This is a genomic window from Vagococcus fessus (assembly GCF_003987565.1).
In the GTDB taxonomy this organism is placed as follows: Bacteria; Bacillota; Bacilli; order Lactobacillales; family Vagococcaceae; genus Vagococcus_D; species Vagococcus_D fessus.
Window position 1 is genome coordinate 112633 of the sequence record NZ_NGJY01000004.1, and the last position, 57671, is coordinate 170303.

54 protein-coding genes and 2 pseudogenes (1 of these 56 running past the window's edge) are annotated in these 57671 nt (G+C 35.8%); 42 read left to right on the top strand and 14 right to left on the bottom strand.

Translation table 11 applies throughout. The features are described from left to right. From CBF31_RS09710 to CBF31_RS09795, 20 genes and pseudogenes are all read left to right on the top strand, one after another. Positions 1-939 carry the 3' portion of a DNA-binding protein gene (locus tag CBF31_RS09710; RefSeq protein WP_126832517.1) on the top strand. It extends 774 nt beyond the left edge of the window, so 939 of the gene's 1713 nt are visible here — the last part of the coding sequence; the start codon falls outside the window, past its left edge; it ends in the stop codon at positions 937-939. A 138-nt stretch (positions 940-1077) separates the two neighbouring features. Then, a complete protein-coding gene (locus CBF31_RS11095) occupies positions 1078-3471 on the top strand; it encodes a cell division site-positioning protein MapZ family protein (protein WP_170167940.1) in 2394 nt (797 codons plus the stop codon). A gap of 141 nt (positions 3472-3612) precedes the next feature. Continuing rightward, positions 3613-4182 carry a thymidine kinase gene (locus CBF31_RS09715; protein WP_126832519.1) on the top strand — a complete coding sequence of 190 codons (570 nt, stop codon included), beginning with the start codon at positions 3613-3615 and terminating at the stop codon, positions 4180-4182. Between the two features lie 50 nt (positions 4183-4232). Continuing rightward, positions 4233-5315 carry a peptide chain release factor 1 gene (gene prfA / locus CBF31_RS09720; RefSeq protein WP_126832521.1) on the top strand — a complete coding sequence of 361 codons (1083 nt, stop codon included), beginning with the start codon at positions 4233-4235 and terminating at the stop codon, positions 5313-5315. Further along, entirely contained in the window at positions 5299-6147 is an 849-nt protein-coding gene (gene prmC, locus CBF31_RS09725; protein WP_126832523.1) for a peptide chain release factor N(5)-glutamine methyltransferase, read from the top strand. Before prfA ends, prmC begins: the two co-directional genes overlap by 17 nt. A gap of 32 nt (positions 6148-6179) precedes the next feature. Continuing rightward, positions 6180-7202: an L-threonylcarbamoyladenylate synthase gene (locus CBF31_RS09730; RefSeq protein WP_126832525.1), complete on the top strand. Its 1023-nt coding sequence runs from the start codon at positions 6180-6182 to the stop codon at positions 7200-7202. Between the two features lie 60 nt (positions 7203-7262). After that, positions 7263-8507 carry a serine hydroxymethyltransferase gene (gene glyA, locus CBF31_RS09735; protein ID WP_126832527.1) on the top strand — a complete coding sequence of 415 codons (1245 nt, stop codon included), beginning with the start codon at positions 7263-7265 and terminating at the stop codon, positions 8505-8507. Positions 8508-8641: 134 nt separating this feature from the next. After that, the gene (gene upp / locus CBF31_RS09740; protein WP_126832529.1) at positions 8642-9271 is read left to right on the top strand and encodes a uracil phosphoribosyltransferase; all 630 of its coding nucleotides are present in this window, start codon (positions 8642-8644) and stop codon (positions 9269-9271) included. A gap of 159 nt (positions 9272-9430) precedes the next feature. Next, on the top strand, positions 9431-10423 hold the full coding sequence (locus CBF31_RS09745) for an alpha/beta hydrolase (protein ID WP_126832531.1): 993 nt from the start codon (positions 9431-9433) through the stop codon (positions 10421-10423). Between the two features lie 92 nt (positions 10424-10515). Beyond that, positions 10516-11700 carry an FtsW/RodA/SpoVE family cell cycle protein gene (locus tag CBF31_RS09750; protein WP_126832533.1) on the top strand — a complete coding sequence of 395 codons (1185 nt, stop codon included), beginning with the start codon at positions 10516-10518 and terminating at the stop codon, positions 11698-11700. A 110-nt stretch (positions 11701-11810) separates the two neighbouring features. Next, positions 11811-12167, top strand: a complete 357-nt coding sequence (locus tag CBF31_RS09755; RefSeq protein WP_126832535.1) for an arsenate reductase family protein — start codon at positions 11811-11813, stop codon at positions 12165-12167. Positions 12168-12199: 32 nt separating this feature from the next. Next, positions 12200-12532, top strand: a complete 333-nt coding sequence (locus CBF31_RS09760) for a glycine cleavage system H family protein (RefSeq protein ID WP_126832537.1) — start codon at positions 12200-12202, stop codon at positions 12530-12532. A 377-nt stretch (positions 12533-12909) separates the two neighbouring features. After that, entirely contained in the window at positions 12910-13947 is a 1038-nt protein-coding gene (locus tag CBF31_RS09765) for a methionine ABC transporter ATP-binding protein (protein WP_126832539.1), read from the top strand. After that, positions 13940-14620 (top strand): annotated as a pseudogene (locus CBF31_RS11230) (methionine ABC transporter permease); the annotation flags it as partial. The gene CBF31_RS09765 and the pseudogene CBF31_RS11230, both read left to right, overlap by 8 nt. Next, positions 14609-15460, top strand: a complete 852-nt coding sequence (locus CBF31_RS09770) for a MetQ/NlpA family ABC transporter substrate-binding protein (protein ID WP_415674417.1) — start codon at positions 14609-14611, stop codon at positions 15458-15460. The pseudogene CBF31_RS11230 and the gene CBF31_RS09770, both read left to right, overlap by 12 nt. A 257-nt stretch (positions 15461-15717) precedes the next feature. Further along, complete coding sequence (locus CBF31_RS09775; RefSeq protein WP_126832541.1) at positions 15718-16989, top strand: glycosyltransferase family 2 protein; 1272 nt, start codon at positions 15718-15720, stop codon at positions 16987-16989. Position 16990: 1 nt separating this feature from the next. Further along, the gene (wecB, locus tag CBF31_RS09780; RefSeq protein ID WP_126832544.1) at positions 16991-18103 is read left to right on the top strand and encodes a non-hydrolyzing UDP-N-acetylglucosamine 2-epimerase; all 1113 of its coding nucleotides are present in this window, start codon (positions 16991-16993) and stop codon (positions 18101-18103) included. A 163-nt stretch (positions 18104-18266) separates the two neighbouring features. Continuing rightward, the gene (locus CBF31_RS09785; RefSeq protein ID WP_126832546.1) at positions 18267-18653 is read left to right on the top strand and encodes a DUF1033 family protein; all 387 of its coding nucleotides are present in this window, start codon (positions 18267-18269) and stop codon (positions 18651-18653) included. Then, entirely contained in the window at positions 18574-20661 is a 2088-nt protein-coding gene (locus tag CBF31_RS09790) for a DNA topoisomerase 3 (RefSeq protein WP_126832548.1), read from the top strand. The genes CBF31_RS09785 and CBF31_RS09790 overlap by 80 nt, the downstream gene beginning before the upstream one ends. 116 nt (positions 20662-20777) lie before the next feature. Continuing rightward, positions 20778-23171: an FtsK/SpoIIIE family DNA translocase gene (locus CBF31_RS09795; RefSeq protein WP_126832550.1), complete on the top strand. Its 2394-nt coding sequence runs from the start codon at positions 20778-20780 to the stop codon at positions 23169-23171. 63 nt (positions 23172-23234) lie between these two features. On the opposite strand, the gene CBF31_RS09800 is transcribed toward CBF31_RS09795, so the two are convergent. After that, the gene (locus CBF31_RS09800) at positions 23235-25352 is read right to left on the bottom strand and encodes a cation:proton antiporter (RefSeq protein WP_170167941.1); all 2118 of its coding nucleotides are present in this window, start codon (positions 25350-25352) and stop codon (positions 23235-23237) included. 176 nt (positions 25353-25528) lie between these two features. Here CBF31_RS09800 and CBF31_RS09805 point away from each other — a divergent pair, with 176 nt between their 5' ends. Both CBF31_RS09805 and rlmN read left to right on the top strand, forming a co-directional pair. Further along, entirely contained in the window at positions 25529-25945 is a 417-nt protein-coding gene (locus CBF31_RS09805) for a YrvL family regulatory protein (protein ID WP_126832554.1), read from the top strand. A gap of 77 nt (positions 25946-26022) precedes the next feature. Continuing rightward, complete coding sequence (gene rlmN / locus CBF31_RS09810) at positions 26023-27099, top strand: dual-specificity RNA methyltransferase RlmN (RefSeq protein ID WP_126832556.1); 1077 nt, start codon at positions 26023-26025, stop codon at positions 27097-27099. Between the two features lie 43 nt (positions 27100-27142). On the opposite strand, the gene CBF31_RS09815 is transcribed toward rlmN, so the two are convergent. The 4 genes from CBF31_RS09815 to CBF31_RS09830 all read right to left on the bottom strand — a co-directional run bounded on the left by CBF31_RS09815 (position 27143) and on the right by CBF31_RS09830 (position 30763). Next, a complete protein-coding gene (locus CBF31_RS09815; protein ID WP_126832558.1) occupies positions 27143-27964 on the bottom strand; it encodes an NUDIX domain-containing protein in 822 nt (273 codons plus the stop codon). Positions 27965-28093: 129 nt separating this feature from the next. Beyond that, positions 28094-28468 (bottom strand): lactoylglutathione lyase, encoded by a 375-nt coding sequence (gene gloA, locus CBF31_RS09820; protein WP_126832560.1) that lies wholly within the window; start codon positions 28466-28468, stop codon positions 28094-28096. 59 nt (positions 28469-28527) lie between these two features. Further along, the gene (locus CBF31_RS09825; RefSeq protein WP_126832562.1) at positions 28528-29904 is read right to left on the bottom strand and encodes an HD domain-containing protein; all 1377 of its coding nucleotides are present in this window, start codon (positions 29902-29904) and stop codon (positions 28528-28530) included. A 4-nt stretch (positions 29905-29908) separates the two neighbouring features. Continuing rightward, positions 29909-30763: a lipoate--protein ligase family protein gene (locus tag CBF31_RS09830; protein ID WP_126832564.1), complete on the bottom strand. Its 855-nt coding sequence runs from the start codon at positions 30761-30763 to the stop codon at positions 29909-29911. A gap of 181 nt (positions 30764-30944) precedes the next feature. Between CBF31_RS09830 and CBF31_RS09835 the strand changes: the two genes are divergently transcribed. The 6 genes from CBF31_RS09835 to holA all read left to right on the top strand — a co-directional run bounded on the left by CBF31_RS09835 (position 30945) and on the right by holA (position 36869). After that, entirely contained in the window at positions 30945-31385 is a 441-nt protein-coding gene (locus CBF31_RS09835) for a YwiB family protein (protein ID WP_170167942.1), read from the top strand. 100 nt (positions 31386-31485) lie between these two features. Beyond that, a complete protein-coding gene (gene rpoE, locus CBF31_RS09840; RefSeq protein ID WP_126832568.1) occupies positions 31486-32085 on the top strand; it encodes a DNA-directed RNA polymerase subunit delta in 600 nt (199 codons plus the stop codon). 67 nt (positions 32086-32152) lie between these two features. Beyond that, positions 32153-32824, top strand: a complete 672-nt coding sequence (locus CBF31_RS09845) for a helix-hairpin-helix domain-containing protein (protein ID WP_170167943.1) — start codon at positions 32153-32155, stop codon at positions 32822-32824. 100 nt (positions 32825-32924) lie between these two features. Beyond that, positions 32925-33437, top strand: coding sequence for a ComE operon protein 2 (locus CBF31_RS09850; protein WP_126832572.1), 513 nt, complete (start codon positions 32925-32927; stop codon positions 33435-33437). Then, positions 33397-35766, top strand: coding sequence for a DNA internalization-related competence protein ComEC/Rec2 (locus tag CBF31_RS09855; RefSeq protein WP_126832574.1), 2370 nt, complete (start codon positions 33397-33399; stop codon positions 35764-35766). Before CBF31_RS09850 ends, CBF31_RS09855 begins: the two co-directional genes overlap by 41 nt. Positions 35767-35843: 77 nt before the next feature. Next, the gene (gene holA / locus CBF31_RS09860; RefSeq protein ID WP_126832576.1) at positions 35844-36869 is read left to right on the top strand and encodes a DNA polymerase III subunit delta; all 1026 of its coding nucleotides are present in this window, start codon (positions 35844-35846) and stop codon (positions 36867-36869) included. A gap of 40 nt (positions 36870-36909) precedes the next feature. Here the strand turns inward: holA and rpsT are convergent, their stop codons facing one another. Next, complete coding sequence (rpsT, locus tag CBF31_RS09865) at positions 36910-37164, bottom strand: 30S ribosomal protein S20 (RefSeq protein WP_126832579.1); 255 nt, start codon at positions 37162-37164, stop codon at positions 36910-36912. Positions 37165-37370: 206 nt separating this feature from the next. On the opposite strand from rpsT, the gene CBF31_RS09870 reads away from it, so the two are divergent. Beyond that, positions 37371-38387: an inorganic phosphate transporter gene (locus CBF31_RS09870; RefSeq protein WP_126832581.1), complete on the top strand. Its 1017-nt coding sequence runs from the start codon at positions 37371-37373 to the stop codon at positions 38385-38387. A gap of 21 nt (positions 38388-38408) precedes the next feature. Here the strand turns inward: CBF31_RS09870 and CBF31_RS09875 are convergent, their stop codons facing one another. From CBF31_RS09875 to CBF31_RS09885, 3 genes are all read right to left on the bottom strand, one after another. After that, positions 38409-40292, bottom strand: a complete 1884-nt coding sequence (locus CBF31_RS09875) for a heavy metal translocating P-type ATPase (RefSeq protein WP_126832583.1) — start codon at positions 40290-40292, stop codon at positions 38409-38411. 213 nt (positions 40293-40505) lie between these two features. Beyond that, on the bottom strand, positions 40506-41153 hold the full coding sequence (locus CBF31_RS09880; protein WP_126832585.1) for a pentapeptide repeat-containing protein: 648 nt from the start codon (positions 41151-41153) through the stop codon (positions 40506-40508). 121 nt (positions 41154-41274) lie between these two features. Continuing rightward, the gene (locus tag CBF31_RS09885) at positions 41275-42111 is read right to left on the bottom strand and encodes an undecaprenyl-diphosphate phosphatase (protein ID WP_126832587.1); all 837 of its coding nucleotides are present in this window, start codon (positions 42109-42111) and stop codon (positions 41275-41277) included. Positions 42112-42366: 255 nt separating this feature from the next. On the opposite strand from CBF31_RS09885, the gene CBF31_RS09890 reads away from it, so the two are divergent. After that, positions 42367-43722 carry an APC family permease gene (locus CBF31_RS09890; RefSeq protein ID WP_170167944.1) on the top strand — a complete coding sequence of 452 codons (1356 nt, stop codon included), beginning with the start codon at positions 42367-42369 and terminating at the stop codon, positions 43720-43722. A 15-nt stretch (positions 43723-43737) separates the two neighbouring features. Here CBF31_RS09890 and CBF31_RS09895 read toward each other — a convergent pair whose 3' ends face one another. Together CBF31_RS09895 and CBF31_RS09900 are read right to left on the bottom strand one after the other, a co-directional pair. Beyond that, positions 43738-44373: an MBL fold metallo-hydrolase gene (locus CBF31_RS09895; RefSeq protein WP_126832591.1), complete on the bottom strand. Its 636-nt coding sequence runs from the start codon at positions 44371-44373 to the stop codon at positions 43738-43740. Positions 44374-44444: 71 nt separating this feature from the next. Next, entirely contained in the window at positions 44445-45200 is a 756-nt protein-coding gene (locus CBF31_RS09900) for a MerR family transcriptional regulator (RefSeq protein WP_126832593.1), read from the bottom strand. A gap of 134 nt (positions 45201-45334) precedes the next feature. On the opposite strand from CBF31_RS09900, the gene CBF31_RS09905 reads away from it, so the two are divergent. Then, positions 45335-45940, top strand: coding sequence for a DUF5052 family protein (locus tag CBF31_RS09905; protein WP_126832595.1), 606 nt, complete (start codon positions 45335-45337; stop codon positions 45938-45940). 24 nt (positions 45941-45964) lie between these two features. After that, on the top strand, positions 45965-46747 hold the full coding sequence (locus CBF31_RS09910; protein ID WP_126832597.1) for a sulfite exporter TauE/SafE family protein: 783 nt from the start codon (positions 45965-45967) through the stop codon (positions 46745-46747). 31 nt (positions 46748-46778) lie between these two features. Here CBF31_RS09910 and queG read toward each other — a convergent pair whose 3' ends face one another. Next, the gene (gene queG / locus CBF31_RS09915; RefSeq protein WP_126832600.1) at positions 46779-47927 is read right to left on the bottom strand and encodes a tRNA epoxyqueuosine(34) reductase QueG; all 1149 of its coding nucleotides are present in this window, start codon (positions 47925-47927) and stop codon (positions 46779-46781) included. Positions 47928-48385: 458 nt separating this feature from the next. On the opposite strand from queG, the gene CBF31_RS09920 reads away from it, so the two are divergent. The 6 genes from CBF31_RS09920 to CBF31_RS09945 all read left to right on the top strand — a co-directional run bounded on the left by CBF31_RS09920 (position 48386) and on the right by CBF31_RS09945 (position 53485). Next, entirely contained in the window at positions 48386-49081 is a 696-nt protein-coding gene (locus CBF31_RS09920; RefSeq protein WP_126832602.1) for an MgtC/SapB family protein, read from the top strand. A gap of 30 nt (positions 49082-49111) precedes the next feature. Further along, complete coding sequence (locus CBF31_RS09925; RefSeq protein WP_126832604.1) at positions 49112-49858, top strand: tyrosine-protein phosphatase; 747 nt, start codon at positions 49112-49114, stop codon at positions 49856-49858. Between the two features lie 92 nt (positions 49859-49950). Further along, the gene (locus CBF31_RS09930; RefSeq protein WP_126832606.1) at positions 49951-51333 is read left to right on the top strand and encodes a bifunctional metallophosphatase/5'-nucleotidase; all 1383 of its coding nucleotides are present in this window, start codon (positions 49951-49953) and stop codon (positions 51331-51333) included. A gap of 47 nt (positions 51334-51380) precedes the next feature. Beyond that, on the top strand, positions 51381-52064 hold the full coding sequence (locus CBF31_RS09935) for a YutD family protein (protein ID WP_126832608.1): 684 nt from the start codon (positions 51381-51383) through the stop codon (positions 52062-52064). A 15-nt stretch (positions 52065-52079) separates the two neighbouring features. Then, the gene (locus CBF31_RS09940) at positions 52080-52850 is read left to right on the top strand and encodes a TIGR01457 family HAD-type hydrolase (RefSeq protein WP_126832610.1); all 771 of its coding nucleotides are present in this window, start codon (positions 52080-52082) and stop codon (positions 52848-52850) included. Continuing rightward, entirely contained in the window at positions 52850-53485 is a 636-nt protein-coding gene (locus CBF31_RS09945; RefSeq protein WP_126832612.1) for a TIGR01906 family membrane protein, read from the top strand. The genes CBF31_RS09940 and CBF31_RS09945 overlap by 1 nt, the downstream gene beginning before the upstream one ends. Before the next feature lie 38 nt (positions 53486-53523). Here the strand turns inward: CBF31_RS09945 and CBF31_RS09950 are convergent, their stop codons facing one another. Together CBF31_RS09950 and CBF31_RS09955 are read right to left on the bottom strand one after the other, a co-directional pair. After that, on the bottom strand, positions 53524-54018 hold the full coding sequence (locus tag CBF31_RS09950) for a phosphatidylglycerophosphatase A family protein (RefSeq protein WP_126832614.1): 495 nt from the start codon (positions 54016-54018) through the stop codon (positions 53524-53526). Between the two features lie 78 nt (positions 54019-54096). Beyond that, positions 54097-55113: an NAD(P)/FAD-dependent oxidoreductase gene (locus CBF31_RS09955; RefSeq protein ID WP_126832631.1), complete on the bottom strand. Its 1017-nt coding sequence runs from the start codon at positions 55111-55113 to the stop codon at positions 54097-54099. A 160-nt stretch (positions 55114-55273) separates the two neighbouring features. Between CBF31_RS09955 and CBF31_RS09960 the strand changes: the two genes are divergently transcribed. The 4 genes and pseudogenes from CBF31_RS09960 (at position 55274) to CBF31_RS09975 (ending at position 57671) form a co-directional block, all read left to right on the top strand. Further along, the gene (locus CBF31_RS09960; protein ID WP_126832616.1) at positions 55274-55858 is read left to right on the top strand and encodes a peptidylprolyl isomerase; all 585 of its coding nucleotides are present in this window, start codon (positions 55274-55276) and stop codon (positions 55856-55858) included. Positions 55859-55889: 31 nt separating this feature from the next. Next, positions 55890-56752 (top strand): annotated as a pseudogene (locus CBF31_RS09965) (ROK family protein). A gap of 106 nt (positions 56753-56858) precedes the next feature. Beyond that, positions 56859-57227 carry a CvfD/Ygs/GSP13 family RNA-binding post-transcriptional regulator gene (locus CBF31_RS09970; protein ID WP_126832618.1) on the top strand — a complete coding sequence of 123 codons (369 nt, stop codon included), beginning with the start codon at positions 56859-56861 and terminating at the stop codon, positions 57225-57227. 75 nt (positions 57228-57302) lie between these two features. After that, complete coding sequence (locus CBF31_RS09975) at positions 57303-57671, top strand: hypothetical protein (protein ID WP_126832620.1); 369 nt, start codon at positions 57303-57305, stop codon at positions 57669-57671.

Sequence of the window (57671 nt, forward strand, 5' to 3'; positions counted from 1 at the left end):
GCTGATGATGGGCATGCTTACTATGTTCAAACGCTATATAAACCAAGAGGACTATCAGAAAATCCTAATTACCGAAAAATGAAGATTGCGGTATTAGATACAGAGAACGGTAAAGTAGAAGTTTACGATTTAAAAGATGTACCGAAATTTATTGATGCACCAATCTCACCAGAAATGGCAACGGAGATGAATAGTGTCTACGGTAAATATGAAAATGGCTGGTTAAACAGTCGTTTAGCTAAAAAGGGTGTAAAATTAGCAACTGAAAATGGAACGGAAGACCAAGTAACGCCGATTTTTAACGAAAAAGGAGAAATGTTGTACTTTACAGATTTCACTTCACCGTCAAGTTCAGATGATTCAGCCATTGGCTATTCGTTCATCAATGCTCGTACGGGAGAAATTACTTATTATAGTAAGAAAAATATGATGGATAGTGAGGGACTACTTAATTTAGTGAACCTTGTTTATCCTGAAAAGAAACTAGAAGGCAACATGCCGCTTCTTTATAATATTGATGGTGTGCCAACATGGGTAGTTTCAATGTTAGATGAGAATGGGATATTTAAAAAAGTCGCTTATGTGAACGCGACTGATAGTGATATCTTAGCCATGGAGGATACTGTTGCAAAAACATTACAAACATATCGTTCAAAACAGAAACAAAAAAATGGAAATGTATCAGCAATTGATCAAGGAAAACCGACTGAAATAAGCGGAAAAGTAAATCGACTGACGCCTCCGATTGTTTCTAATGACGCAACAGTAATTAAATTTGTGCTAGAGAATGGCAAGCTTTATGCGGTAAATGCTAACGTATACGAGGAAGCTTCTTTTATAGAAAAAGGAGATGTCGTTACATTTAAGGCTACAATTTTAGAGGATGAAGTTCAGGGATTTGTGGATGACTTTAAAATTGAAGGCTTTGAAATAAAATAGGAAATATTACATATTTATCAATCGTGTAAAGGAATTAGCGAAAGACTTAACATCTACACATGAGATGTGCTAAAATGTTACTATTGAGAGCCTAAATCTTAGGCTAGAAAAATGCTAAAAATAGGAAAGTGATGATAAGTGGAAAAGGAATACACCTGTCCGAATTGTAACGTCGTAACTACCGATATTCCAACAATTTGTCCTATTTGCGATCATGAAAATAAAGAAGAAACAATGGTTAATAACTATAAGTGTCAAGAATGTGGTTATTCTTCAACTAGCACATTTAACAGTTGTCCAATTTGTGATCATGATAAAATGACTGAAACTAATGCTACTGATAGCGTGATAGAGAATGATAAAGAGAGTGGGACCTGTCCGATTTGTGAGTATGGTCCAGTAAAACAGGGTGAGATTTGTCCGATATGTGAACAGCAAGTACAAGTACTTGAAAAAAAAGAGGATAAGGCTGTAAAGGTCTGTCCATCATGTGACTGTGAACTTGATGAGGATGTTTCAACCTGTCCAATTTGTGACTTTGATTTTCTGGGAAGAGATTCTAATCAGGATAAGAAGAAACGAGATGTAATAGTGGAAATCCCAACTCAAATTCTAACATGTTCGTCGTGTGGTTTTGAGGTGTCTGATTTTCCTGAAAGTTGCCCGTTCTGCGACGAGCCGTTCTTGCCATTGGAAGTAGAGGTCCCAGATGATACTATGGGTACCGAAATGGAAGGATATTGTCCGAACTGTGAGTATGCATCAGAAGAATCGTTTGAACGTTGTCCGATTTGTGACTGTCAGGTTTTATCTGATTATGGAGAGCTTGATAGACCAAAGGACAAAGAGAAAAGATGCCCAAATTGTGGAGAAGTATCTACTGAAAATTCTAATTATTGTCCGAACTGTGATGGGATAGAGGCTTTAAGGCGACAAGTTCTTGGCCAATTACCTCTGGCAAAAGTAGTACAATCAGATGAATTAGTAACGAGAGATACAATAAAAAAAGAAGAAGTAAAAGATGTTATGGACATAACATCAGAAGAAAATAACTCTGGAGGCTGTGCAATAATGACAGATAAGAAAATGAACGATGATAAAAATTTAGTAGATTCGGTTCTAGGAGCTACTAAACAACACGCTAATGAAAAAACAGCACCAAAAATAGAGTCGAACTCTAATACGTCAAATAGACAACCCAAAGAACCAAAAGAGCCTAAAAAACAAATTAATAAAAAACCACTAATCACAGTTGCAGCAGTGGCTGTATTACTAGGTGGCGGTTATATCGGTGCAACTAAGTATCAAGAAAATATCGAGACACAACGTTTAACAACAATCAAAACACGTAAAGAAAATGTTGAAAAAAACTTAAAAAAACTTTACTTGAATGACGAGAAGATATTCTTAAGCGAAACATTTGAAGAGCAACATTTAAATGAACTAGCTAAAGAAGTGGCGTCAATTGAAGATCCTAAATTTGTGGATAAAGTATCACCTGATGTTGAAGATCTAACTGCTCGTGCGACACTTCAAGGTAAAGTGAATGATTTATTTGAAACACCACTTATTGTAGGCGATAAGTTATCAGATAAAGCTGCTCTTAAAGAAGAGTCGCCAAAACTTCCTGACGCTATCAAAGAACCTAAAGATGGTTTAGAAAAATTATTTAATAAAGGTATTGATAAAACTAAGGAACAAATCAAAACGATTGAAGAGGCTAAAAAAGCTGTGGCAGTAGTTTTCGATAAAAATGTAAAAAAAGAGGCCACTGCAAAACAATTGGATGAGGCTAAAAAGGCTGTAGAGAAACTAAAAGCCGGTAAATTAAAAGACGGTTATCTAGCCAAATTAGATAAAGTTTCCGCTACTCTAGATAAAGATAAGAAAGCTAAAGCAGATAAAGATAGCAAAGAAGAAAAAGCTAAAAAAGAAAAAGCTGCTAAAGAAAAAGAAGCGAAACTAAAAGAAGAAGAAAAAGCTAAAAAAGATGCTGATAAAGCGAAGAAAGATAATGAAGAAGCAGAAGCATTAGCAGATAACGATGAGGACGTATCAGAAGCTGAAACACCAGCAGTACCTGGTGAAGACGCCCCAGCACAAGCTGAAGGTCAAGCAGCACCGGTTACGCCAGAAGCTCAAGAACAAAGGACTAATGAGCAGCCTGCGGTTCAAAAACAAGGGAATGGCGATGTTACTTATGTGGATCCTGAAACAGGTAAGAAAACAGCAGTCAAAGATGGTATCTCAATCAATGAACGTACACCTGGTTCTACTACGGCAGGTGATTGGTCATGGGCTCCTGGTATTTATGATAACTTTATAAATACATGTATTGCTCGTGGTTATATCGTTCCTGGTGGTTATGAAATTCGCCAAAGTGAGATTATTAATGGCGAACCTTACTATGATTTATACGCTACAAACTTAGAGTCACCAGTTTCTAAAGCATTCTCTGAAAATGAATTACCAATCTTTATTGTTAAAGTAAATGCTAAAACAGGTTGGTTCAAAGGAACTGCGCCTTATTAAGCATAAAAACCATACTCTTTATGGGAGTATGGTTTTTATTTTTTACTCTATGTACCTAGTAGTAAGTGATTTACAATAGATTTTTTGGCGAAAGTAAAGTATACTAACATAGGAAGATTATCAGAAAGTTAGGTGTAAAAGATGGCCCAATTATTTTTTAAGTATGGTGCGATGAATAGTGGAAAATCAATTGAGATTTTAAAAGTCACGCATAACTATGAAGAGCAAAATAAACCCGTTGTGTTAATGACGAGTGGTGTAGACACAAGAGATGGAGTAGGCCAAGTGTCGAGCCGTATTGGGTTATCACGTCAAGCAACACCTATATTTAGTGAAACAAATGTTTATGATTTTATAAAAGGGCTAGACTTTAAACCGTATTGTGTTCTTGTTGATGAATCACAGTTTTTAGAAAAACATCATGTTATTGAGTTTGCTCAAGTGGTTGATGAATTGGGTATTCCTGTCATGGCATTTGGTTTGAAAAATGATTTTCGAAATGAGCTATTTGAAGGTTCGAAGTATTTATTACTTTATGCAGACAAGTTAGAAGAGTTAAAAACAATCTGTTGGTTCTGTCATAAAAAAGCAACTATGAATTTACGTATGGTTGATGGTAAACCGACTTATGCAGGTGAACAGATTCAAATAGGTGGCAATGAGTCCTATTATCCAGTTTGCCGTAAGCATTATTTAAATCCGACTACTTAATTGTAGTAGGTAAACAGTAGTTATTATTATGATATTAAAAGGAGATTACTATGTACGATCAATTACAATCAATTGAAGACCGTTATGAAGAATTAGGCGAATTACTAAGCGATCCAGATGTTATTTCAGATACAAAGAAATTTATGGAGCTTTCTAAAGAAGAGGCAAATACGCGTGAAACAGTGGAAGTTTACCGTCGTTATAAAGAAGTAGTAGATGGCATTGCTGAAACAGAGGAAATGCTAGGTGAAAAATTAGATTCAGACATGCAAGAGATGGCTAAAGAAGAGCTATCAGATCTAAAAAAAGAAAAAGAACAAATTGAAGAAAAAATTAAAGTGTTATTAATTCCAAAAGATCCTAACGATGATAAAAATATTATCATGGAAATCCGCGGTGCTGCTGGTGGAGATGAAGCGGCATTATTTGCTGGTGATTTATTTGAGATGTACCAAAGTTATGCTTCTTCTCAAGGCTGGAAATTTGAAGTGATGGAAGCAAACATCACAGGTATTGGTGGGTACAAAGAGGTTATCGTAATGATTACAGGAGAAAATGTTTTCTCTAAATTAAAATATGAAAGTGGTGCACACCGCGTACAACGTGTACCTTCAACAGAATCACAAGGTCGTGTTCATACGTCAACGGCAACAGTTGTTGTGTTACCAGAAGCTGAAGAAGTAGAGTTAGACTTAGATGAAAAAGATATCCGTGTTGATATTTACCATGCCAGTGGAGCCGGTGGTCAGCATGTCAATAAAACAGCATCTGCTGTTCGATTGACTCACTTGCCAACAGGTATTGTAGTAGCGATGCAAGATCAACGTTCGCAATTACAAAATAGAGAAAAAGCGATGAAAATTTTACGTGCCCGTGTCTTTGATCAATTGGAACAAGAAGCACGTAGTGAATATGACTCAAGTCGTAAGTCTGCTGTCGGAACCGGTGACCGTTCTGAACGTATCCGTACTTATAACTTCCCACAAAACCGTGTAACAGATCATCGTATTGGGCTGACAGTTCAAAAATTAGATCGTATTCTTTCTGGTGAGATGGATGAAATCGTAGATGCTTTAATCATTTATGATCAAACTGCTAAACTAGAAGAGATGCAAAATGAAAACAAAATGTAAGTATGTTGAAGCCCTTAAAGGGGCTTCTTCTTTTTTAGAGGAGCAAGGAAAAGAAGGGTATCTTGCTGAATACATGTTACTTGAGCGTCAAGGTTGGAATAAAACAGAGTTGGTCTCAAGGCTTAGACAAGAGATGCCAGAATCTATCTATAATGTATGGCAGCAAGATTTAAAGAAAGTCCGTGAAGGATTACCTCCGCAGTATATCATTGGGAGTTGTGAATTTTATGGTTTAAGGTTTAAGGTGACCGAAGCGACCTTAATACCTAGACCTGAGACTGAAGAGCTTGTAGAGAACTGCTTAAGCACAAATGATAAAACGAAACCTCTTAAAATATTAGACATAGGAACAGGCACAGGGGCTATTGCGCTGACCTTGAAGCACGAAGCACCAATGTGGGATGTAACAGCTAGTGATATTTCATCAGAGGCATTAGCTATAGCGGGACAAAATAAACGGAAACTTGGTTTAGAGGTTAGATTGGTCGAAGGCGATTTAATTGAACCAGTAAAGACAGAATTATTTGATATTATTGTGTCAAATCCTCCCTATATTGCAGAAGAAGAATGGGATGTAATGGATGAAAGTGTTCGTGAGTATGAGCCTAAATTAGCATTATTTGCGCCAAATCAAGGTTTAGAAATATACGAACGTTTAGCTCAAGAGTTACCTTCTATTACGCATGAAAAAAGCAAAATATATTTAGAAATTGGCTATTTACAAGGAGAATCAGTTGTTTCTTTATTCAAGGAAAAATTTCCGAATCACAAGGTAATGTGTCAAAAGGATTTTTTTGGTCAAGATAGAATGATTATCGTTACACCACTATAAGATTAGAATTTACAGAGAGGGGTCCGGTGAGAATGAAAACTATTTTTTTTACATCTGATGGGTTGGAAGAAGCCGCACATTTTATTCGTAAAGGAGAACTTGTTGCTTTCCCTACAGAAACAGTTTATGGGTTAGGGGCTGATGCCACGAATTCTGAAGCGGTTAAGAAAGTATATGAAGCAAAGGGACGACCTAGTGATAATCCTTTAATTGTTCATATAGCTGATAAAAAGGAACTGTTGACTTATGTTGAAGAGTTACCTAATAATGCTCGAGTTTTAATAGATAAATTTTGGCCTGGTCCATTGACTTTAATTTTTAAAATAAAAGAAGGAAGCTTACCTTCAGTGGTAACGGGCGGTCTGAAGACAGCAGCATTCAGAATGCCAGATAATAAAAGCACTCTCGACTTGATTTCAAAAGCAGGAGTACCACTAGTGGGTCCGAGTGCGAATACTTCTGGAAAACCAAGTCCAACTCAAGCGAATCATGTTTTTCATGATCTTCAAGGAAAGATAGCTGGTATTATAGATGATGGTCCGACTCGTGTGGGTCTTGAATCAACAGTTTTAGATTTATCTACCGACGAGCCAGTTATTTTAAGACCTGGTAAAGTAACAGAAAAAGAGCTTGAACAAGTAATAGGTAGATTAGGCAATCATCGATTAGAGGTTTCAGGTGAAGAACAACCGAAAGCACCCGGAATGAAATATAAACACTATTCTCCTAATGCATCAGTATGGCTTGTAGATCATCGTAAAATAACATGGGAAGATGCGATTAAATGGGCACATAAAAAAGAAAAACAAGTTGGATTGCTTGCTCCTAAACAAATTTGTAAAGTCTACAGTGATACCGTAGAGGCTACTTTTAATTTAACCACACATGACAATGTAGAAGAAGCTAGTCAAAATCTATTCTCTGGCTTACGTTATTTGGATGAGTGTGAAGAAGCGATAGAAGTGATACTTACACCTGTTTATTCAGAAGAAGGTGTTGGTTTGGCCTATATGAATCGATTAAGTAAGGCAGCAGAAGGGCATATAGTGAACTAAAAAATAGCTAAGCGAAATTGTTATATGTTATAATTTAAAAAAAGTACAAGGGTGATAACTATGGAAAATTACTTAGAAGAATTAGATCCTCAGATTTGGCAAGCAATTGTAAAAGAAGATAAGCGTCAAAAAAATACGATTGAATTAATCGCATCAGAAAACTTTACCTCTCGTGCTGTCATGGAGGCACAAGGTAGTATCTTAACAAATAAGTATGCTGAAGGTTATCCAGGTAGACGCTACTACGGTGGGTGTGAGTATGTTGATATTATTGAAAAACTAGCTATAGATCGTGTAAAACAATTATTTTCAGCTGAGTTTGCCAATGTTCAAGCTCATTCTGGCTCACAAGCCAATACTGCTGCCTATAAAGCATTAATTGAACCAGGGGATACTGTTTTGGGAATGAATCTATCTCATGGTGGTCATTTAACGCATGGTTCATCTGTTAATTTTAGTGGGAAAATGTATAATTTCTTTGACTATGAAGTGGACCCTAAAACAGAAATGATAGATTACGATGTTCTTCGTATTAGAGCGAGAGAAGTTCAACCTAAATTGATTGTCGCAGGAGCGAGTGCCTATAGTCGTTTAATTGACTTCAAAAAATTCCGTGAAATAGCAGATGAAGTAGGGGCCTATTTAATGGTAGATATGGCGCATATTGCAGGGTTAGTCGCGACAGGCTTACATCCTAATCCTATGCCATATGCGGATGTTGTGACAAGTACGACTCATAAAACACTAAGAGGACCTCGTGGTGGTTTAATTCTTACAAATAACGAAGAACTAGCTAAAAAAATAAACAGTGCGATTTTTCCAGGGATTCAAGGTGGACCGTTAATGCACGTTATTGCTGGGAAAGCTGTCGCATTTAAAGAAGCGATGACAGAAGAGTTTGTGGATTATCAAAAACAAGTTATCAAAAATGCAAAAGCGATGGCTGATGTATTTAATAATTGTAAAAAAGCTCGTGTGATTAGTGGTGGAACAGATAACCATTTGTTATTGATTGATGTGACAGGTTATGGCGTAAATGGTCAAGAAGCAGAAGCAATATTAGAAAAAGCTAACATCACGGTTAATAAAAATAGTATCCCATTCGAAATATTAAGCCCTGCAAAAACAAGTGGGATTAGAATAGGTACAGCTGCGGTAACAACGCGTGGTATGTTGGAACCGAATGTGGTAAGAATTGCAGAACTTATTGATATGGCATTAACATGTAAAAATGATGATAATAAATTAGCTGATATCGCACTTCATGCGAAATCAATCACTCAAAAGTTCCCATTATATCGTTAATTAAATAAAGTTTATAAAAAAAGAGTGTATGACTAGTCATACACTCTTTTTTCGATTACAATAGTTAGTGATAAAAAAATAGATGTTGGTATTATAGTATTTTATACCAATACTAGAAGAAGGAGAATAAGGCTATGGGAAAATTTCAAGTTATTGATCATCCGTTAATTCAACACAAATTAACAATTATTCGTGATAAAGAATGTGGTACGAAAGTATTTCGTGAGGTAGTAAATGAGATCGCGATGTTAATGGCATTTGAAGTATCACGTGATATGCCGTTAGAAGATGTTGAAATTGAAACGCCAGTTGGAAAATCAATTCAAAAAACATTATCAGGTAAAAAAGTAGCAATTATTCCAATTCTTCGCGCAGGTATCGGAATGGTTGATGGGATGTTAGAATTAATCCCAGCTGCTAAAGTAGGTCATATTGGAATGTATCGTGACCATGATACATGGGAACCAGTAGAATACTTTGTGAAATTACCATCTGATATTTCAGAACGTCAATTATTTGTTGTAGATCCAATGCTTGCAACAGGTGGTTCAGCAATTTTAGCTGTTGACGCGTTAAAAAAACGTGGCGGAACAAACATCAAATTTGTATGTTTAGTAGCTGCTCCAGAAGGGGTTAAAGCCTTACAAGATGCGCATCCAGACATCGATATCATTACAGCAGGTTTAGATGAAAAACTTGATGAAGATGGCTATATCGTCCCAGGTTTAGGAGATGCCGGAGATCGTTTATTCGGTACTAAATAATAGATTAAAAAGATAAGTTAGCATTTTTGCTAACTTATCTTTTTTTTGGTGAGGATTTAAGTTGTGATTGCTAAAAAAAAACGATACAATAGTATTAACTGTATAATAGTTAAAGTATGTAAAATGAAAGCTGCAGCCAGAAAGAAAGGTTTAACTTAGATGAAAGATATTTTAAAAAACACAGGGATTGTGTTATTTTTTTGTTTAGTATTTACCCTATTTATTGTAAGTTTCACACCCTATCCAGCAAGTTATCTCGTACACCAATTATTTTCAAATGGCGGTCCAGCTAAACCACCTAGTGACTATAAGGCTGTGAAGTCAGCTATTACGATTGAAAAAGATTTAACGTACGACTCGCTGTTACCAAATAATCATTACGATTTAATTAGACCGAAAGAAATCAAAGGTAAACTACCTGTTATATTATGGGTGCACGGTGGAGCATTTGTTGGCGGGCAAAAGGAAGATGTTAGTATCTATGCCAATACATTAGCTGCTGAAGGCTATGCGGTAGTCAATATGGAATATGCATTGGCACCAGGTAGCAAATATCCAGGTCCTTTAATTCAAATGAGTGATTTATATCAGGAATTAAAAAAACAGGAAGATCGTTATGATTTAGATATGTCTTCTCTCTTTTTAGCTGGAGATTCAGCAGGTGGACAAGTTGTTACTCAATTCGAATTAGTTCAATTGGATAAAGAGTACAGTAAAATGATAGGCTTGCCTCAAGATGTTAAACCAGAAACAATTAAAGGTAGTTTATTATTTTGTACACCCTTTTCATTGAAAGAAATGGGACAGTCAACAGGCTCAAAATTTGTAGATTATTTCATAAAAAATATTGGATGGGCTTATACTGGTGAGGCGAATTGGTCAGTATCTGAGCTAGTTAAAGAAGCTGATTTACAAGAGCAAGTAAATACTGATTTACCACCCGTATTTATCACAGATGCAACAGCAAATTCATTTACAGAACAAGGTCAGGCTTTTGGTAAAAAGATGAAAAAGTTAGGGACTGAAGTAACTGAAGTTTATTATGATAAAAAAGAAAATCTACAGCATGAGTACCAATTTGATTTGACTTTACCAGCCTCAAAACAAACATTGGATGCTGTAAAAGAATTTTTAAGTCAAAATAAAGACTAAAAAATGTTTAAGATTTTAAATAAGAGAGTACGCTACACAATGAATTCAATATAATGAAGTAAGTAGATAATGGAAGAGAAAAGAGATGTGGAATGAAAAATAATAAACAAACTTATAGTTTAGATAACAGGATTGACTATGGTATTATTTTACCTGTTTTTATTTTAATTTTAATGGGATTAGCAGCTTTATATGTGGCACTTAGTCATAATCCGCTGGTTGAAGCAGTTGGAACGACCATGTTAAAGCAAGTCCTATGGGTTTTAATTGGTGGAGTGGCTGTTGTCATTTTAATGCAGTTTAGTTCAAAGTTATTATGGAAGTTGACCCCCTTGTTTTATGTATTGGGTCTGCTCGTTATGACAGCTTTGATTTGGTTTCATGATGCAGACTTAGCTGCTGTAACCGGTTCACGAAACTGGTTTAACTTTGGAGGATTGATGTTTCAACCGTCAGAGTTGATGAAGATTGCTTATATTTTAATGTTGGCATATGCTGTGACTCAACATAATTCAAAGTACCCACATACCGTAAAAAATGACTTTATATTAATAGGGAAAATGGTTTTAACTACCATACCTGTTATTGTATTATTAAAATTTCAACAGGATTTAGGGACAACCTTAGTTTATGTGGCGATTTTAGGTGGCGTATTTTTAATGTCAGGTATTAGTTGGAAGATTATAATTCCAGCGATTTCGATTTTTGCAATTGTAGCTATAGGCGTTATTTACTTGGTTACAACTGAATCTGGACGAGGCTTTTTATACGATGCGGGTGTGAAACAGTATCAATTAGCACGTATTGATTCATGGTTAGATCCGTTCCATGATCCATCAGGAAAATCACTTCAACAAGCACAAGCTTTAACGGCTATTGGATCAGGTGGATTTTTTGGTAAAGGGTTTAATGTATCTGATGTTCATGTTCCAGTTAGAGAGTCTGATATGATTTTTACTGTTATTGGTGAAAACTTTGGGTTTATCGGTGGTGGCTTTATGATTTTAATGTATTTTGTTTTGATTTATCGTATGATTCGTGTTTGTTTTGACACTAATAATGAGTTTTACGCGTATATTTCAACAGGGATTATCATGATGATTTTATTCCACGTGTTTGAAAATATTGGCGCTAATATTGGACTACTTCCATTAACAGGTATCCCATTACCGTTTGTTAGTCAAGGTGGTTCATCCTTACTGGGGAATATGATAGGTGTTGGTATTATGCTTTCAATGAGGTTTCAAAAAGTAGACATGAAACATGCCCGACGTTAAAAAGTCAGAGAATTTTATTCTCTGACTTTTTTAATTTCCTTTCAAATAATGAAATATGTTATACTAAATTATCAAGACAAGAAAAGCTAAATGGGAAAGAGGTAATTCATATGGTTAATTTTTATTGGTATCCAAAATGTTCAACATGTAAGAAAGCAATTGCGTGGTTAGATGAAAATAAAATTGAATACAATCTAATAGACATGATTGAAACACCCCCAGCTAAAGAACAATTAGTCGCTTGGATGGAAGAAAGTCCATTACCAGTACGTCGTTTTTTTAATACAAGTGGCGTTCGTTATAGAGAACAAGGCCTAAAAACTATCGTCAATGATTTTTCAAATGAAGAGGCGGCAGGTCGTCTGTGTGTAGATGGAATGTTGATTAAACGTCCAATCTTAGAAAAAAAAGGAACACCAGTTTTACTTGGGTTTAAAGAAGCAGATTATGAGGCACTGTTAAAGTAGTCCATATCATAGATTAAGGGAGTACGATTAAAATGAAGAAAATTAATAACAACCAGTTGTGGATCAAAAAAATAAATGATACCTATCGTATTGGCTTAACAAATGTTGGCCAGGATGATTTTGGTAGTGTGACATTTGTAATGTTACCTAAAATTGGTGATGTTTTAGAAAAAAATGATACCTTTGCTGAGTTAGAGGCTGAAAAAGCTGTAACAGAATTAGTTATGCCGTGTAAAGGGACGGTCTGTGAAGTCAATCCGGCGGTTGTTAAAGAAGCCTCAGCTTTAGATAACCCAGTTGAAGAAGAAGCTTGGTTGATTAGTATTTCAGATGTCTCAGAAGAAGAACTTTCAGCATTAGCTTAAAGGTTTTTATTTGACAGATAGCCAGTAGATTGGTAAACTTTAAAAAATTAGATAATCGACACGCTTTGAAAAGAAGAGTACTTATTTGGAAGGTTTAAAGAGAGCCCTGTTAGGTGTGAGTGGGTAACTGAAAGGATAACGAATATGGTCTTTGAGCAATAATGGGTGAATCATCATGTGATGATAAAGCTATTACGTCCGCACCCGTTAATGTGCAACAGTATCAGACTAATGTCTCGTACTGAATGAGGTAGGCACTGTGAAGTGCTTACGAGTCTAAGGTGGTAACACGAAACTATAGCTTTCGTCCTTTGTTTTTTTAAAACAGAGGACGAGGGCTTTTTTTATTATAATAAAGTTAGAAAAGAGGGCTTGGTATGTCATATATAGAATTGCATCAAGTGGCTAAAACATATGCCACGAAATCTGGAACAGTCACAGCATTAAATAGTATTGAATTAGCAATAGAGTCAGGGACTATTTTTGGAATAGTAGGCTATTCTGGTGCTGGAAAAAGTACATTATTGAGGTTGCTTAATGGTTTAGAGCGAGCTTCAGAGGGATCGGTAATAGTTGATAAGCAACTTGTTAGCACGTTAAAGGGCAAGGAACTTCGTGAGTTTAGAAAAGGAATAGGCATGATTTTTCAACATTTTAATTTATTATGGTCACGTACATTGTTGGAAAATGTTGCGTTACCGTTAGAGTTAATAGGCATTGGAAAAGCTGAGCGATTTGAAAAGGCTAGAGAACTGTTAGCTCTTGTTGGGTTAGAGGGGAGAGAAGAGGCTTATCCTAGTCAATTATCAGGAGGCCAGAAGCAACGTGTCGGGATTGCAAGAGCTCTGGCTACAGAACCTAAGCTTCTTCTATGTGACGAAGCTACGAGTGCTCTAGACCCGCAAACGACAAGTGAAACACTAGCATTGCTTGCAGACATCAATAAAAAATTGGGAGTAACGATTGTTTTAATTACGCATGAAATGGAGGTCATTAGGACGATTTGTCATAAAGTGGCTGTAATGGAACAGGGGAAAATTGTTGAGTTGGGAGATGTAATGGACGTTTTCAGTCACCCTAAGAAAGAAGTTACGAAACGATTTGTTCAACAAGAAACAGCACCAAGTGGCAGTCAACAAGCAATCGTTTTAAAAGAGTTAGCTAAAAAATATCCAGAGGGAAAAATTGTGAAATTAACTTTTACTGGTGAGCGCGCCCAAACACCTATTATTTCAAGATTGATTAGGCATACAGGCGTGGATGTTAATATTATTCAAGGTCAAATTCAACCCACTCAAACGAGTTCGATTGGGACATTAGTATTGGAACTGTTAGGAGAAGAGGAAGAGTTATTAAAAGCAATTGATATTTTAAATACTCAAGGAATTGGAGTGGAGGTAGCAGAGAATGAATAAATGGATTGAAACGTATTTCAATTTCGAAAAAGTGAATGGAAAGCAGTTAATAAAGGCAACGTGGGAAACGTTATACATGACAACATTTTCAATGGTAGCAGTTACTATTATTGGTTTAATAGTAGGTTTAATTTTATTTTCTTTACAAAAACAGGAATCGAAATTATCGAAAATTTGTTACGCAGTATTATCCGTCTTCACAAATATCTGTCGGTCAATACCTTTTATCATTTTAATCATTTTACTAATTCCGATTACAAGGCAAGTCTTGGGCACTTTTTTGGGACCGACTGCCGCTATTTTTGCCTTGGTTGTCTCGGCTGCACCATTCTATGCTAGATTAGTAGAGATGGCGCTTAGGGAAGTGGATGAAGGTGTATTAGAAGCGTCACGTGCTATGGGAATGACTGGTTTTGAAATCATTCGCAAAATATTATTACCTGAAAGTTTGCCAGCGCTTATATCAGGAGGCACAGTTACAACAATTACAATGATTGGTTTTACTGCAATGGCAGGTGCGATTAATGCCGGTGGTCTTGGAGGAATAGCTTATCAAGATGGCTTTATGAGAAATAATCTGACAGTGACTTTAGTTGCTACAATTTTACTGTTAGTCATTGTATTTATTGTTCAAGGTATAGGTGACAGTGTGGTAAAAGCTGTGGATAAACGTCAAAATAAGCAAGAAACAAAAAGTTTAAAGATTTGGGGAGCGATTGGAAGTTTAGCGCTAGTTGTTCTAATTGGTTTTAGCTTAACAACTAAAACTGAAACAACAGATTTGAAAGTATTAAAAGTGGGCGCTTCGCCGACACCTCACAGTGAGATTTTAGAGCATGTTAAACCGTTAATGGAAAAGCAAGGCATTCAATTAGAGGTTGTTAAGTTTGATGATTTTATTTTACCTAATAAAGCTTTAGCAGAAAAAGAAATAGACGCAAACTACTTTCAGCATGAACCGTTTTATGATTTAGCGGTAGAGGAGAATAGTTATGAATTTGTTAATCAAGGTGCGGTTCATATTGAATTAATGGGATTATATTCTAAAAAATGGCGCTCAATCAAAGAGTTACCTAAAGGCGCTACATTACTTGTTAGTAACTCTACAGCAGATTGGGGACGTGTTATTACAATTTTAAAAGAAGCTGGTTTGGTAAAAGTAAAGCCGGGGGTTAGTTTGCTTAGCGCGACATTTGATGATATTGTGGATAACCCTAAAAACATTAAATTTAGCCATCGATTAAATCCAGAGTTATTAACAACTGCTTATGAGAATGACGAAGCTGATTTAATTGCAATCAATGCTAATTATGCGGACACGATTGGGCTATCACCTAAAACGGATGGATTATTAGTTGAAAAAGAGCAATCACCTTATGGAAATATTCTTGTTTCACGTAAAGATAATGAAAAGGCAAAAGAAATTCAAACGTTAAAAAAAGTGATTCATTCAGAGTCTGTAAAAAAATGGATAATGAAAAAATGGGATGGAAAAATCCAGCCACTGGATTAAACTGAAAGGTTATTGAACACGAAAGTTATATTTAATAGGCTAAAAGATTATATTCTTTGAAATTATTGAATGGAAGAAAAAATAAAATAAAAAAATATAAAGTCACGGTATGTTACTCTAAAAAAAATGGTACTCTTTTTAACGGAAACTAAGGTGTGATAGGAATCAGACCTTGTGTTAAAAAGTGAAAATGAAATAAAACTAAGCTTACTATTTTAAATATAAGTAGTTTTATTTCTATTTTTTAGGAGGAACAGATGACTAATATTTTATCAGCCTTGGTTCTATTATCATTTGTAGGAGTCTTTATTTATTTTTTCTGGAGTGCATTTTTATTTGTATTTCCTAGGCATCGAAATGATTGCTTTAAAATATATGAGCCCTATACGATGTATATCATGATTCCAATGATGAATGAGTGTTATGTGGCCCGCTCTACGGTGGAGTCATTTTATAAGCATTATCAACAAAAGACAAATGATAATATAACGATTAATCTACTTGTTATTGACGATGGCTCAGATGATGGGACAACAGAAATTTTAGCGGAATTAGAAGAGAAGTATGAGACGCTTCATGTTTTAAATCGTGTCTTACCTGAAGCTCAAACTGGAAAAGGCGAAGCACTTAACGCGGGACTTACTTATATTCGTCTTTTAAATGAAACCCCTCTAACTCATACGTTAATTGGTATAATGGATGCAGATGCCTTTATATCTATGGACGACTTTGAGAAAGTATTTAATACATTTTTTAGTTATAAAGATATTTCGATGGTTCAGATAACAGTTGGAATGAATAGTACCAAAAAGTGGTTACATATTATGCAAGATATTGAATTTCAATCGTGTAATTATATGATTCAAAATACACGGAATTATTTCGGAAATAGCGCAGCTTCAGGTAATGGTCAATTTTTCAGATTATCGGATCTTCCTTTAACAGAAGTTTGGGGAAATTCTTTATTAGAAGATTTTGAATCAAGTACAAAGTTGCTTCTACGTGGCAAAAAAACTTACTATCTAGAAGATGCAAAAGTTATTCAAGAACCTGTAAGTTCTATCAAGACACTTGTGAAACAAAGAACACGATGGGCGCAAGGTGGTATTGAATGTATTGGTAAATATAGTGGGGTTATTTTTAAAAGTAAAACGATCCCATTAAGAGCAAAATTAGAAATGTATTTCTATATGTTTCTACCGTTTGTAACAGCGGTCTCGGTTATTGGTCACGGTGTTGTAATGATGTTACAATTCTATGGAGTAGTAAAAAAAGGATTAGAGTTAAATGGCGTTCTTTTAGTTATTATTATTTTATCGTTACTGATATCACTGACGATAAGTACCGTATATTGGCGAAGAACAGGATTAAGTTTCCTGCGGTGTTCATTATATGGTTTGACGATTCCTGTGTACAATTTGACATTAATACCAGTAGCTTATTCGGCTATTTACCGTTATATCACTAATAATAGTACGTGGGAAAAGACGGTACATTTAAATACATCGCAAGAATTAGAGGAGGCATAATATGAAAAAATTGAAAGTTGTGACGTTATTCGGAACTAGACCTGAAGCAATTAAGATGGCACCACTCGTAAAAGAATTGGAAAGTCGTGAGGAGATTGCATCTGTTGTTATTTCAACAGGTCAACATAAAGAAATGCTACAACAAGTTTTAGATATTTTTGAGATTAGTCCAGATTACGATTTAGAGATTATGAGTAAAAAACAAACGCTAGCAGGAATTACCACAGCAATTTTAACCAAACTGACACCTATTTTAGAACAAGAGGGACCAGATGTTATTCTTGTTCATGGTGATACAACGACAGCCTTAGTAGGTGGACTAACTGCATTTTATAACCAAATTCCAATTGGACATGTCGAAGCGGGATTAAGAACATATGATAAGTATTCTCCTTTCCCTGAAGAGATGAATCGTCAATTGATTGATCGGTTGGCGGACTATTACTATGCCCCGACACCTGAAAATAAAGAGAGTTTACTTAAAGAGAATGTATCTGAAAAAGCTATTATCGTGACTGGAAATACGGCAATTGATGCAATGAGTTATACCGTTGGTAAGACTGACATTAGTGATATTGTTCAAAAAAATAATGAAGAGTCTAAGTTGATGGTGTTAACTATGCACAGGCGTGAAAACTTAGGTGAACCAATGAAACAAACACTTAAAGCAATTAGGCAAGTTTTAGATAATCATCCAGATTATGAATTAGTTTTTCCAGTTCATTTAAATCCGGTAGTACAAGATATGGCGAAATCTGTTTTAGGGGATCATGACAGAGTGCACTTGATAAACCCGCTTGATGTAGTTGAGTTTCATAATTTAATCGCACATGCTGAGTTGATTTTATCAGATTCTGGTGGCGTTCAAGAAGAAGCACCTCATTTGAATAAGCCAGTTCTTGTACTTAGAGAGTCTACAGAGAGAACAGAGGCAGTAACGAGTGGAACAGTTAAGTTAATTGGGACAACTTATGACGGAGTACTTACAGAAATTGAAGAACTTTTATCTCATCCTGAATCCTATGAAAAAATGGCAGACGCACAGAATCCTTATGGGGACGGGCAAGCAAGTCGACGTATTGTTGACCACTTGATTGATTCACTGGGGGAATAATTGACTAAACCGCTACTTTTGTTTAAAAGTAGTGGTTTTTTAGTACTAAGAACAGTGTGACCTCTGCTATTGTATAAGGAAACACAAATCAATAAGTTGCAGTATCCTAAAAAAGCAATTAAACTAGGTTTATTGATAAAAGTTAGTTAATGGGGTGTTATATATGTATCAAGTGATATCGATCTATGGAGAAAATGAACCGTGGTGGTTTTTTGAAGATTGGGAACTGGATATCGTTGAAGAAGAAGTGTTTGAAACACTCGAAGAAGCTAAAGAGTGTTATTTAAAAAAATTCACCCACTATCATCGTGAATATAGTATGATTAGGGATAAAGAAGACTATTTAGTAGCATTTTGGAATGAAGGAGAACTTCGTTATTGTGACGATTGCGATGAAGATCTTCAATTATACAAAGGGCTTATGCTTCTGAAAGACTGTAAAAAACTTTCAGATGCTGGAAAGGAACAAGATGAAACAGTTAATTATCGCAGAAAAGCCAAGTGTTGCAAGAGACCTGGCCAAAGTATTGGGAGCAACTCAGAAGAGTAAAAGTTATATTGAAGGACCTAATGTCGTGATTACATGGGCACTAGGACATCTATTAGGATTAAAAATGCCAGAGGACTACAATAAGGACTGGGCACAGTGGAACATGGAAAGTTTGCCAATGATTCCGAAAAAAACAGGCATTAAACCTCTTCCTAAAACAGGAGGACAGTTGAAAGCTATTAGTCAATTGGCTAAACGTAAAGATATTAAAGAAGCCGTTATCGCAACAGATGCTGGACGTGAGGGTGAGCTTGTCGCACGTTGGATTTTAGAATATGTTAAATTTAACAAACCAGTCAAACGTTTATGGATATCATCTCAAACACCTAAAGCAATTAAGGCAGGATTTGCTAAGTTAGAACCAAGTAAAAATTATGATAACTTGTATCAATCAGCCTTAGCTAGAGCGGAAGCTGATTGGTTAGTTGGATTAAATGTCACACGTGCTCTAACTGTTAAGTATGATGATAATTTATCAGCTGGACGTGTTCAGACACCAACATTAGCTCTTGTAAGAAAACAAGAAGAGAAAATCGAAAAGTTTAGAGCTGAGAATTTCTTTACGGTAGATATTATGTATCAAGGCTTAGCAGGACGACTTCAGTTGAAGAATCCTCGTCAATTTAAAACACGTGAAGAAGCAGAAGTTTATGTTACAAAAGAAAATCTAAAGAGTGGTAAAGTCACATCTGTTAAGACTAAAGAAAAAGTTGAACCAGCACCACTTCCCTATGACTTAACTGAATTACAACGGGAAGCAAATCAGCGTTATGGCTTCTCTGCTAAAAAAACATTAGGATTAGTTCAAAGTTTGTATGAGGTCCACAAAGTTGTCACGTATCCTAGAACCGATTCTAAGTATTTAACACAGGACATGAAGGCGACAATGAAAGAACGTCTACAAGCTGTGGCGAGTTATTATCCACAAGAAGCGAAAGCTGCGATTAGACAAGGGGCTAAAGTAACAGTTACTAAAGTATTCCAAGATAGCAAAGTGACAGACCACCATGCCTTAATCCCAACTGAGCAAACGCCTCGTGCGGAAAAAATGGATAATGATGAACAAAAAATCTACCAAATGATTACAACACGTTTCTTAGGTTTATTCTCAGAGGCTCATGTTAGTGAAAATCAAACGGTAGAAGTTAAAGTAGGGTCTGATTTATTCTTATTCAGACAAACTCAAATTAAAACACAAGGTTGGAAACGTGACGACAAAAAAGAAGCGAAAAAATCAGTGACGTTTACTGAAGGTCAGACTATTCCAGCGACGTATCAATTTAATAAAGAAGTGACAACTCCGCCAAATGCTTTATCTGAAGGAACGTTACTGGGTCAAATGGAAAAACATCAATTAGGAACACCCGCTACTCGTGCGGAGATTATTGAAAAATTAATTAAATCAGAATTGATGGAACGTAAGACCACTAAATTGAGTGTGACACCTAAAGGGAAACAATTGTTAAAATTGGTTAATCCTTCTCTTGTAACACCTGATTTAACTGAGAAATGGGAAAAAGAATTAGAAGAAATTGCCCAAGGGAAAAGAGATAGTAAGGTCTTTATTAAAGAAATTGCCCAAGAGACAGAACAATTGGTTAAAGAAATTAAATATAGTGAAGCGAAGTACACTGATTTTTCTTTAACATCAAAAGAGTGCCCAGATTGTGGTTCAGCTTTACGAGAGAAAAATACACGTGATGGCAAAGTTTATGTATGTACAGGTGAAACATGTAAGTACCGTCGTCGTAAAGACCCTAAAGTATCAAATCGTCGGTGTCCACAGTGTCATAAGAAGATGGAGATACATGAAGGTAAAAATGGTCAATTCTTCAAGTGTAAGTATTGTGTGATTACTGAAAAAGTAGCGTCTGGAAAAGAACGTAAGAAGAAAATGACTAAGCATGAAGAAAAAAAATTATTGAAGAAATATAGTCAGAATCAACAGGCAGAACCAGAAGAAAGTCCGTTAGCACTTGCTTTAAAAGCAGCTATGAAAGATAATTAATAATCAAAAAGTCTTATCTGTCACATTATTGTGGCTTGATAGGGCTTTTTATTTATATCGACTTTGTAGACGTTGATTTTTATAGTATAATGGATAGGACTTAAAGGAGGAACGACATGGCACAAAAGAAAAAGAGTCGTCCTAAAAAGATGACAAAGAAACAGCAAGCACAACAAGAGAGAATGTATTATGTTGTTGCAGGATTAATTATTAGTATATGCGGTATATTAGGCCTGTTTAAACTAGGCTTCCTTGGTATATTATTTGCAAATATTTTTAGAATGTTTGTTGGGGTTACTTTCCCAATTTTAGCTATTTTATTTATTTTAATGGGTGTTCTTTTAATTTTTATGGGCCCTAATTTTTCATTCGGTAAAACAAAATATATTGGAGGGGCTAGTTTATTTTATTTTGGACTGCTCTTGATGTTACACGCTATTTTATTTCGAGATTTTGTTAAATTAGATATTCATATTATGAATGTAACGTGGCATAATTTATGGACTGATTTACGAGGTGGTTTAATATCCCAGCCTGTTGGTGGCGGTTTAATTGGTGGTACCTTGTATAGTGGGACTCACTTTTTAGTCTCTCAAGCCGGGTCGTATGTAGTAGCAGGCCTTTTAATGTTTATAGGTATATGTGTGGCTGTAGGCGTTTCAGGCTTTGAAATCTTTGATTTTTTCAAACGCCGTACAGAAAGTATGATTCAAAAATTAAGTGCTTCAGCGGAAACAAGAAAAGAATTAAGAGCAAAACGATTAGAAGAACGTGAAAAGAAACGCGCATTGGCACTGGAAAAAGCAGAGAAAGAAAAACAAACGGTTGTACAAGAAAAGAAACAAGATACAAAAGTAGAACCTAAAGTGACGCCTGTTTATGAGGAGCAAGTGGAACCAGTACCTGTTGCAATTGATACGTACCAAAGTCAATATCAAGAGTCGTCTATTAAGAAGCCAGAATCTGTACAAACTGTAGTGGAAGACGATGATAATGGTGAGGATTTAGAATTTGATATTCCTCAAGAAACAGAAAATACCGATTATATTTTACCACCATCGACATTGTTAAATGAAATACCTTTAACAGACCAAAGTGAAGAGTATAAATCTATTGAACATAATGTAGAGGTATTGGAGCAAACCTTTGATAGTTTTGGTGTAGATGCCAAAGTAGTGAGAGCAAGTTTAGGACCATCGGTTACGAAATATGAAATTCAACCAGCAGTGGGTGTGAAGGTAAGTAAAATCGTAGGTTTGACTGATGATTTAGCTTTAGCCTTAGCTGCCAAAGATATTCGTATGGAGGCTCCAATTCCAGGGAAATCACTAATTGGGATAGAGGTGCCAAATAATACAGTAAGCACAGTTTCCTTTAGAGATATTATAGAAGCACAGCCTAAAAATCCAGATAATTTATTAGAAGTCCCGTTAGGGCGTGATATTTCTGGTTCGGTTATTTCAGCTGATTTGGCTAAAATGCCCCATATGTTAATTGCTGGTTCAACAGGGAGTGGGAAGTCGGTTTGTATTAACGGGATTATCACAAGTATTTTAATGCGTGCCAAACCGCATGAAGTTAAAATGATGATGATCGACCCTAAAATGGTAGAGTTAAATGTTTACAATGGCATTCCACATTTATTAACGCCCGTAGTGACTAATCCACGTAAAGCATCTCAAGCCTTACATAAAGTAGTAGCAGAGATGGAAAAACGTTATGAATTATTTGCGGCAAGTGGTGTTAGAAATATCACTGGCTATAATCAAATGGTTCAAAAAAATAACACACTTGAAGGTGTGAATCATCCGATTTTACCTTTCATTGTTGTAATCGTAGATGAGTTAGCAGACTTGATGATGGTTGCAAGTAATGAAGTGGAAGATGCTATTATTCGTTTAGCACAAATGGCTCGTGCTGCGGGTATTCATATGATTTTAGCAACACAACGTCCGAGTGTGGATGTTATTACAGGGATTATTAAAGCAAATGTACCATCACGTATTGCCTTTGCTGTATCGAGTGGGATTGATTCAAGAACAATTATTGATACGACAGGTGCTGAAAAATTATTAGGCCGTGGGGATATGTTATTTATGCCAATGGGTCAAAATAAACCAACACGTGTTCAAGGTGCTTTTATTTCTGATTCGGAAGTAGAAGATTTAGTTAAGTTTGTGACGGAGCAGCAAGGAGCGGATTATCGTGAAGATATGATGCCAACAGATGAACCTGAAAAAGGAAGTGGACCTGATTCAGAAGTCGATGATTTATATGATGAGGCAGTTAAATTTGTAGCATTCGAAGGAAAAGCAAGTGCCTCACTTATTCAAAGACGATTTAGAGTCGGTTACAACCGAGCTGCACGATTGATAGACCAGATGGAAGAGAATGGTGTTGTAGGACCTTCTGAGGGCAGTAAAGGACGTAAAGTCTTAATGGGACCACCGTCTTCTGTATCAGAGGAAGAATCAGACCAAACAGTATCTCCAAATGACCTTCCATTCTAAAAAAATAAAACACGTAAATCTACTCAAACCCCTAATAGGTTTGGAATAGATTTACGTGTTTTTTTAATGCTCAGCTCGACTTTGTAAAATTGAGCTTTCGTAATAATTTAAGGATTGTCGTAAATGATTAGCCATACTTAATGTAATCTGACCTTTTTGATAGAGATGCTGAACGGTTTCTCGTTCGGCATCAAGAGCTTTCATATGAAACTCTTGAACAATTTTTTGATAGTCGGTACGAGATTGGTTACTTAAATTTTTAATCCGATGTAATTTATTTAAATACTCATAAAGTTTTTGGTTCACAATATGCTTATGTAAATCGTAAGCTTCACATTCTGGGTCTAACTCAGCTTTGTAAGCTTTCAATACACTGATTGCGCCAACTGTACTTTGTTTTTCTAATTTAACAATCGCTGTATCACCTAAAATAGTATCATCTTGGTGTTGTGCAGATTTTAAGCGCCAAAAAGCAATATTACTTTGTTTTCTAAGAACAAAGAATAGTCGTTTTAAAGAATTTAGTATGCCTGGTTCAAAAGCAACTCGTTTTGTTTCAACGATTTTTTTATAACGACGAGCGACAACTTCAGAAACTTCACCAGCATCAATCGCTTTTTGAATGCCGTCTTTTTCACCTTTGATGGCAATATCTTGGACTGTTTTTTCAAGTTTGGCGTACAAACGGTTAGTTTGTTCATCATTTTGTTCACGGTACAAGTGACGTAAACGCGATTCAAATTCTTGGATTAAATCTGTTAAGATTAAATAATTTTCTGAATGCTCTGATTCTTGTTTTAAAACAGTAATGGCATCACGAACCATTTCTTGACGAGCTTCTAGTTCTGTTAATTTTGTAACAGAAGTGGGTTGAGTTGCATTAACTAATACTTCATTACTTGAAGGGTCATTCCCAATAAGCGGCAATCGCTGACGTTTTTTAGTCAAGATAGGTAGTGTGATAGTTGCAACGAGTAAACTGGTTAAAACAACACCACAAGCAAGCGTGACAATAAGAGATCGCTCAATAAATGGCGTGCCGTCTGCTAAAAAGAAGGGCATAGACATGATAGATGCCATTGTAACCGCGCCACGAACACCTGTAATCCCAGTCATCAAAGCGGTATTAAATGAAGGTGGGGTTAACTTATCGTCATTTTTTCTAAGGTAAGTCAACCATAGATAAATGTAAGACCATACAACACGAACGATTAGTAGGACAAACCAGATACTTATAATGTAGAACAGAAGTGTCCCATTGTGGATAGAGGGGTTAACAATGGTTTCTCTCATCGCAATGGGAAGCTCTATTCCTAGTAAAACAAATACTAGACCATTTAGTAAGTAAACTAACATATCCCACATTTTATTAGTGATAAGTCTTGCTTCAGAATGTTGACTTCTAAAGATAGGGCTTTGATTAATAGAAAGTACCCCAGCTGAAACGACAGCAATAACACCAGAAGCACCAGCTACTTCATCTGCTAAGATATAGATAACAAAAGGTGTTAGGAGTTGAATAGTCGTATGAAGAATAGCATCTTGTATTCCTTGTTGAACGAGGAATAATCTGATGAAGTGGATAATAGATATTGATACGACACCGATTAGAACACCAACAAGTGACATATAAAGGAAGTCTCCAGTTGCTTGTGTTAAAGAGAATTGACCCGTCATAAACGCGGCCAAAGCATATTTGAAGGCAATTAGCCCACTAGCGTCATTGATTAAACTTTCACCACTTATTAAGCTAAGTATTTTTTTAGGAAGTTTAATTTGTTCTGCAATACCGTGAACGGCAACGGGGTCTGTTGGTGATAATACGGCAACTAAAGCCATTGCTAGAGCAAGCGGAACATCTGGAATTAGCCAGTGAATAAAGTAACCACCTATAACAGTTGTTAGGAGTACTAGCCAAATGGCATAAGCAAAAATTGGAGCTTTTAAATCCCATAATTCATTTTTAGGGAACATCTTACCATCATTAAATAGTAAAGGAGCAACGAATAAGAGCATAAACCAATCAGCCTCTAAATTAATGTTCAGATCAAAGACTAAGGCCACAATTAATCCTACTGCAATCTCTATTAGGGCAGTTGGAATGGATACTAAATAGTGACTAATGATATTAGAAATTACGACAAGTACTATCATCAAGATACTTGCGATTAAAACGGTCATACACATCACCTCTCCAATAAGTTTCTTCTATTATTATAGCAAAAAAATTATAAGATAACTAAATATAAATACAAAAGTTTCAATCATTAGCAAAAACTTATAGTGTTGTAAAAAAATACTTGTCTTTATTTATAGAATTAGAGATACTATAGGATGGAGAGAAAGTAGGGAGAAGAATGAAAACTAAACTAAAGAATGGACTAGGTATAGGTCTGATTATCGCAGTTTTTGGTATGATTGTGATGGGCGCAGTTGGAGGATTATTAAAACTACTAGGTATTCAAGCTATTTCGACAATGCATTTAATGGGGTTTCTTATAATATATATGGTGATTACATGGACACTCGATACTGTACTAGATGCCTCAATTAGAGCGAGTTGCCGTGCATTTCATGTCCCTGTAAATAAAGGTTTCTTATTTTTTATTATTAGTGATTTTTTATTAGAAATTTTGGTATTAACTGTATTGGATAGTTTAATAACAAGTGTTGTAGTTCCAACTATAACAGCTATTTTATTTGCAACATGTGGATCGGTTTTGACTTTCTTGATTGAAAAAAAAGAGGGCGAATGGGTTCAGGTAGAGTCGTAAGTGAACAATGTGATTGCCAAGCTATTTAATTTACGCTATAGTATCAAAGAGAGACGAAACAGAAATGAGGAAACAGCATGACGAAGCAGTCGATATATGGCATGACTCAAGATAACCTGAAAGCATGGTTTGAAGAGCATGGAGAAAAGAAATTTAGAGCAACACAGGTGTGGGATTGGTTGTACATTAAACGTGTCCGCACATTTGAAGAGATGAGTAACTTATCTAAAAAAACAATTGATTTATTAACTGAAAACTTTGATATGAGTCCACTTAATCAAGTCGTGGTTCAAGAATCAAAAGATGGTACGATTAAATATCTATTCCAATTAGAAGATAAAAATATGATTGAAACAGTGTTAATGCGTCACGAATACGGTTTATCAGTGTGTGTGACAACACAAGTAGGGTGTAATATAGGGTGTACCTTCTGTGCCAGTGGGTTGTTGACAAAACAACGTGATTTATCTGCAGGTGAGATTGTGGCACAAATCATGCAAGTTCAATTCTTCTTAGATGAACGTGGAGACGGTGAACGTGTGAGTCATATCGTTGTAATGGGTATTGGAGAACCGTTTGATAACTATGATAACGTGATTGATTTCTTATACATCGTGAATGATAAAAACGGATTAGGCATTGGAGCTCGTCACATGACAGTTTCAACAAGTGGTTTAATTCCTAAAATTTATGATTTCGCTGATAATGGCCTACAAGTTAACTTAGCGATTTCATTACATGCACCAAATAATGAAGTTAGAACGTCAATTATGCGTATTAACCGTAGTAATCCTGTTGAAAAACTAATGGATGCAGTGGATTATTACTTAGAAAAAACAAACCGTCGTATTACATTTGAATACATTATGCTATCAAATGTAAATGATCGACCTGAACATGCTCGTCAATTAGCTGAGTTATTAAAAGATAAGAAGAAATTAACTTATGTTAACTTAATTCCTTATAACCCGGTAAGTGAGCACGATCAATATAGCCGTAGTACACGTGAAGACGTGATGGCTTTCTATGATATCTTAAATAAAAAAGGTGTTAACTGTGTGGTTCGTAAAGAACAAGGAACAGATATTGATGCGGCTTGTGGTCAATTACGTAGTAAACAAATTAAGAAAAAAGAACGTCCAAAACGTTCGTAATAATAAAAAAGGGCTTCAACCATTATGGTTGAAGCCCTTTTGTTTATTCAGCTAAAGGTTTTAGACGGTAAATCTTAGATGGTCGTCCAATTCCAGTGGCGCGTTGACCGATTTCTTCGAGATGTGGAAGCAAAGCTTTTTTAAAGTTTGAATGGTCAATGGCTTTAAAATCTAGACCTAAAAATTTAGCAAATACTTTGCGAGCTTCTGCTACTGAGAAATCGTCGCCTAGAACTTGTAAAACTTTAGGTTCATGGTACATTTTGTTTAAAACACGATTGAAGGCTTTCAAAATAATTTGGTCATGGTCAAAAGCTAATGTCTCTTTACCGATAGATAGATTGGTTTCTAAATCCAACACAATCGCATCGTGTTCGTCATTTTCAAGTTTTAATAAATTATCTTCACGTTTGAAGGTAAACCATTTAGCGGCTTTCGCATCATCACCAGCAAATAAAGGTTCTTCTCCGATAAAGGCAAGATAACTTACAGTAATCACCCAGCCACGAGGGTCACGGTTTGGTGTACTAAAGGTATGAAGCTGTTCGATATTTTCATGGGTAATGGCGACACCAGTTTCTTCTTGAGTTTCTCTGATACAACTTTCTTCAGTAGACTCACCGCGTTCTACGAAGCCTCCTGGGAGTGCCCATGAAGATTGGTAAGGATGGGTGTTACGTTGAATTAGTAAAATTTTCAGTTCATCATCTTTACGGTTATAACAAAGTAAGACATTGTCGATCGTAACAGATGGTGTGTCGTATGTCGGTAAATCTTGTTCAGCGTACCAAGTTAAGAATTCTTCTTCGGTCGCTTGACTTTCATAGTAGTGTTTTTCCGCTTCTTTAGAAGGAAAGTCTTTCATAAAGACAACCATCCTTTCGTTTAATAGTTAGTATCATTGTAACAGAAAAGTCTAGTCGGTTAAACTCCTTTAAGACGATAATCCGCGTAATAAAATGGACAAAAAAATAAGACCGTTAAGGTCTTATTTTTATTTGTAGCGAATGACTTCGATTTTGTAACCATCAGGGTCAACAATAAAGTAGTATGATGGTGGAACGCCAGGAAGTGCTTTTAAGTCAGTCACTTCAAAGCCAGCTGCTTTATGTTTAGCATGCAATCCTTCTAAATCTTCAGAAGCGATGGCAATATGACCGTAGCCATTACCTAAATCGTAGCCCTCATGTCCGTAATTATAAGTTAACTCTAATTCATAATCATCACCAGGTAATGTTAGGTAAACTAAAGTAAATTTGTGTTCTGGGAAATCACGGCGGTTTGTTTCTTCAAAATCAAAAGCATCTTGGTAGAATTTAACTGACGCTTCTAAATCTTTAACGCGCACGCATGTATGTGCCATTTTCATATCGTATCATCCTTTCATGTTTAACGTAAGATAATTGTAGCATAGAAAAAGAGAAGCCTCTAGTTTTCAGTCTGACGTGAACTTGGTTCAACGACTTGGCCATTTAAAAGATGGGCTTGAAAGTCTCTAAGACTATCTGAGAATAAAGAACTTCCTGAATCATCAAGCATCTCTTTCGGGAAGAAGAAACGCTCATCCCCGTGAGTTTGCCCCGCTAAAGCAGCAACTAAGGCACTAGCTTTAGATAATTCTACTAAAGACCCATCTTTTTGAATTAATTCGATTTGAGTGCGGTTTTTAGTTTGGTTTGGTCGGTAAAAATCATAGGGTAGGTCATAGCTAGTATTGACAGCTGTATATGATTTTGAATTAAAGCCTACAGTTTCAATTAAACGTGTCATCTCTTTTATAAGTGTTGCATCTTGTTCAGGATTAACACGTGCAGATTTCAATGGTTTTCTATTTAAAAAACGAGCTGCTAAGTCGCTAAGAATCGGGTCGTTATCATCTAGCCACATCGTAAAGTAGGTATTAAGCACACCGTCATCTAGTTTTAAATAATCTTCTAAAGTATAGTTATTTTCAAAGAAAGGAACGAGAAGTCCCGCTTGTTTTTGATGATAAGTGTGATCATGTTCATGTAGATAGGTTCCTCGTTTTAAGAGGTGGTCTAAGATAATCTCCATTCCTCTAGAAACAGGGTGGAAATAAACTTGCATATACATTTGGTAACGACTGACGATATAATCCTCAACGGAATGCATCCCATTAGCTAAGAATGTAATCCCATTTTTATAAGGACGAATTATTCGTAAGATACGAGTTAAATCAAATGTGCCATACTGGATACCAGTGAAGTAAGCATCTCTCAATAAATAATCCATACGGTCCGCATCAATTTGACTTGAAATCATTTGGACAACCTGTTGATTAGGATAGTTTTTTTGAATGACACTCGCGACTTTTTCGGGAAATCCTTCTTCTACTTTATTAAGAATTTGAAAAATTTCAGTTTCTGGTGACGTTAAAATTTGTACCGTAATTTCTTCATGATTGGTATCAAATATACCTTCAAACGTGTGAGAATAAGGCCCATGTCCGACATCGTGGAGTAGCGCAGCGCATAATGTCACCAGTCTTTCTGAGTCGTCCCAGCCATTCTCTGGGTCCTTTTCAATAGAATAGTTTTGCGCAAAGAGGTCACAAATTTGTTGTGTAATTTCATAAACGCCTAAAGAGTGTCCAAAACGACTGTGTTCACCACCATGAAAGGTTAGTGAAGTTGTACCAAGTTGTTTGATTCGGCGTAGTCTTTGAAATTCTTTTGAGTTAATTAGGTCAAGAATAACTTGATGGCTAACGTGAATATCATCATGAACAGGATCGCGAAAGACTTTTTCAATCGTTAAAAGCTGCTCTTTATAAGGTGTCATCATAGTGTTAATTCCCTTCCATTAAGTCCGTAATAGGCAGATTTCTTTTTTGCATGTTAGCGACAAATTTTTGGAAGTCATCGTAAGTATTAGTCTCATCTAGATAAGCTTGGAATGAATAGGGTGCTACATTAGCTTTAAAGACGAACTCGCTCGCTGCAATTAAACGAGCTTTGACATTATCAGTGGTTAAGTCGGTTTGGAATAAATCAGATAAAGTAGCCATCGAACTAGGGTCTAAATAGGGATAACCATTTGTACCGAAGTCTTCTTTTAGTCCGTCTTTATAAAACTGTTTAACAAGTTCGCCACGGTCGTTTTGAGTCCCTGATACGCTTAGATAAATCATAACAGCTATTCCGTTACCGATACGGCGTTGTGAGATACCAGCAAATTTCTTATCATGAATACTCAAATCGTAGTCTCCAGGACAATACGATTGAACGATTTCTTTGGCTTCGATAGGCAGTTTAAAATCAGAAAAAGCAATTGAAATAATTTCTTTCATCATTTCATAAGCATCGGGCACACTTTTTTTATTATCAGGATCATTGGGAATAATAAATGAAAAATTTAGGATACCATCATCTGATACTACCGCTAGACCGCCAGAATTGCGAGCTAAAAAATCATACTGAGCGTTTTTAAAAACAGTGAGTCCATCCTTCAGAAATGGCAGACGCGTGTCTTTCATTCCTAAAATCACAGTAGGTTCTGTTTGCCAAAAATGAATAAAAGAATGGTGTAATTTATCGGCTTGTCTGATGAATAAATCAGTTGCCGCAAATGGAGCAAGTGCTCCAAGTATAGGGTCATTTGGTTGGTCCAATAAAATAAGATTGGATGATTGTGTTAGTGTCATGAGTTATTAACCTCGTCTTTCATAGAAAGTAAGTGTAGTGTTTTTTGTCTCTTTTCCTATTATATACGATTTTAAAAGGAAATGTGACTATCTGGATTTAGAGATTTAAAATAAGAAAACTTGAAACTATTGGCAAAAGACTATAAGATAAGTAAGAAGAAAAAAGTAGAGGATGACAGCTATGAAAAATGGAAACCCGATTAACATAAAACTAGCAACAACAGTGGTACAAGAAGGAACAGAAGAAAAACATAACTTTGATGTCGCTGGCTTTTCAGTAGAAAAAGGCGGACATACTTATTTACGTTATGAAGAAACACATCAAGTAGAAGGCAATCAACTGACAGTTCCTGTGACCATAAAATTAGCAAGTGATGGTATGGTTCATCTAACGCGTACGGCAGCAGGTCAACGCATGAAATTTGTCTTTTCAGAAGTAGAACCAACAATGACACATTACGCGACACCATATGGCATGATGCCATTAGTGGTAAAAACAATTTCAATGACTCGTTCTATTGAAAATGAGGGAACAAGTGGAACACTAGTTGTGGATTATGAATTATATCAAGATGAAGAAAAAGTAGGCGATTATAATTTAAACCTAGTTTTTTCAAAATAAGAAAATCGCATTAAAATAGGATAAAAATACAAGTTTTAATTGCATTTTATCCTCAAACTATTGTATGATAAAGAGTAGACTACGAAAGGACGTGTGCCGTTTGGAAATAAAAGCTTTTGAAGGTGTCATTAAAGAAGAATTATCAATGATTGAAGTAGCACATGCTATTTTAGAACAACGTGGAGATGTTATGGACTTCTCTGATTTAGTTAACCAAATCCAAAATTATTTAGGTAAAGCAGATAGTGAAATCCGTGAAAACTTACCACAATTTTATACAGATTTAAATATTGATGGTAGTTTTATCTCATTAGGAGAAAATCGTTGGGGATTACGTTCATGGTACCCAATCGACTCTATCGATGAAGAAGTATCTCACTTAGGTGAAGACGAAGATGAAGATGCTCCTCGTCGTAAAAAACGTAAAAAAGTAAATGCATTCCTAGATATGAATGATGAAAATGCGATTGACTACAACGATGATGATCCGGAAGATGCAGATTTAGTTGCTGATGACGATACTGATTACATCGATGACGAAGATGATGAAGAAGAAGAAATCGCAGAGTACAATAAAGATTTATCTGAAATTGGTGCGGACACTGATGACGATGAAGAAGAAACAAACATTGAAGATCAATTAACTATCGTTGATGAAGATGATATCGACTATGACGATACAGATGAAGACGAAGAGTAAAAGTTTTAAAGCCTAGCTGAAAATGCTAGGCTTTTTTTGCGTACTTTTATTAAAAGGGGGAGGGAAAATGTATGATAAGTTAGCGAACGCATCTCTTAAATTTAAGATTATTTTTAGCATAAGTGGGAGTATAGCGGTGATAGTGATTGGTGTAATAGGGTACAACTTGATGATAACTGGAATTAAAGAGAGTACTCAGACTGATACAACAGAAGAAACACTTTGGCAAAAAGATTCAGAGGTTACAGTTAAGGCAGATCAAGAATCAGAGGCATCTAGTCAAACGAAAGTCGTTATGTATGCAGATATAAAAGGAGCGGTGAAAGAGCCAGGCGTATATGAAGTGACTGAGAATATGAGGGTGACTGATTTAATTCAAGTTGCAGGTGGAGTTTTAAAAGAAGCTGACCCTAATCAAGTGAATTTTTCACAACTTGTGACAGACCAGGCTGTTATTTATATCCCTAAAAAAGGAGAAGAAGTACCAGTAGCCCTAACAGAAAATCAATCAACTAGCAAACAAGAGGGAGTCACTTCAAAATCAGAAGGAAAAGTTAACCTTAATACGGCTACAAAAGAAGAATTAGAATCAGTTTCTGGTATTGGTGAAAAGAAAGCAGAAGCGATACTAGCCTTTCGTGAGGAGAATGGAAGCTTTAAAACAGTAGAAGATTTGAGTAATGTATCAGGTATAGGTGTTAAAACAGTCGATAGACTTAAAGAGGGATTGACGGTTTAAAATTTTAAAGAAAGGATTGAATAACTCGGATATAAGTTGCCAGTCCCCCTTCTTACCTATACAATAGTGGTATTAAGAATAAAAAGGATAGGTGAGGTCAGTGACATTTCAACGAATCCCGTGGGATCAATATTTTATGGCGCAAAGTGTTTTATTATCATTAAGAAGTACATGCTCTAGATTGGCTGTAGGAGCAACTATTGTAAGAGATACGCGTATTATAGCGGGAGGATACAACGGTTCAGTTAGTGGTGATAGCCATTGTATAGATGAAGGGTGTTATGTTGTAGATAATCACTGTGTTAGAACGATTCATGCAGAGATGAATGCTATTCTTCAATGTGCAAAATTTGGTGTACCAACGGAAGGGGCCGAATTATATGTGACTCATTTCCCTTGTTTACAATGTACCAAAATGATTTTGCAAGCAGGTATTACTAAAATCCATTATCTAACGGATTATCGTAATGATGACTATGCTATAAAGCTGATTGAACAAGCAGGTGTAACGGTTGAAAAGGTTCAACTCTCAACGAAATATTTTGCAGATATTCAATTTGGGAATAAAGATATTGTTAAAAACTTTAATAACGATTTGTTTAAAGAAGATTAAGCAATTAGATGGATTAAAAGGGTACCTTGTATTTCCATGTTTTTGTATGGTATTCATCAATTTTATTGTATTGAAAAGTAGCCTTATTGCAGTTGCAGTGGGGCTTCTTTTCTTTGTACGTATTTTATTAAGTCGAAATAAAATCATTCAGTTTACGTGTATAATTACGATTGTTATAAGCTTAATTATATTTTTTACGGTTGCAAAAAAAAGTACGGCTAACAAGTTATTAGCTAAAAAAGCAAGTACTATCACCGCCATTTTTAGAATCAATCCTAATTCGATAAAAGTGAATGGTGAATCTGTAAAAATGCAAGGTGAGTCTATCGAAGGGAAGCAAAAGTATATTATTTCTTACTATGTCAAAACAGAAAAAGAGCAGTTGTTTTTCAAAAAAACAACTGATTTTATTAACATTAAGGCAACAGTAGATTTGACAGAGCCTCAAGGAAAACGTAATTTAGGTTCATTTGATTATAAAGAATTTTTAAATCAGCAACAGATCTATCAACAGGTAAAGATGAAGCAAATAATTAGTATATCTAAAGGAAATATAGAAAGTTTGTCACCCTATCTTAGTATTATTCGGAGTCGTTTATCTCATCATATAGATAAAACTATGACGAAGAGTGTAGCCATGTATGTGAAAAGTTTATTTCTAGGTTTAAAAGATCAAGAATTCAAACGGAATCAAGAGGCTTTAAGTCAATTGGGCATTCTTCATTTTTTTAGTATTTCAGGATTACATGTCTTCTTTTTTCTAGGCCTTCTAAGGTATATCGCATTTAGGCTTGGGATGATAAAAGAGCATATCTATTGGTTAGAACTTGTTATGTTATTTTGTTTTTTTATTATTTCAGGTTCGGCAACAAGTGTAGGCAGAAGTGTTTGCTATAGTGTGATCAGTTTGAGTAATGCAAGATTTAAGCTAGCATTTAGTCAATTAGACTGCTGGGCACTGACCTTAATTATTTTTCTTATATCGTCACCTTATATACTGATGCAAGCCGGTGGGATTTTCTCTTTCAGTTTGACCTTTTTTATGATTTATCTAAATCCAATCTGTTCGTCGTATTCTTCTCGTGTTTTAAGAGAAGTATACTTTTCAAGTTGCTTAACTTTATTTTCTATTCCGACGTTGTGCTACTTTTTTTATGAGTGGAATGTGGCAGCTTTTGTTTTAACGCTGCTATTAGTCCCTATTTTTAGCACGCTCTTATTACCAATGTTAGTTATTGTTCTCATTATGAGCTTTATTTATTTACCACCTATTCTATTGACTATAGCAACCCTTAGTCTAAATAAATTAAATAATACGTTTGATTATATTAACCAAATTAATCTGGGAAAAATAATGACTGGAAAGATACCAATTGGCCTTTACCTCCTAACCCTAATCTTTATTTTAATTTGGTTAGGATTAGAGAAAAGAAGAGTTGGACGCTCCATATTATTGTTAGCGATAATTGTATTATTACCTTCGGCGTTTAAGTGGTTTAATCCAATTGGGCAAGTTGCTTTTGTAGATGTAGGACAAGGTTCTGGCTTAGTTATTGACTTACCTTTTCATAAAGGAACCGTTCTAATTGATACAGGGGGAGAAAAATCAGGGAGAGCGTATAGTCCCGATGACTGGCGTTATTATGATGGGGCAAAAAGCCAGGCTGATTATACTGTTATTCCATTCCTAAAAAGTAGGGGAGTTACAACTGTAGATAAAGCTTTCATTACCCATGGGCATGCGGATCATTATGGTAATCTCTTAGAAATAAACAAGGTAATTCCTATTAAACAAGTACTATTTCCAAAAGGAGCAGTTAATCAGGTTGGTTTTTCCAAGGTTGTGCAGCAGTTAATAAAGAATAAAGTAGAAGTGAAAAATATAATGAGAGGAGTACGAACTGAATTTAGGGGGATAGAATTTAACAGTTTGTATCCTATTGATGTTGGTGATGGAGCTAATAATGATTCATTAGTGATGAGTATGCGCTTGAAAGACAAGCGATTTTTATTGATGGGAGATTTAGAAAAAGAAGGCGAAGATAGATTGTTGGGAGTGGAATCGAATCTTAAAGCTGATATTTTATCTGTAGGACATCACGGAAGTAAGACTTCAAGTAGCACACTTTTTCTGAAACAAGTCAGGCCACAAGTTGCTATTATTTCATGCGGTCTTAATAATAAATTTGGACATCCTAATGAAGAAACGTTAATAAGTTTAAAAAAAATAAAGGCTACTGTTTATAGAACGGATCAAGAAGGAATGATTTATTTTAATTGGAACGGTTGGTCATCAAAACTCTCTCTTCCAAATACTGTGATCGAGTGAATAGGGCTAGGAAAAACAAGGAGATAATGATAGGATAATAAGAGGTAAAAGGGAATAATTATAGAGGGTGATTAATAATGAGCTTACAACAAGAAATTAGTAAAATAAAAGCAGGTAATTTGGCACCTATCTATTTAGTCTTAGGTGAGGAACGTTACCTAAGTGATATGTTCAAGCAAGCATTGTTAGATGTGATTGTAAAAACAGAAGATGATGAATTAAATGCTGCAAGTTTTGATATGAAAGAGACGACGTTGGCCTATGCTTTGGAAGAAGCGAATACGATTCCATTTTTTGGAGAGTACCGGTTAGTAGGAGTGGAAAACCCATTTTTCCTGACAGGTGAGAAGAATAAAAGCGGGATAGAGCACAACACAGATGAGCTTGTTACATATTTAGAGGAGCCATCACTATCAACCGTTCTTGTTTTCTACGCACCGTATGAAAAGTTAGACGAACGAAAAAAAATAGTTAAGCTTTTGAAGAAGAAAGCGACACTTATTGATGTTTCTAAAATGGAAGAACGTGATGTAAAGAATTATACACAGCAAGTTATCAAAAATGAGGGCTATGAGATTTCTCCTGAAGCTTTTGAGTTGTTTCTACATTTGACTGATATGGAATTGTCTAAGATTATGGGAGAGTTGACGAAGATTTTCTTATTTGCCTCAGAAACAAAACAAATAACGAAAGATATGGTTGAAAACCTTGTGCCGAAATCTTTGGAGCATAACATTTTTGCTATGATTAACTATGTTGTAGCAGGACAAAGTGATAAAGCACTGATGCTTTATAAAGACCTGTTGTTACAAGGAGAGGAAACAATCAAGATTAATAGTATTTTGATTGGTCAGTTCAGATTATTATTACAACTGAAAATCATGCAAGCAAGTGGTTATCAACAGAGCAATATGTTAGATGTTATAGGAGGCCATCCTTTCCGGATAAAAAAAGGAATTCAACAAGTTAAAGCATTCGATTTGGAAGAACTTAAGAGAATTTTAGGTGAGCTAGTAGAAAATGACTATAAGATGAAAACAGGGCAGTTATCCAAAGAACTGGTCTTTGAATTATTTATTTTAAAGTTTGGAAAAGCAAAATAGAGCAATAAAAAAAACCTTAATTAACTTAAGGTTTTTTTTATTATTTAGCTAATTTAGCGTGTAAACGTGATTTATCACGAGCAGCTTTGTTTTTATGGATAAGACCTTTTGTTTGAGCCATATCAATAGCACGAGCAGCAACTTTGTATAACTCTTCAGTGTTAGCCGCACCAGCTTCTAAAGCTTGTTCGTATTTTTTGATTGCAGTACGCATAGTGCTTAATTGTCCAGAGTTTAACTCATTAGATTTTTCAGCTGTACGTACACGTTTGATAGCAGATTCAATATTTGGCATGTATTTCACCTCCGATGATTATAAATTTACATTCAACAGGTGCCGAACGTAACTCAACGTTACAATTATACCTAATGATTATCGAGTTTGCAACAACTATTTATACACTTTTAGTGCTGATTTGCTAGATAGGTTATTGTTCTAATATTTTTTAAAGCTATGTTATTATAAGGGTAAATAAAATAACACATTACGAGGTGATTGAGATGAATGCGGCTTTAATCGTAACACTAATATTAACAATGGGAGTAATTTTTGTAAATGGGTTTACAGATGCACCAAATAGTATAGCGACAGCTATTTCAACGAAGGCATTAAAACCTAAGACAGCTATTTTAATAGCAGCTGTCATGTGCTTCTTAGGTGCACTTACTATGACATTTATTAATGCTGAAGTAGCGGAAACAATTAGTAATATTGTAACATTTGACGAGGGAACAGGTTCACAAGCGCGCATTGCATTAATGGCCTCTCTTTTTTCCATCGTAACATGGGCTTTAGGTGCATGGTGGTTTGGTATCCCTACAAGCGAAAGTCATGCTTTAGTTGCGGGGTTAACAGGAAGCGCTCTAGCGTTAGGAGGCATTGGTTCAGTTAATTCGGCAGAGTGGTTAAAAGTAGGAATAGGATTAGTAGTCTCTACAATTGTTGGTTTTGGCGGCGGTTGGCTAATGACACGTTTAATTCAACGTTTTGTAAAAGACCCTACCAGTAAAAAAAATAACGAACGCTTTAAAGGTTGGCAAATTTTGGGTGCAGTAATGATGAGTTTTATGCATGGTATGCAAGATGGGCAAAAATTTATGGGTGTCTTTATGTTAGGGCTTTACTATAACGGTTTAGCAGAGATGAATGGTAATGGAGGATTTACGATTCCGATTTGGGTCATGGTGTTATGTTCCGTTACAATTGGATTAGGTGTAAGTTTTGGTGGCATGCGTATTATTGAAAATTTAGGTGATATGGCTGAAATTGATACTTATCAAGGGTTTAGTGCTGATGTCTCTGCCGCAGCGGCCCTTTTAGGAGCAGGATTGTTCGGAGTTCCGATGTCAACAACTCAAACTAAAACAACTGCTATTATGGGCGTTGGAGCGGCACGTGATACATCTTCAGTAAAATGGAGTACAGCGAAAGAAATGATTTTAGCGTGGGTGTTAACATTCCCTGGATGTATGGCTATCGCATATTTCATAACACGAGTATTTTTATTAGTATTTTAATCAAAATAAAAACCACAGATTTTAATCTGTGGTTTTTTGTGTGCGTAAAAGTCTTAAACCATTAAGAATAACTAAAATGGTACTGCCTTCGTGACCGATAACGCCAATCGGTAAGCTGATAATTTTGAAGAAATTTGAAATGATTAGCAAACAGATGACACTAACCGAGAAAATAATATTTTGTGTCACGATACGTTTTAGTTTTTTTGATAAGCGATGTGCCATTTGAAGTTTACTGATATCATCTTGCATTAGAACAACATCGGCAACATCGATAGCGATGTCTGTTCCTTGTCCCATAGCCACACCAATTGAAGCGTTGGCAAGAGCAGGGGCGTCGTTAACACCATCACCAATCATCGCATTGACACCATATGTTTCTTGTTGGGTTTTGATTAAGTTAGTTTTTGTTTCAGGTGTACAGCTTGCATGAATTTCATCAATATTAAGCATTTTTCCAACAGCATTGGCCGTTTTAGGGTGGTCACCAGTCATCATGACTGTTTTAATACCTTGTTCTTGGAAGTATTTAATTGTTGAGATAGCTTCTTTTTTTGGAATATCTAACAAGCCAAAGAATGCTGTGATTTGATTATTTTTAGATAGGAAAATTACAGTTTTTCCTTCTTCTTGTAGTTGTTCAACTGTTTGGATATGGCTATCTTCTAAGTTTTTTGTTGTAGCGAATTCTAAATTACCAATACGCCATTCGGTTTGTTCTTGTAAGCCCAGCATTCCTGATCCTGTCATATCTTGTATGTTAATATTTTGAAGTTGTTCAGTAACGTCATTTCTAAAGTAAGAAGTAACAGCTTGTGCTAGGGGATGTGTACTTGTTTTTTCCATAGCAAAGAGTGTATTTAAACTGTCCTCTTTTTCTTTCCCTTCATTTAGAAAGAAAGCATCAGTTATAGCAGGTTTTCCTTTTGTTAGCGTCCCAGTTTTATCAAAGCTGATCGCTTTTAGGTCTGATAATTGTTCCAGGAATACGCCACCTTTGAAAAGAACCCCGTTACGCGCGCCAGAAGAAATTGCAGCAAGTGTAGCGGGTGTGGCAGAAGCTACTAGTGCACAAGGTGATGCCACAACAAGTAAGACCATACCACGGTAGAAACTTTCGTTCCAAGTCCAACCAAGGAAGAAATAAGGAATTAAAATCATTAAAGGAACAGCAAGTAAAACTATTTTGACATACGTATTTTCAATACGGTCTAAAAAGCTTGATGTTTTTGACGGTGTATTTTGAGCCTCTTCAACTAGTTGAACGATTTTACTAAATAGAGTATCTGAACTATTTTTAGAAACAGTCATTTCAAAGGCATTACCAAGATTAATTGTTCCAGCAAAAACATCTTCCCCTACAAATTTTTCAACGGGAAGAGATTCACCGGTGATAGAAGCTTCGTCACATAAGACGTCACCTTTTATAATCATACCGTCAATCGGAATATTAGCACCTTTAGGAACTAGTAAAGTTTCACCGATAACAAGTTCTTCTACAGCAACCTCTTCTGTAGATTGATCAGGCAGCAAGCGAAGCGCATTTTCTGGCTGCATTTCTAGTAAACTATATATTTCTCGCTTACTTTTGTTAGTTGTATATTCTTCTAAAGAACCGCTAAGTGAGAAGATGAAAGTTAGCATGATACCTTCGAACCAATAACCGATTAGGCAGGCACCAATCGCAGCCAAGGCCATAAGTAAATCGACACTTAGATGTTTTTCTTCAATTGTTTCTGTAATACCTTCTTTAGTCTGGAAATAGCCTCCAATAACCATACCCGTAACAAAAATAAATGGGGCAAGTCCATTGTTAGTCTTATCTAGGACCCAGCCAATTACCATAAAAATACCGCAGAGAGCAGTAGAAATCATTACTTGTTTTTCATGTGATAGTTTTGTCATTAATAGTCACTCCTTTTTTACTATCTTTAGGATAACAAACTATGAGAAAAAAGAATTATAATTGACCTTAACTGATAATGATAGTCCTTATCATTAGAGATAAATTATAAAATTAAATATAAATAAAAGGATTTATGAGGGTTAAATTACATTAAAGATAATGATAATCGTTATCGTACATATTATAATTATTCTAAATAAGAAGAGAGGGTTTTACATATATGAAATGGATTCGTCACGTGTCATAAAAAAATGAATGCCCGTAGTCGAGTCTACCCATCTATCTGGATTAAAATTTGATACAGTGACGTACTGACCAACTGTGTAGATAAAAGAATCATCAACGTAAGAAGTTGCTTCAGAATACGTCATCTTTAAATCAGGACTTTTAATAGAAAGGACTTTTGCTTTTGAACAGCGACAGGTATCATTTGTGGCAGATGACCTCAAAGCATCTTCAGTAATAAGGAGTTGGACGATGCGCTCCCCGTAACAATTTTTAAATCCTAAAAAAGGACCATTCTCTGGACATTTTTGATGAAAGTAACGTGTCGAAGGTGTTGTAATGACGGAATCAAGTTGCGTATTTTCTAGACGCGCGCAATAAAAATTTGCATCGCTAAGATTAGCCTTTGAGAAATTCGAACCTAAACAATCCGCTCCTATGAAAGAGCAAGAAGAAAGAATGGTGCCAATAAAGCAGCAGTTTTGACAGAGGGTGTTGTCAAACCGTGTACCCGTTAAGTCACTGTAACTAAAGTCGACATGTTTAAAAGTATAACCTGTAAAGTCTAGGTGACGTAGGTCTTGTTTTGTCCAATCTTCATTAATGTGGATCGTTCTTTCTTGTATAGTTGACATGGAAAGACACTCCTTTACTTTTAAAGTTAATACCTTTATCGTACACCGATTCTTAATAAAAAGCTTTTGATAACCTAAAAGAGAAAATAAAAAAGAGCAGAGAATTCTCTGCTCTTTTCATTTAAGCTAACTGGAAGAACCAGTAGCCGATTAAGATTGCACCAAGGATGATACGATACCATCCGAAAGGTTTGAAGTCGTTTGTTTTGATAAATTGTAGTAAGAAACGAATAGCAAATAATGATACGACAAATGCGACCACACAGCCGACAAGTAAAATCATTCCTTCATCAAAGCTGAATGTATTTCCTTTAACAAAATATTTAACAAGTTTTAAACCACTTGCCCCAACCATAACAGGGATACTTAGGAAGAATGAAAATTCCGCTGCAACAAAACGTGAACAGCCAATTAACATTGCACCAATGATAGTAGCACCCGAACGTGAAGTCCCAGGCATAAGAGCAAGCACTTGGAAAATACCGATAATCACAGCATGTTTGTAGGTGAACTGTGAGAAGTCAGTAATTTTTGCAGTACGAGTTTTGTTCCAGTTCTCTACCACGATGAATAAAATACCGTAGATAATTAACATTAAGGCAATCGGTAAGAATTTATGGAAATTCTCTTCAAACCAATCATCCAAAGGTAAACCAATAATAATAGCAGGAACACATGCAATTAATACTTTCCACCATAGCGTCCAAATCTCATTACGCTCTGTTTTTGTTTTCTTAAATGAAAGAGGGTTTAGGCGGTTGAAGTAAATAATAATAACGGCAATAATAGCCCCTAATTGTACAACTACGTTAAACATCTCTTTGAAATCTGCTGATGCATTTAGGTGTAGAAATTCATCTACTAAAATTAAATGCCCAGTACTACTAATAGGAAGCCATTCGGTAATCCCTTCGACTATCCCTAAAATTACAGCTTTAAATAGATTAAACCAATCCATCTTGTCAGTCCTTCCGATTCAATATTTATAATATACCTCAATTAGTATACCGATTAATGTCATAAAAACCAATAACATTTTAGTAACTTAATAGTTTCTAAAAGAATAGTGGGATAGTAGGCAGTTAACTTTTGAATTAAAACACTTATTTACATTAAAAAATCATTAAAAAAAGAGAATTATTTTCAGAAAAAATATGCTATAATCAATCATTATAAGTTTTGCCACTATATTTTTGACAAAAGGATGATGCGCATGGAAAAAAAAGAGCAACAATTTGGTTTGATGACCGCGATTACAATGATTGTCGGAATTTGTATTGGGTCGGGTATTTTCTTTAAAGGAGACGACATCCTCCGATTTACGGGTGGCAGTGTTGCACTAGGAGTTCTAGTATTGTGTATTGGAGCCTTTAGTATTATTTTTGGAAGCATAAGTTTAACGGAGCTATCAGTGAGAACTGAAAAAAGCGGTGGTGTAGTTGGTTACTTTGAAGAGTTTATTTCAACTGAAATGGCCAGTGCTTTTGGATGGTTCCAGATGTTATTATATTTTCCAACAATTAATGTTGTCGTAGCATGGGCAGCAGGTATCTATACCCTAATGGTATTAGGAATTGAAGGAAGTTTAGAACTACAAATTTTAATAGGATTAGGGTATTTGCTCTTCTTTTATTTTTTAAATTATTTATCAAACCGCTTAGGTGGGTATTTTCAAATTATTTCAACATATGTTAAGTTAGTACCTTTAATTGGGATTGCGTTAATCGGGTTATTCTGGACTAAAGATGCACCAGCAATTCCTGAAACAATGACAAAAGTACCACTGACAAATGTTGGAATGGGGTGGCTTGCAGCACTTGCGCCAGTGGCTTTTTCTTATGATGGCTGGTCAGTTGCGACAAGTATTACTAACGAAGTGAAGAATCCTAAAAAGACAATGCCATTAGCCTTAACAATTGGGCCGCTAATTGTATTAGTCGTGTACTTATCTTACTTTATTGGGCTAACCGGTATCCTTGGACCTGAGTTTGTATTAGCAGTAGGAGATCAAGCTATTTATAGCATTGGTCAATTATTATTTGGTGCTCATGGTGGAACGATTATTACCTTATTTGTTGTTATTTCTGTATTAGGTGTGACAAATGGATTAGCAATGGGGAATTTAAGAATGCCTCATGCTCTTGCAAGTAAAAAAATGATGCCAAACGCAGATAAAATTTTAGGAACTAACAAATTAAAAACAATGACACCCCGTTCATTTAGATTGTCATTAGGTTGTGCTCTTTTCTGGATGTTTATTCATTATTTAACTCAGAAAATGGGAATTATGGCTGGTGGCGATATTAGTGAAATTGCGATTGTCTTCAGTTACATTTGCTATCCGATTTTATATGTAAAAATTATTAAGATGAAACTAAGTGGTGAGATTAAGAGTACGTTTAAAGGATTAATCGCTCCAGTTCTAGGTATTTTAGGCAGTGCGATTATTGTGGTAGGTGGAATTGTATCAAACCCAGTTTATGTTTCTATCTTTATTGTGATTTGTTTCTTAGTTTGTGCTTATGGGTATTACTATTATGCAACAACAAAAAAACGTTCTCTTTCATAAGAGAACGTTTTTTATTTAATTAAAAAATGGATTTGTCACTTTTTCATGACCGATTGTTGTAGATGGACCGTGTCCTGGATAAGCTTTATAGTGATCAGGTAATGTGAATAGGTGAGTACGGATACTTGTTAACAGTTGGTCCATATTACCTGTGTGTAAGTCAGAACGACCGATACTTCCAGCAAATAGAGCGTCTCCTGTTACCACGAATTCAGATTCTGGGAAGATGAAGCTGACACTTCCAATAGAGTGACCTGGTGTTGGGACGACTTTAAATGTCATGCCACCTAGTGTGTATTCTTTCATCTCAAACTCATGCTCAGCAGGAGTCAAGATAAGATCGGGCATATCATTATGACGCAACATTCCTGATAAATTAAGCATAGGGTCGCTTAGCCACGCTTGTTCTAATGGGCTAACATAAACAGGAATAGAATAAGCTTTGCGAATGTCCTCAACAGCTCCAATGTGGTCGTAATGGGTATGCGTTAATAAAATAGCTACAGGTTTACGTCCTAATTCAGACACGATAGCTTGGATTTTATCCGCATCATTTCCAGGGTCGACGATAAGCATAGAGTCGTCGTTATAAATAAAATAACAGTTTTCTTCTGGCGCACCAGAGGTAACAAATGATTTAATTTCAATCATGATAAAACTCCTCTCAATATAAGTTCTCTCTAAGTATACTCAATTAAGAAGCATCTGACAAAAAATAGTGTTTAATTCTGTGTATAGAAAGTAATAGTCTCTACTAGAAACTGCGTTGCTCCTGTTCCGCAGCGCGAGTCATAATAATCAGTAAACTCAGGTGTTATAAGGTACATTTGAGCAAGTCCATGGTGTTTGGCTTTAGAATAATCTCCCCAACTTAGAGTTAGCCACTTTTTGTGAAGCGTGTAGATACAGTAGCTTTCTTCAGAGGGAATAGACAATTCCAAATGATGAGCTAATTTCTCAAGTAAGTTTTGTTCAAGTGCCATCCATTCGTCATACTCATCTTGCGTCCGATTTTTAAAAATAGAATTTGCTTTTTCTACAGCTTCATTCCCATATTTTTGACGGATTTCTTCACCATAAGTCCTTTCATTTTCTTGTAAACGTGAGTCTTTAAAGTGTTGAAATTTTTCTTCGTTTGTCATAAGTAAGTCTCCTTTTTCTGAAGCAATTGTTTGGTCAAGTGTCGCAATAAGATTGGTTAATCGATTGCGTTTTTCGACAAGTGCTAGTCGTTGTTGTTCGAGTAGTATTACTTGGTTGATATCCTGTGCGAGTATATCTTTTATTTGTTCCAATGAAAAATCTAATTCGCGGTAAAATAAAATAGTTTGCAAGCGGTCGACTTCTTTTTGTGTATAAATTCGGTAACCGGAGTCATTGATAAAAGCAGGAGTTAGAAGGTCTAACTCATCGTAATGTCTAAGCGTACGTGGAGTTACGTCTCCTAAAGTTGCTAATTGTTTAATTGTGAAAGTCACTGGCGCCACAACCTTTCTATAGTTAGTATAAAGGGTGACGTTAGGTGAAGGTCAAGCGGAAAAGGATATTATTTCTCATATTAAATAAAAGAAGGTAAACTATAAGTAAGAAATCAAATGGAGGAGATGAGCATATGAGAAGGAATAAAAAAATAACACTAGGGTTGTTAATAATGGCTGTGTCAGTCGTGACATTAAGTGGGTGTCAGAACGTTAGAATGTGGTGGAAAGATTTCGAGCAAAGTTTTAAAGGCTTAGATATGACCATCCGAACATTTGATGATGATAGTCAGATTATAGATAAAATTTCTGGTAAATCGGTGATGATCGAGCGTGACCGCGAATTTGATTCCGATGAAGAAAGTGCCGATTCATCAGTTTTACGTGTTAGTGTTGGGCGTCATGAATTGCATCATGTAGGGTCATCGATGATTGTAGCAGAAAAAGGACTAGATGATGTCTTTGTTGATTATGCACAAAAACATGATTTGAAAAATATGGACCGCTCAGTTCCAATTGTAAATAAAATGGTAGATGAATTTAAAAATTCATTTACTGGTAAGAAGAAAGTCGTATTAATCAGAAGTCAGCTAGGATACCCTTTAGCAACATATGCAGGAAATAAAGTATCGATTTATCAAACAGACGTGCCAAAAAGTACAGGGATTATGATTGATAATCACTACTTATTTATTTACCGTTGTGACTACACAATTTATGATACTGAGTTATTAGAATAAACCCTAAAGATAAGAGGTGACCGTATGTCTGTTTATATTATTTATTTTTTAATTATTGTATTAGCTAATACTGTAGGTGCTATTTCTGGAATGGGCGGTGGGGTTATTATCAAGCCTGTAATGGATGCTTTTGCATTTCATCCACTGGCTGCGATCACATTTTATTCATGTGTGGCTGTCTTTACGATGTCGATAGCTTCAACGTATAAACAACTAAAAAATGGCTTTAAAATTGAGTGGCCGAAGGCAATTGCTATTTCGATTGGTTCTGTTTTTGGGGGTGTTTTAGGAAATAAATTATTTACATCCTTATTAACGTATTTTGGTGACCAGAAACAGGTCCAGCTACTGCAAATCGTTTTAACCGTGTTATCTCTTATTTTAGTACTAGTCTATACTTTAAAGAGTACAAGGACATATAAGCTCACACATTTAGTTGCTTACTTTGCAATTGGGCTATTTCTAGGTGGTTTTTCCACATTATTGGGAATAGGAGGCGGACCTATAAATGTCTCGCTACTAATTTTTTGTTTTAGCCTAACCATGAAGGAAGCGACGATTTATTCTATTGTAACGATATTCTTTTCTCAATTGGCTAAATTAGTAGAAATTGGAACGACTACGGGCTACAGTATTTTTGATTTGTCACTACTAGTGGCTATTATTCCAGCCGCAATTATTGGAGGCTATCTAGGTGGATACTTTAGTGGAAAGGTATCAGAAGAAAAAGTCTCAAAAATATTTATTGCCGTTGTAGTGCTTGTCATTGTTATTAATGTAGTGAATGGTGTGATGTTGATAGTGTAAAAGCCAGAGCATATGCTCTGGCTTTTTTTTACTATTTATTTAGTTTTTCTAAGACGTCATTTAATTCGGTTAAAACCTCTTGTTCGGTTTCGTTTTCTTGAAGTCTTGTTAAAAATGCAATTAATTCGCTAGGGTCTTTAGGTGCTAATTCTCCAGCAGCCCAGACCGCAGTTCCCCTTATTACGGGTCGTGGGTCTTTTTCAATAAGTTCTAGAAGGTGAGGTAGGGCTGATTTTTGACGTGCATTTGCTAGTGCGATAATAGCATTTCGTTGAATAGGTTTCTTGCCACGCCAAGAGCCAGCAAGTGGCCCGTAAGTTTCTTTGAATTCTCGATTGGATATAGTCAAAAGAGGGACAAGTAATGGATTAACAACATCTGGATCGGGTTCCATCTCATCGTGTAAGTGAAAATCTTTCCCTTTATTATATGGACAAACTTGTTGGCAAATATCACAGCCATATATAATGGTTCTGATTTTAGAACGATACTCTAAAGGCATCATGTCTTTAGTTTGAGTTTGATAAGAGAGGCATTTTTTACCGTTCATTCTTCCATCGCCGAGTAAAGCTGTTGTTGGACAAAGGTCGATGCATTTTGTACAGTCCCCACATTTTGATTCGATGGGTGTGTCAGGTTCAAAGGGAATATTCGTAATGATTTCTCCTAAGTAAACATATGAACCGAATTCTTCGGTGATGAGTAAACCATTTTTTCCGATAAAGCCTAAGCCAGCACGTTGAGCTACAGCTACATCAATTAATTCCCCTGTATCAACCATTGGTTTGAAGGTGATTTCATCGGTATCTTCTGCTTTTTCTTGAATGGTTTGGATGAGTTTAGTTAGACGATCTTTTAGGATATCGTGATAGTCCATCCCCCATGAGGCGCGAGCAAAACTACCTCGACGTTCGCCTAGAACTGATGTTGGCTTCTTTGTAAGTTTTGTTGGATAAGCAAGGGCAATTGAAATAATCGAACGGGGTTTGTCGAAGATTAAATCAGGGTTAAGGCGTTCCTCTATGTTAGGGTGTTCAAATCCAGTTGTGTGTCCAGCTGCTTTTTGTTCTTCTAAACTTTCTTTTAAATGTGTAAAAGGTTCAGCTGATGCAAATCCTATTTTATCAATACCAATATCTTTACTGGCCTGTATAATATCATTTTTTAATTGGGTATACATGTTCCCACCTCATTTGTTTTCAGTAAGATGATAGTAGCAATGAATAGAGTGAGATGCAAGCAAAAAAATAGTTTGAATCGGTATAGTTAGAACCTCAGACTAGCGACCGATTTTGTAAACGAGTGAAAGTGTGTTACAATACGTATGTATTAAAAATAAGTATGAAGCATTAACGCAATTGATTTTTAGGAAGTTTATTCACACTGGCGCAGCTAGAGGGCTGCAAGGATGCAACAGATGGTAGGGGTTGTGTCGTTTAAATGAGAAACAATAGAGCTGTTTAATTCAACTAGTTTACGGAACAAAACCTTATAAATATTTATTTTTAGTTAGAAAGCCACCCAGGGGTACATTGGGTGGCTTTCGTCAATTTTACGGGTAAACATCGAATTACTAGGTGTATTAAAAAAGGCATGATAAAATAAAAGTAACAAAAAGTAGTGAAGGGGAGTGGTGAGATGGAGCCAATCGAAATCATTCAGCGTTTGTTACTAGCGATAGCTATGGCGGGAGCCATTGGATTTGATAGAGAATTTAAAAATCGACCAGCGGGTATGCGCACACATATTTTAGTTTGTGTCGGGGCAACACTAATTGCTTTAATACAAGAACAAATATCGGCCAATTCGATTCAATTTGCAATAGAAAATCCAGATTTGATGAGTTTGATTAAAGTAGATCCAGCTCGTTTGGTAGCACAAGTGGTCAGTGGGATTGGATTTTTAGGTGCTGGGACGATAATTGTGACGAAACGTTCAGTTTTGGGTCTAACAACAGCAGCCTCTCTTTGGGCGGTTGCTTGTTTAGGGATTGCCGCAGGGCTTGGTTTATATCCCATAGCAATTGCAGGTTTTATTACAATTCAAATTACCTTATCATTACTGAATAAAATTTTAGTCGTCGTTCCGATGAAAAAGCTTGAAATTAAGTACATTCACCGACTAGAGGCGAAAGAATTTATCTCAGAATATTTTACTTTTAATGAAATCAAGGTAAGAGATGTTAACTTTGATGTGGAAAACTCAGAAGATGGTCGTAAGATTTACACAAATGTTTACACTATCGAGTTACCTCGTGGGAAAAACTACGCGGACTTGATTGAGGATTTATCATTAAATCCAAATGTTATGAAAGTCAGACTAGTTGATTTATAGTTAAAGTGAACGAAAGTAGAGGGTGATACAATGAAAACATTAGTTAATTTTAGAGATATTGGTGGTATTAAAACACAAGATGGCAAAGAAGTTGTCACAGGTAAATTATTTAGAAGCGGTGAGATTGTAAACCTCTCTGAAGAAGATAAGAAAGAATTTACAGAAACATATGGGATTAAAACGATTATTGATTTTAGAGGTGAGCAAGAAGTAGTAGAGCGCCCAGATGATACATTACCAGGTGTTTCTTATCTTAATATAGATATCATGCGTGATTCAAAAGGGAATACATCTAGTTTTGACGATTTGGTTGAGGTGACACAATCGTCTAAAGAACAAATGGAAAAAATTTATTATGATATTGTAACCACAGAATCTGGTCGTCATGGTTATAAAGAATTTTTAGAGACTATCGTAAAAGATGATGAGCCTGTTATTTTCCACTGTTTTGCAGGGAAAGATAGAACAGGTATAGGGGCTGCACTAATTTTAGGATTGTTAGGTGTGTCTGAAGAAGAGATTAAACGTGATTATTTAAAAACAAATGAGCAAAGACGTGAAGCAAATGCTCAAATTGTGACAGAGTTAAAAGCTAAAGGGATGACAGAAGAACAATTATCAGAAATCTTAGTGATGATGACTGTTGATTTATCTTATTTAGAAGTGGCTCGTAAAGCGATTGCTGAAAATTATGGCTCGTTAGAAGAGTATGTCTATAACGGTTTAGGTGTAGAGCCTTCAGTTGTTACAACACTACGCCAACTTTATTTGAAGTAACTATTACAAGACTTTCCTAAATAATGGAGAGTCTTTTTCTTTTAGGGTAAGATAGTAGGGGAGTAGAAATGTTAAGAAAGAAGTTGTGTTAAATGGAAGAAATAAGACTGATTAATACGAATGACTTACATTCGCATTTTGAAAATTGGCCTAAGATAAGGCGTTATTTTAATCAACAACAAGAAAAGTCTGAAATTGAAGGGTTAACAACGATAAGTATCGATTTAGGTGATTTTTCAGACCGTGTTCATCCGTTAACAGAAGCGACAGATGGACAAGCTAACACGTTATTAATGAATCAAGCGAACTATGACTTAGTAACAATAGGGAACAACGAAGGGATTGGAAACAGTCAAAAGGATTTAAACAGATTGTATGATAAAGCTGAATTTACTGTTATTTTGGGAAATGTAAGAGATATAAAAACAGGTAAACAGCCACACTGGGCTAAACGTTATGACATTATTAAAAGTAAGGAAGGCACTAGATTAGGCTTCATAGGGCTAACTGCTCCTTATCCATTAACGTATAATCCTAGCGGTTGGGACATTCTAGAGATTGAAGAAAGTTTACCATCTTTACTAGCTGAATTAACTCCGCAAGTGGATGTGATCATTTTACTATCTCATTTGGGACTCCCATCAGACCGTGAGATAGCGGAAAAACACCCAGAAATCTCAGTTATACTGGGAGCACACACTCATCATTTATTAGAGAAAGGTGAAGTTGTAGGAGAAACGCTTATTACAGGTGCCGGAAAATTTGGTAGATATATCGGCGACACCAGGCTAAAAATTGAAGGTAAACAAGTTGTAGCTAAAGAAACATTCGCCATCCCTGTAGCTGCTTTACCTGAAATAGAGTCTGATGAATCTGAAATAAAAGAGTACTGGCAAGAAGGTGAAGTAAAATTATCTGAGATACGCTTAGCTAATCTAAAGGAACCTCTTAAATTGACTGAGCCGAATGAGTGTCAAGAAATGTTAGTATCTGTTTGTTTAGAAGCGATAAAAGAAGAGGCGAACACAGAGGTAGCGTTACTTAATACAGGTTTATTTTTAGAAGAGCTAGCTAGTGGTGAAGTGACGGCCTTGATGCTACATAGATGCCTACCGCATCCTATGCATTTAGTTCGTGTGACCTTAGAAGGAGCAGATTTGTTGGAATTTTTAAATAGTATAGAGGCGCAACGGACTCAATTAAAAGAACATCCTATCGTTGGAATGGGTTTTAGAGGAAAAGTATTTGGTGAAATTATTTATTCGGGTATTGAGAAGAATAATGAGGGGAAATTTTTATGGTTAGGAAAAGAGATAGATCCAAATAAGAACTATAGCTTTACGACTGTTGACCATTTATTATTTATTAAATACTTTCCTGTATTGATGGCCAAGGGAGAAATTGACTTTTTATTCCCAGCATTTCTGAGACAGGTACTAGGTCAGTATTTAGAGACCCACTATTCAATAGAATAAAAAAGGGATATAATGAAAGAGATTAAAAATAATAGGTGGTGAAACGAATGGCAGATAAAGTAAAAGAACAAACTGAAAAAAATGTAGAAACAGAGTTAGAACAAACAACTCAAGAGGTGACTCCAGTAGAAGAGACTGATGCGCCTAAACCTAAAGAGAAAAAAGCTCGTGCAGTAATGTTGCCTGATGGTGATATTATGGTGGATGAATGCCGTTATCGTCTCGTTAAGAATTACCGAGAAAGTTTTGATATTGAATTATTTAATGATAGATACAGCGATGTGTTAAATCGTTACGAGTTTATCGTAGGTGATATGGGATTTGAACAATTACGTCTAAAAGGATTTTTTGCAAACAGTCAGAAAAAAATGCCTGTTGAACAGCGTATAGGATCATTACAAGATTACTTATATGAGTATTGTAACTTTGGTTGTGCGTACTTTATTCTAGAACGTTTAGGTGTACATCCGGTACAAGAGAATAATCGTAGCAATCGAAATAAACGCAATAACAAACGAAATAAGCCTAAGCAACAAGGGGCACATATTCAAGAGAAGAGAGGGAAAGCTGATTCTTTCGATAAAAAAGGAAAGCCTAAAGCGCCAATTAAAAATAAGCGTCCTTATGATGCTAAAAAAACGGGTGGGAAAGATACAACTCAACCTAAGCAAACTAAACCGACAAGTGGTTCAGAGAAACGCAATTTTACAATTAGACAAAAAAGTGAATAAGTTAGAGGTGTAAGTATGACAAAAGCATATAAAGGTTACTTAATTGATTTGGATGGGACGATTTATTTAGGAAAAGAACCTATTCCAGCAGGCAAACGCTTTGTGGAAAGACTTCAAGAGAAGGAAGTGCCTTATCTATTTGTGACGAATAATACGACTAAGAAACCCTCTGTTGTACGTGATCGTTTAGAAAATGAATTTGGCATTGTCGTACCAGAAGAAACTATCTACACAGCATCATTAGCAACTGTAGATTATATGGATGCCTGTGATAAAGGGAAAAAAGTCTTTGTCATAGGGGAAGCTGGCCTGATTTCAGCAATTGAAGAAGCGGGTTATGTAATCGATACTGAATATCCTGATTATGTGGTAGTTGGGCTTGATAGCGAGTTGACGTATGATAAATTAGCAACAGCGACTTTAGCTATTCAAAAAGGAGCACATTTTATTGGGACTAATCCAGATAAAAACATTCCAACAGAACGAGGGTTAATGCCTGGAGCTGGGAGTTTATTAGCCTTACTTGAAACGGCGACACGTGTAAAACCTGTTATTATGGGGAAACCAGAAGCGGTAATTATGAATGCTTCATTAACTCGTATGGGTTTAACAAAAGAAGAGGTTGTGATGGTGGGCGATAATTATGAAACAGATATCAAGTCAGGTATTAATAACGGAATTGATAGTTTACTTGTTCTAACAGGCTTTACTCAAAAAGAAGAGGTGTCGACTTTGCCGGTTGCACCAACTCATATAGTAGATAGTTTGGATGAGTGGGAAATCTAATGACTAAGACAAGACTGACGACAGCAATCGGTTGGATTTGCTTGTTCTTATTTATTATTACATTTGTTATTACGCTGACGATTAATGCCTATCCACTTTATATTTGGGAAGTGTCTCATTTACAGATTTTAGATTGGGTTGATTTATCGAAGGCCGATTTATTAAAAAACTATCGTGAGCTGATGGGGTATTTGAATTTACCGTGGCGAGATGCCTTAGTTTTATCTGATTTTCCAGTATCGGAATCAGGTGCTCTTCATTTTTATGAAGTAAAGAAATTATTTATGCTCAATTATGGCGTGCTGCTTATAACAGTTGTACCTGCTTTAGCTTTTTTGTACGCACTAGCTAAAGAATCTCGTCTATGGCAACTAGTAAGACCTTTTCAAGTTGGCGCAATGGTACCTGTTATAATGGGATTTTTCATGTTAGTAGGATTTGACCAGTTTTTTGTTGGGTTTCATCAGTTGTTCTTTGATAATGATGCCTGGTTATTTGATCCGCGAACAGACCCTATTATTAACGTCTTGCCACAAGAGTACTTTATGCACTGTTTTGCTTTAGGTTTTGCACTGCTTGAAGTTATCTTTATTATCGGAATTATAGTAGGGCGTCGTCAATTTAATCGTAAATAAAAAACAGACTCATTTGAGTCTGTTTTTTTGTTTGTGGGCTATTTATCATCCTCGACAGCATGGGCGATACGACTTGCCGCTGCCGCTGCGATAGCGCCAACGATATCATCTAAGAACGTATGAACTACTTTGCCATCATGGATGTTTAGTTTTTCTAAAATGCCAGGTTTTACTTTGTCGATGTAACCATAATTAGTAAACCCAATAGAGCCGTAAACATTTACAATAGAAAGTGCCATGATTTCATCGATACCATATAAGCCCTTGTCTTCACTTAAAATTTCTTGCAGAGGGCTAAGTAGTTTTCCTTCTTCGGCTAAGATATCCAGTTGAATTCCTGTCACAATTGTATTTTGGACTTCACGTTTTTTTAAAACAGCACGAACATTTTCGTTACAGTCTTCTAATGTTAAACCAGGAACATAATCTTTTTGTAAAAAGAGAACCAATTCTCCAATATCAGAGATGGTAACGCCACGCTGTTCTAATAAATCTAATGATGTTTGTTCTAATAAATTTTTATCTACACTCATTTCCAAGACCTTCTTTCTAACCTACGTTTTTCATAGTAATAGTACGTGTTTTACACGTTCATTGCAAGAAAAAAACTATTAAGGAGTTAATTTGCCATCAGCAAAAACGCTGGTACTATGAGCAGGTTGGGTACGAATAGTAGGTTCGATATAATGTAGCGCATTGTTAACGGCTGTTGGGGCTTCGCCGAATCCTGTAGCGATTAATTTAACTTTACCGTCATAAGAGCAAATATCTCCAGCCGCGTAAACACCTGGGATGTTAGTCGACATATCACTATTGACTTTTATTGATTGGCGAGCAAGCTCAAGGTTCCAGTCGTTCATACCACCTAAGTGAGAAACAAAACCATAGCTAACAATAAGGTGATCAGATAATAGTGTTTCTTCTTCAGTAGTTCTTGGATTAGTAATGGTAACAGAATCAATCGAGAGATTATCTTGTGTAGCACAATGGCTAATAACATAAGGTGTTTTGATGATAACACCAGACTCTTCAAGTTGCTTTAAGCTATGTTCATGAGCTCTAAATGTGGGACGACGATGGACTAGAGTTACCGATTTTGCAATAGGTTCTAGCATTAAGGCCCAATCGACAGCAGAATCTCCACCGCCGCAAAGGACGATGTCTTTTCCTTTAAATGCTTCTGCATTAGGGATGAAGTAATGAATTGAGTTTTCTTCTAAAGAAGTAGGGTAATCCAATTGTAACTTACGTGGTTGAAATGCCCCATTCCCTGCAGTGATGATGACACTTTTTGTGTAATGCTCTCCTTTTTCTGAAATGAGTTTCAACGTACCATCTGCTTGAGGGTGTAATTCGGTAACTTCCTCATTTAAGCAAATGGTATGATCAAAAGGTGACATCTGTTTGGTAAGATTTGCAATTAAATCTTTTGCTTTAATAGTAGGATATCCTGGGATATCGTAAATTTCCTTATCTGGATAAAGCAAATTAAGTTGTCCACCTAATTCAGGTAAACTCTCGATTACTTTAGTTTTGGCTTGCCTCATTCCAGCGTAAAAAGCGGCATAAAGTCCAGCGGGGCCACCACCTATAATCGTTATATCAAAAATCTCATGTTGAGACATAATTATTCCTCCATTCATATAGAACATGTGTGTTACTAGTAATCAGTATAAAATAATTATAGGAATTACAACACAAATTTGATTTACTAAGAGAAAGTGATAGAAAAAAAGGATTAAATTCGGTATGATGGATGAGTATAAAAAACTAGGAGGTATAGAGATTATGACATTTCCACAATTAGATTTAGAAAACACAAAAGGTACTGTTGTGACATTAAAAACTAACAGAGGTGATATGACGTTCAAACTTTTTGACGAAATCGCACCTAAAACAGTAGCAAACTTTGTCGGTTTAGTAAAACAAGGATACTACGATGGTGTTATCTTCCACCGTGTTATACCTGATTTCATGATCCAAGGTGGCGATCCAACAGGAACAGGTATGGGTGGCGAAAGTATTTATGGGTCAAGTTTTGAAGATGAATTTTCAAGAGACGTCTTCAACTTACGTGGTGCGTTATCAATGGCCAACGCTGGTCCTAATACAAATGGTAGCCAATTCTTTATCGTTCAAAACCAAAACATGCCTAAAAATATGTTAGGTCAAATGAAAGATGCTGGATTCCCAGAAGAAATTATCAATGAATATGCAAAAGGTGGTACGCCTCATTTAGATCACCGTCATACAGTTTTCGGTCACATTATGGAAGGGATGTCAGTAGTTGATGATATCGCTGGCGTTCAACGTGGCCCTCAAGACAAACCATTATACGATGTTGTTATTGAGTCAGTAGAAGTAACAGAATAAAAAAATCTAAACTTTAAATGTGTTAAGTAGGATTTCTATGTTATTTGGAGCAATCGAAGCAGGTGGTACGAAATTTGTTTGTGCGGTCAGTGATAAAGAGTTAACTATTCTTGAAAGAGTGAGTATTCCGACGACAGTGCCGGAAGAAACAATGGCAGAAGTATTTGCTTTCTTTGATAAACATGATGTTGTATCGATTGGTGTAGGATCGTTTGGTCCGATTGATGTCAATAAAAAATCTAAAACATACGGTTATGTTACGACAACACCAAAAAAGGTTGGACTAACTATAATTTCTTAGGAGCACTTAAAGAACGTTATGATATCCCGGTTGCTTGGACGACAGACGTTAATGCAGCTGCTTACGGCGAATTAAAAAAAGGAGCGGCTGTAGGAAAAGAAAGCTGCCTTTATTTAACAGTTGGGACAGGTATCGGCGGTGGAGTTGTGATAGATGGTAAAATTATCAATGGATACGGTCACCCAGAGGTTGGTCATATTAGTGTTAAACGTCACCCGGAGGATACATATGAAGGAACATGTCCTTTCCATAAAGATTGTTTAGAAGGAGTGGCTGCAGGCCCTTCTTTAGAAAAACGTTATGGTGTTAAAGGGCATGAATTAGAGCCGACACATAAAGCTTGGGAAATTGAAGCGTATTACTTAGCACAAGCTATAATGAATTACACATTAGTTTTATCACCAGAGATGATTATTTTTGGTGGAGGTGTAATGAAGCAAGAACAACTATTTCCTCTAATGAGAGAGTCGTATAAAAATCAAGTAAATGGATATGTTGCGACGCCCGAACTTGAAGAATATATCGTGCCGTGTGCATTAGGTGATAATGCAGGCATTACAGGTTGCTTATTGTTAGCTATGGAAGAAGTTTAAAAAAAGGAACGTCTTAAATTTAAGACGTTTCTTTTTTATTTCACTTTTAAATAATATAACGTATAATAGGATACGCGAATTAATTGAACGAAAGGTGGTACTTGATATGGAATATAAGATTGGCATGGAACTAGAAGGAACAGTAACAGGCGTACAAACGTATGGTGCATTTGTTTCTTTAGATAAAAATACCCAAGGATTAATACATATATCTGAAGTGAAACATGGGTTTATAAAGAATATAGGTGATGTTTTAACTACTGGAGATAAAATTAAAGTCAAAATTATTGATATTGATGACTATTCAAAAAAAATCAGTTTATCAATGAGAGCTCTGGAGCCTTACGCTAGCCAAAATCAAGCGAAGTATAAAAAATATTTTACAAATAAACGTAAGAAAATAGGATTTCAAAGTATCGCAGAGATGCTTCCTAACTGGATCAATGAAAATATGAAAGAACTAACTGGAAAATAATTGTGTTATTTTCTTGAAAATGTGCTATCATACTTTTAGAATACTGAATCTTATTTGAAAATAGAGGTGGATATTTTGAGTTGCCAATTAGTTGCAGGAACAGTGATTTTAAATACTGAGGACGGTAATAAAAAATTTTTAGTTAAGAAAGAAAGTCAAACATTTGATTTTGTAACAACTGAAATGAATGGAGAAATAACAAGTTTAGCGACTATTTTGCAAGAGTTGAAATTAAACGCATTACTTGATGTTAATTTGATTGATTTAGTGGAACTAACTAATATAACAATTGACGATAAAAAAATGCCATTATTTGTTTTTGAAATGTCAGAAAAGTATGAATCACATGCAGAAACTATTCAAGATGACTTTTCTTGGGAAAGCCCGAAAGTTATGAGGGATGTTTTAGCAAGATTTAATATTTCTGGTGTACCTCTATTTTGA

Coding starts and splice junctions, on each gene's coding strand:
- CBF31_RS09925 (WP_126832604.1), top strand. CDS start 49,112: ATGAAAACATTAGTTAATTTTAGAGATATTGGTGGTATTAAAACACAA.
- prmC (WP_126832523.1), top strand. CDS start 5,299: ATGAAAACAAAATGTAAGTATGTTGAAGCCCTTAAAGGGGCTTCTTCT.
- CBF31_RS09945 (WP_126832612.1), top strand. CDS start 52,850: ATGACTAAGACAAGACTGACGACAGCAATCGGTTGGATTTGCTTGTTC.
- queG (WP_126832600.1), bottom strand. CDS start 47,927: ATGTATACCCAATTAAAAAATGATATTATACAGGCCAGTAAAGATATT.
- CBF31_RS09745 (WP_126832531.1), top strand. CDS start 9,431: ATGAAAGATATTTTAAAAAACACAGGGATTGTGTTATTTTTTTGTTTA.
- CBF31_RS09890 (WP_170167944.1), top strand. CDS start 42,367: ATGGAAAAAAAAGAGCAACAATTTGGTTTGATGACCGCGATTACAATG.
- CBF31_RS09940 (WP_126832610.1), top strand. CDS start 52,080: ATGACAAAAGCATATAAAGGTTACTTAATTGATTTGGATGGGACGATT.
- CBF31_RS09755 (WP_126832535.1), top strand. CDS start 11,811: ATGGTTAATTTTTATTGGTATCCAAAATGTTCAACATGTAAGAAAGCA.
- CBF31_RS09960 (WP_126832616.1), top strand. CDS start 55,274: ATGACATTTCCACAATTAGATTTAGAAAACACAAAAGGTACTGTTGTG.
- CBF31_RS09815 (WP_126832558.1), bottom strand. CDS start 27,964: ATGAAAGACTTTCCTTCTAAAGAAGCGGAAAAACACTACTATGAAAGT.
- CBF31_RS09795 (WP_126832550.1), top strand. CDS start 20,778: ATGGCACAAAAGAAAAAGAGTCGTCCTAAAAAGATGACAAAGAAACAG.
- CBF31_RS09930 (WP_126832606.1), top strand. CDS start 49,951: ATGGAAGAAATAAGACTGATTAATACGAATGACTTACATTCGCATTTT.
- wecB (WP_126832544.1), top strand. CDS start 16,991: ATGAAAAAATTGAAAGTTGTGACGTTATTCGGAACTAGACCTGAAGCA.
- CBF31_RS09750 (WP_126832533.1), top strand. CDS start 10,516: ATGAAAAATAATAAACAAACTTATAGTTTAGATAACAGGATTGACTAT.
- CBF31_RS09765 (WP_126832539.1), top strand. CDS start 12,910: ATGTCATATATAGAATTGCATCAAGTGGCTAAAACATATGCCACGAAA.
- CBF31_RS09935 (WP_126832608.1), top strand. CDS start 51,381: ATGGCAGATAAAGTAAAAGAACAAACTGAAAAAAATGTAGAAACAGAG.
- CBF31_RS09910 (WP_126832597.1), top strand. CDS start 45,965: ATGTCTGTTTATATTATTTATTTTTTAATTATTGTATTAGCTAATACT.
- rpsT (WP_126832579.1), bottom strand. CDS start 37,164: ATGCCAAATATTGAATCTGCTATCAAACGTGTACGTACAGCTGAAAAA.
- prfA (WP_126832521.1), top strand. CDS start 4,233: ATGTACGATCAATTACAATCAATTGAAGACCGTTATGAAGAATTAGGC.
- CBF31_RS09870 (WP_126832581.1), top strand. CDS start 37,371: ATGAATGCGGCTTTAATCGTAACACTAATATTAACAATGGGAGTAATT.
- CBF31_RS09970 (WP_126832618.1), top strand. CDS start 56,859: ATGGAATATAAGATTGGCATGGAACTAGAAGGAACAGTAACAGGCGTA.
- gloA (WP_126832560.1), bottom strand. CDS start 28,468: ATGAAAATGGCACATACATGCGTGCGCGTTAAAGATTTAGAAGCGTCA.
- CBF31_RS09895 (WP_126832591.1), bottom strand. CDS start 44,373: ATGATTGAAATTAAATCATTTGTTACCTCTGGTGCGCCAGAAGAAAAC.
- CBF31_RS09790 (WP_126832548.1), top strand. CDS start 18,574: ATGAAACAGTTAATTATCGCAGAAAAGCCAAGTGTTGCAAGAGACCTG.
- CBF31_RS09775 (WP_126832541.1), top strand. CDS start 15,718: ATGACTAATATTTTATCAGCCTTGGTTCTATTATCATTTGTAGGAGTC.
- CBF31_RS09715 (WP_126832519.1), top strand. CDS start 3,613: ATGGCCCAATTATTTTTTAAGTATGGTGCGATGAATAGTGGAAAATCA.
- CBF31_RS09785 (WP_126832546.1), top strand. CDS start 18,267: ATGTATCAAGTGATATCGATCTATGGAGAAAATGAACCGTGGTGGTTT.
- CBF31_RS09880 (WP_126832585.1), bottom strand. CDS start 41,153: ATGTCAACTATACAAGAAAGAACGATCCACATTAATGAAGATTGGACA.
- CBF31_RS09730 (WP_126832525.1), top strand. CDS start 6,180: ATGAAAACTATTTTTTTTACATCTGATGGGTTGGAAGAAGCCGCACAT.
- CBF31_RS09825 (WP_126832562.1), bottom strand. CDS start 29,904: ATGATGACACCTTATAAAGAGCAGCTTTTAACGATTGAAAAAGTCTTT.
- CBF31_RS09905 (WP_126832595.1), top strand. CDS start 45,335: ATGAGAAGGAATAAAAAAATAACACTAGGGTTGTTAATAATGGCTGTG.
- CBF31_RS09800 (WP_170167941.1), bottom strand. CDS start 25,352: ATGACCGTTTTAATCGCAAGTATCTTGATGATAGTACTTGTCGTAATT.
- CBF31_RS09885 (WP_126832587.1), bottom strand. CDS start 42,111: ATGGATTGGTTTAATCTATTTAAAGCTGTAATTTTAGGGATAGTCGAA.
- CBF31_RS09830 (WP_126832564.1), bottom strand. CDS start 30,763: ATGACACTAACACAATCATCCAATCTTATTTTATTGGACCAACCAAAT.
- CBF31_RS09845 (WP_170167943.1), top strand. CDS start 32,153: ATGTATGATAAGTTAGCGAACGCATCTCTTAAATTTAAGATTATTTTT.
- holA (WP_126832576.1), top strand. CDS start 35,844: ATGAGCTTACAACAAGAAATTAGTAAAATAAAAGCAGGTAATTTGGCA.
- CBF31_RS09920 (WP_126832602.1), top strand. CDS start 48,386: ATGGAGCCAATCGAAATCATTCAGCGTTTGTTACTAGCGATAGCTATG.
- rlmN (WP_126832556.1), top strand. CDS start 26,023: ATGACGAAGCAGTCGATATATGGCATGACTCAAGATAACCTGAAAGCA.
- CBF31_RS09835 (WP_170167942.1), top strand. CDS start 30,945: ATGAAAAATGGAAACCCGATTAACATAAAACTAGCAACAACAGTGGTA.
- CBF31_RS09875 (WP_126832583.1), bottom strand. CDS start 40,292: ATGACAAAACTATCACATGAAAAACAAGTAATGATTTCTACTGCTCTC.
- glyA (WP_126832527.1), top strand. CDS start 7,263: ATGGAAAATTACTTAGAAGAATTAGATCCTCAGATTTGGCAAGCAATT.
- CBF31_RS09805 (WP_126832554.1), top strand. CDS start 25,529: ATGAAAACTAAACTAAAGAATGGACTAGGTATAGGTCTGATTATCGCA.
- CBF31_RS09950 (WP_126832614.1), bottom strand. CDS start 54,018: ATGAGTGTAGATAAAAATTTATTAGAACAAACATCATTAGATTTATTA.
- upp (WP_126832529.1), top strand. CDS start 8,642: ATGGGAAAATTTCAAGTTATTGATCATCCGTTAATTCAACACAAATTA.
- CBF31_RS09760 (WP_126832537.1), top strand. CDS start 12,200: ATGAAGAAAATTAATAACAACCAGTTGTGGATCAAAAAAATAAATGAT.